Raw genomic sequence first — 57,671 nt, 5'->3', positions numbered from 1 at the left:
TCAGCCAGATGCGCTCGCGCGCCGCGTTGATTGCCGTCACGAAGAACAGCGAAGCGGTCTCCAGCCGGTCCGCCGGCCCGCTCGGCACCACCTGGCAGTGCATATTGCCGTCGACCTCGGCCGGCGTGTGGTTGAGCGGGGGGACGCTGCCGTTGCTCCAGTGCCAGTCTTCCGCGAAGGCGCGCTGGATGCCGATGACGGCCGGGCCTTCGATCGCGATGTGCGTGTCGCGCCAGGGCGCCAGCGGCGGCTTTTCGCCGAGGTATTCATTGCCGACGTTGTGTCCGCCAATGAACGCTTCGTTGCCGTCGATCACGACGATCTTGCGGTGATTGCGGAAATTGAGCTGGAACCGGTTGACGAACAGACCGCGTTTGGCGGCCGTGAATTCGTGGACCATCACGCCGCCCGCGATCAGCCGTTCGCAGTATTTGCGCGGCAGATCGTGACTGCCGATCCGGTCGTACAGAAAGTAGACTTTCACCCCCGCGGCCGCACGCGCCAGCAGACGGCGCTGCAACTCGCGCCCGAGGGTGTCGTCGTGCACGATGAAGAATTGCACGATGATGTAATCGCGCGCCCGGTCGATGGCGGCGAAGATGGCATCGAATGTCGCGCGTCCGTTGATCAGCAGCCGCACCCGATTGCCCGCGACGAACGGGATGTCGGTCAGGTCAGTGAGCGCGCTGAACTCGGGGTGTGCGTCCGCCGCCAGCGGCGAGATGCCGCTCCAGTCGATTTCACCGACGCGCGTGCGCATCAACAGATTGCGCGCGCGGCGCGCCTCCACGTAGCCGATGAATTTCGAGCGGCCGAGAAACAGATAGGGCACCAGCGTGAGATACGGCATCGTCGCGAGCGATACCGCCCACGCAACGGCGCCTTGCGACGTGCGCACCGTCATGACGGCATGGATCGCCGCGGCGATACCCATGACATGCACCAAGCCGACGGCGAATCCGATATCGAACCAGCTGAACGTCATGGCGGCTTGGGTCCTCCCTCGTGGACGACGGGTCAGGATGCCGAACGATCAGGCCAGGTCGGCGGCGTGGACCAGAAAGACCATGTCGTCGCCATTGCTGGTCGGCAGCCACGTCAGCGGCAGGTCGGGGAATGCCGCCTCAACATGGTGACGCTCGTTGCCGATCTCGACCACCAGCACGCCGTCGTCGGTCAGGCGTTCACGCGCGCCGGCAAGAATGCGGCGCACGACGTCCATGCCGTCGCCGCCACCGGCGAGCGCGAGGCGCGGTTCGTGCAGATATTCGGGGGGCAAGGCCTGCATCGAGGTTTCGTTGACGTACGGCGGGTTCGTGACGATCAGCGGGTAGCGCTTGCCGGCGGGCAGCGGCGCGTACAGATCCCCTTGAAACAGCGTGATACGGTCTTCGAGGCCGTAGTCGCGGACATTGATCCGCGCAACCGCCAGGGCGTCCGCCGAGATGTCGACCGCGTCAATGTGGGCGGACGGAAATGCCTGCGTTGCCAGGATCGGCAGGCAGCCCGAGCCGGTGCACAGTTCGAGGACATCCTCGAGGGCATCCGGGTGTGCTACCCACGGCTGCAGCTGTTCTTCGAACAATTCGCCGAAGAACGAGCGCGGCACGATCACGCGTTCGTCGACGTAGAAGCGCTGGCCGTGCATCCAGGCCTCGTTCGTAATGTACGCGGCGGGCACGCGCTCGCCGGCGCGCCGATTGACGACTGATAGCACGCGCTCGATCTCGGCCGGCAGCAAACGTGCATCGAGAAACGGATCGAGCGTGTCGAGCGGCAGATGGAGCGTGTGCAGCAGCAGATAGGCGGCTTCGTCGTACGCGTTGGCGGTGCCATGGCCGAACGACAGCTTGGCTTCGGTAAAGCGCGACACGGCATAGCGCAGCAAATCTCGCAGCGTGATAAACGGATGCGTGGACATAGTCCCTCCCGGGAGTGGCGCGTCGGCGTTGTGCCGGCGCATGCATGGGGCATTGGCGGGCGGGCGTGAGGGCCCGCCGCGCCGGAACGGCAATCAGGCGATCAGGCGACCAGGCGTTCAAGCACGCCGCGGTAGATATTCTTGAGCGGTTCGATGTGCGCGACTTCGATATGCTCGTCGATCTTGTGAATGCTGGCGTTGCATGGTCCGAATTCGATCACCTGCGGGCAGATGCGCGCGATGAAGCGGCCGTCGGACGTACCCCCGGTCGTCGACAGTTCGGTGTCGATCCCGGTTTCCGCACGAATCGCATCGGACAGCGCGGCCGACAGATCGCCGCGCGGCGTGAGGAACGGCTGACCGCTGATGCTCCAGTCGATCGTGTAATCGAGGCCGTGGCGATCGAGCAGTGCATGGACACGCTTCTGCAGTCCGTCCGAGGTGCTCGCCGTTCCGAAGCGGAAGTTGAACATCACGTTCAGTTCGCCCGGAATGACGTTCGTCGCACCGGTGCCCGCGTGGATGTTCGAGATCTGCCACGTCGTCGGCGGGAAGTATTCGTTGCCGTTATCCCACACCGTCTGCGTCAGCTCGGCCAGCGCCGGGGCAAACAGATGGGTGGGATTCTTTGCCAGATGCGGGTAGGCGATATGGCCCTGCACGCCGCGCACGACGAGCTTGCCCGACATCGAGCCGCGCCGGCCGTTTTTCACCATGTCACCGAGCGTGGCGCTCGACGTCGGTTCGCCCACGACGCAGTAGTCGAGACGTTCGCCGCGGGCGATCAGCGCCTCCACCACCTTGACCGTGCCGTCGGTCGCGGGGCCTTCCTCGTCGCTCGTCAGCAGGAAGCCGATCGCGCCGTCATGCGCCGGGTGTCCGGCGACGAATTCCTCGGAGGCCACGACGAACGCGGCGAGCGAGGTTTTCATGTCAGCCGCGCCACGTCCATAAAGCTTGCCGTCGCGATGCGTCGGCGCAAACGGGTCGGAATGCCACTGTTCGAGGGGGCCGGTCGGCACGACGTCGGTGTGGCCGGCGAAGACCAGCAGCTTGCCGTCGGCGCCCTGGCGGCCCCGTTTGACCGCCCACAGATTGGTCACGCCGTTCGAGGCGATGGTCTCGCACGCAAAGCCGATCGCGGTCAGCCGGCGCATCAGGATGGCCTGGCAGTCGCGGTCTTCAGGCGTCACCGAGTGACGGGCGATCAGTTGCTCGGTAAGCGCCAGCGTGGCGCCGTTGGGGAAAGTCATGAATCAGAGCAGCGAAGCGTAAGTATCGGGCGCAAAGCCCACCGTAACGCGCCCTTGCGCGACCAGCACGGGGCGTTTGATCAGCGACGGCTGCGCGATCATCAGCGCGCGCGCCGCCGATTCGGCTGCTGCGGCGGTCTGTTGCTCGGGCGTGAGCTTGCGCCACGTCGTGCCCTTGCGGTTGAGCAGGGTTGAAAGCGGCACCTGGACCAGCCAGGCGCCGAGCAGTGCGTCGGTCACGCCCGCCTTCTTGAAATCGTGAAAATCGTAGCCCACGCCATGCTCGTCGAGCCAGGCGCGCGCCTTCTTCACGGTATCGCAATTGGGAATGCCATACAGCACTGCCGTCATCTTATTCGCCTCGCAGCAGATCGTTGATGGCGGTCTTGGCGCGCGTCTGGGCGTCGACCTTCTTGACGATCACGGCGCAGTACAGGCTGTACTTGCCGTCCTTCGAGGGCAGGTTGCCCGGCACCACGACGGAGCCGGCCGGCACGCGGCCGTAATGCACTTCGCCGGTTTCGCGGTCGTAGATCTTGGTGGACTGGCCGATGTACACGCCCATCGAGATGACCGAGTTTTCTTCGACGATCACGCCTTCCACGACTTCCGAGCGGGCGCCGATGAAGCAGTTGTCTTCGATGATGACCGGGTTGGCCTGCAGAGGCTCGAGCACGCCGCCGATGCCGACGCCGCCCGACAGATGGACATTTTTGCCGATCTGGGCGCACGAGCCAACGGTGGCCCACGTGTCGACCATGGTGCCTTCATCGACATAGGCGCCGATGTTGGTGTACGACGGCATCAGCACGACATTCTTTGCGATGAACGAGCCACGGCGCGCGACGGCCGGCGGCACCACGCGGAAGCCGCCGCGGGCGAAGTCTTCGGCCGTGTAGTTGGCGAACTTGCTCGGCACCTTGTCGTAGAACTGGGTGAAGCCGCCCGCGGGTTGCACGGCATTGTCTTCCAGGCGGAACGAGAGCAGCACGGCCTTCTTGAGCCATTGGTTGACGATCCACTTGCCGTCTTGCTTCTCGGCCACGCGCAGTGCGCCGCGGTCGAGTTCGGCCAGCACGTGGTTGACGGCGTCACGCACGTCGGCAGGCGCCGCCTTGGCCGAGATCTCGGCACGGTTTTCCCAGGCTTGGTCGATAAGGGTTTGCAGTTGTTGCGACATGGCGTGTTCAGGAAGCGTTGGATGAAAGGGATTGGCAGAATTGCACGATGCGCTGCGCGCCTTCCGTGCATTCGTCAACGTCCGCCACGAGGGCGATGCGCACGAAGTTCTCGCCAGGATTGTGCCCGTGGGCGGCCCGGCCCAGATAGGAACCGGGCAGTACGGCCACATTGTAGTCCGCCAACAGGCGTCGGGCGAATTCGGTATCGGACAGGCCGGTCTTGCCGTCCACGCGCGCCCACAGGTAGAAACCGGCGTCGGGCAGCTCGACGTCGAGCACTTCAGCGAGCATCGGCGTCACCGTCTGGAACTTCTTCAGGTATTTGCTGCGGTTCAGGCGGACGTGCGCCTCGTCGTTCCAGGCGGCGATGCTCGCGGCCTGCACGGCCGGGTTCATGGCGCACCCGTGATATGTGCGGTACAGCAGGAATTTCTTCAGGATGGCGGCGTCGCCGGCCACGAAGCCCGAGCGCATGCCCGGCACGTTCGAGCGCTTGGACAGGCTGGAGAACACGACCAGGCGCTCAAAGCCGCGGCCGAGTTGGTGTGCCGCAGCCAGTGCGCCCAGCGGTGGGTGTTCTTCGTCGAAATAGATTTCCGAATAGCACTCGTCGGACGCGATGACAAAGCCGTATTGATCGGACAGTTCGAACAGGCGCCGCCAGTCGGCCAGCGTCAGCACCGAGCCGGTGGGATTGCCGGGTGAGCACAGGAACACCAGCTGGACGTTGTTCCAGACGTCGGCGGGCACGCTGTCGTAGTCGGGCGCAAAATTGCGTGCCGGATCGCTATCGACGTAGTACGGCTGGGCGCCGGACAGCAGGGTGGCGCCTTCGTAGATCTGGTAGAACGGGTTCGGACACATCACCGTCGCGCCGGAGCGGGCGGCGTCGACCACGGCCTGGGCGAACGAGAACAGCGCCTCGCGCGAACCCGTCACGGGCAGCACTTCGGTCGCCGGATTGACGTTCGGCAACTGATAGCGGCGTTCCAGCCACGCGGCAATCGCCGCGCGCAGCGGTTCGCCGCCGGCGGTGGCGGGGTAGTTCGACAGTCCGCCCAGTCCTGCGACCAAGGCTTCCTTGATGAACTGCGGCGTCGGATGCTTCGGCTCGCCGATGCCGAAGCTGATGGCCTTGAAACCGGCCGCCGGCACGATGTCGGCAACGAGCCCCTTGAGGCGTTCGAACGGATACGGCTGGAGTTTGTCGAGTAGCGGATTCACAGCAAAGGATTCACGGCAAAAGGTTCAAGGCCCGGGAGCGGGCGCGGCAGAGATGGCGCTGCGCGCCGCAGCTTCCCGCGTGCCAAACTCGGGGATTTACGTCAAGGGGTTCCCGGACGCGCCCAAGAATGGCAAGATCGGCAAAGCGAAAATTATACCGTCACGGCGTCGCCCACGCGCGTCATGTTGCGGATTTCGGCAGGTTCCGGGGCGCCAATGGGGCAAGTCTTAGGGCCTGTTCACGCTAATATCGGGCTCGCGAACGTGTTCTGCCGGTCGGCTGGCAAGGCGCCAGCTGCGCCGCTTGGTCGCCCCAAGCAAGCAGCGGGCAACGCCGCCAGACGGCCGGCAGAACACGTTCCCTGCGGGTTGCCAACCCAAAGGGGCGATCGCCGCGTCATGATCCTTGCGAATATTCCCGATATTCGCTTCGGCCCATTCCTTGCGCTCGCCCCTTTGGCCGGGCAACGCGAGCCCGATATTAGCGTGAACAGGCCCTATGGACCTTTGCAGGATTTTGGAGGAAGCATGACGGTTGCCGGTAACGGTACACAACCCGGCGCAACGCCCGCCGGCGGGGGATGCTATGCCCGCACGGCGCCGGCCCTGGCCATCTTGTTGGGCTCTTCGGTATGGGGGCTCGCGTGGTATCCATACCGCGTACTGCAACTGTGGGGCGTGGACGCCGTGTCCTCCCAGGCCTGCACAGCGCTCATCGCCCTGTTGTTTCTCGGCGTGATCTACCGCCGCTCGTTTGCCTCGCTCACCTGGTCGTGGCTCCTGCCTGGCGTGGCCCTCGCGGGCGGCATCACGAACGTCGCCTTCGTATGGGGCACGACGCACGGGCATGTGATGCGCGTGCTGTTGCTGTTCTATCTGACCCCGGTCTGGACGGCCCTGTTCGCGCACTGGGTGCTGGGCGAACGCCTGACCGCCCGCGGCGCCGCATTGATCGTGTTGGCGCTGGGCGGCGCGGGACTCATGCTCTGGTCGCCCGCAATGGGTTGGCCCGTGCCAAACAATGCGGCCGAATGGGCCGGCACCGTCGCGGGAGCCGCGTTTGCGATGAATAACGTGCTGTTTCGTCGCATTAGCCAGTCATTGCCGGACGTTAGGCCGGGAATGCGCAGTTGGGTACTCTATCTCGGCTGCTTGGCCGCCGGATTGCTGATGCTGCCGTTCGACGGCGGGCTCGCTTCCGGCGCGGCGGCCGTCACGGCCCTGACGACGGATATGCCGGCGGCGGCTGTCGCGGTGGCCCTCGGCTGTGCGGTTGCCGTGACGAATGTGATCGTCCAGTTCGGGCTGGAGCGCGTGCCGGCCAACCGGGCGGCGCTGATCATGTTGTTCGAAATTGTCGTCGCGGCGCTGTCGTCGTGGTGGCTGGCCAGCGAGGGGATGGGCGCGCGCGAAATCGCGGGCGGTCTGTGCATCGTTGCGGCAGGCGCGTTGGCCGGAATTCTTCCGGAACCGAAGCGTTGCAAATCCGCGACGGCGGGTGATGCGATGGTATGATGCGAACCGATGAAAGCGGCCTCGCGCGCGCCAGCGTGTGCGAGGCCCGACAGGACCTGCTGACGCGTCTTAGCGTTCTTCGCGGACTTCTTTATCCATGACCGTAAAAGCGAACCTGCCGTGCGTCTGACCTCCATCAAGCTCGCTGGCTTCAAATCCTTCGTCGACCCGACGAACTTCTCGGTGCCGGGCCAATTGGTCGGCATCGTCGGCCCGAACGGGTGCGGCAAATCCAACATTATCGATGCCGTGCGCTGGGTGCTCGGCGAGTCGCGCGCCTCCGAGCTGCGCGGCGAATCGATGCAGGACGTTATTTTCAACGGTTCCACCGCCCGCAAGCAGGCGAGCCGCGCCAGCGTTGAACTCGTGTTCGACAACAGCGCCGGGCGCGCCGCCGGGCAGTGGAGCCAGTACGCCGAAATCGCCGTCAAGCGCGTGCTCACCCGCGACGGCACATCGAGCTACTACATCAACAACCTGCCGGCCCGCCGGCGGGACATTCAGGATATCTTCCTCGGCACCGGCCTCGGCCCGCGCGCCTACGCCATCATCGGGCAGGGCATGATTTCGCGGATCATCGAAGCCAAGCCCGAAGAGTTGCGCGTCTTCCTGGAAGAAGCCGCCGGCGTCTCGAAATACAAGGAACGCCGCCGCGAAACGGAAAATCGTCTGCACGACACGCGCGAGAACCTGACGCGTGTGGAGGACATCCTGCGCGAACTCGGCACAAACCTCCAGAAACTGGAAGCCCAGGCCGTCGTGGCCAACCGTTTCAAGGATTTGCATCGCGACGGCGAGGAAAAGCAGCAGCTGTTGTGGCTGTTGCGCAAGAATGAAGCGCAGAACGAGCAGGAACGCCAGCAGCGCGCGATCGAGTCGGCGCAGGTCGACCTTGAAGCCCAGATGTCACGTCTGCGCAGCTCGGAATCCGATCTCGAAACGTTGCGCGCGGCGCACTACACCACGACCGACGCCGTGCAATCGGCGCAAAGCGCGATGTACGAGGCGAACTCCGAAGTCAGCCGTCTCGAAGCGGAAATCCGTTACGTGGTCGAATCGCGTAACCGGGTGCAGGCGCAACTGGCGGCCCTGACGGCTCAGAAGGAGCAATGGCAGGCGCGCTCGTCGCAAGCGGAAGAAGCGCTTGCAGTGTCCGAGGAAGAACTGCTCATTGCGGAGGAGCGTGCCGCGCGCGCGCAGGACGACGCCGCCGAACAGAACGAGGCGCTGCCGGCGCTCGAAGCGTGCTGGCGGGATGCGCAGACCGTCCTGAACGAGCAACGCGGCGAGATCGCGCAGGTCGAGCAGACGCTCAAGCTGGAAGCCGCGCATCAGCGCAATGCCGATCAGGCGTTGCAGCAGTTGCAGCAGCGCCAGGAGCGGTTGCAGGGCGAAGCCCGCGGGCTCGACAAGCCGGACGAAGTGCAGCTCGAATCGCTGCGCGCCGACCTGGCCGAACATGAAGCCATCCTGTCCGATGCGCAGGCCGAACTGGCTGACGCGCAGGAACGCGTGCCGCGCCTGGAAGCGGAACGCCGCGAAGCGCAGGAACGTGTGCAGTCCGAAGCGGCGGCAATTGCGCAGCTCGAAGCGCGTCTGACGGCACTGCGCCAGTTGCAGGAGAGCGTGCAGACCGAAGGCAAGGTCCAGCCGTGGCTCGACAAGCACGAATTGGCGCAGCTGCCGCGCCTGTGGAAGAAGCTTCATATCGAGCCGGGTTGGGAAAACGCGCTGGAATCGGTGCTGCGCGAACGGCTTGCCGCCCTCGAGATCAGCAATCTCGACTGGGTCAAGGCCTTTGCGACCGATGCGCCCCCGGCCAAACTGGCGTTCTACGCGCCGCCGCCGGCCGCGCGTGCGCTCGATGCGACAGGCAATCTGCGTCCGCTGCTGTCATTGCTGCGCATCGACGATCCGGGCTTGCGCGCCGTGCTGCAGGAGTGGCTGGGCCGCACCTTCGTCGCAGACGACCTGACGCAGGCCATTGCCATGCGCGCGCAATTGCCCGAAGGTGCGAACCTCGTCGTCAAGGCCGGGCATCTGGTGTCGCGCGTGGGCGTGCAGTTGTATGCCGCCGATTCCGAGCAGGCCGGCTTGCTGGCCCGTCAGCAGGAAATCGAAAACCTCGGCAAGCAAGTGCGCGCACAGGCGTTGCTCGCGGACGAGGCCAAATCGAACGCCGTGCGCGCCGAAGCGGCCTACAGCCAGGCGAGCCAGACGCTCACCGAAGTACGTGCGCGCGCCGAGCGCGCCACGCAACGCGTACATGCGCTGCAGCTCGACGTCCTCAAGCTCACGCAAGCCTACGAGCGCTACAACGCCCGCAGCACGCAGATCGACGAAGAGCTGCGCGAAATCACTGCGCAGATCGAAGACCAACGCGCGTTGCGTGCCGAGTCGGAAGCAAATTTCGAACACAGCGACGCGCACCTGGCCGAATTGCAGGCGCGTTTTGAAGACGGGCAGCTCGAATTCGAATCCCTCGACAGCCAGCTCGGCGACGCGCGCAATCGCACGCGCGAACTGGAGCGTCTCGCGCAGGAGGCCCTGTTCGGTCAGAAGGGCATCCTGAGCAAGATCGACGAACACAAGCGCAGCATCCAGACGTCGCACGAGCAGGCAGAACGGCTCGTTGTCAGCATCGAACAGGCGCAGGTGGAACTCGCCCAGATTACCGAGCAGACGGCAGAAAACGGCCTGCAGGACGCCCTTGAACTGCGCGCCGAGAAGGAAGAAGTGCTCGGCGCCGCGCGCAACGAACTCGACGCCTTGACGCAACAACTGCGTCAGCGCGACGAAGAACGCCTGAGCGCCGAACGCGGCCTCCAGCCACTGCGCGACCGCATCACCGAACTGCAACTCAAGGAGCAGGCCGCGCGCCTGAACCGCGAGCAGTTTGTGGAGCAACTGGTGCAGGCCGAGGTCGACGAGCAAGCGCTCGCGCAGAAACTCACGCCGGACATGAAGCCGTCGTATCTGCAAGGCGAAGTCACGCGCATCAACAACGCGATCAACGCGCTGGGTCCGGTCAACATGGCGGCGCTCGAGGAATTGCAGACGGCCAGCGAACGCAAGATCTTCCTTGACGCGCAATCGGCCGACCTCAACGACGCCATCAACACGCTCGAAGGGGCCATCCGCAAGATCGACGAGGAAACGCGCGTGCTGCTGCAGGGCACGTTCGACGAGGTCAACAAGCATTTCGGCGAGTTGTTCCCGACGCTTTTCGGCGGCGGGCAGGCCAAGCTGATCATGACCGGCGACGAGATTCTCGATGCCGGCGTGCAGGTGATGGCGCAGCCGCCGGGCAAGAAAAATTCGACGATTCATTTGCTGTCGGGCGGCGAGAAGGCACTGACGGCCATCGCGCTCGTGTTCGGCATGTTTCAGCTGAACCCGGCGCCATTCTGTTTGCTCGACGAAGTGGACGCGCCGCTGGACGACGCGAACACGGAGCGCTACGCGAAAATGGTGGCGCACATGTCGGACAAGACCCAATTCGTATTCATTTCGCACAACAAGATCGCGATGGAAATGGCCAACCAGCTGATCGGCGTCACCATGCAGGAGCAGGGGGTGTCGCGGATCGTGGCGGTGGACATGGAGTCCGCGATCAATCTGGCCGAGATCGCCTGACCCCGCGCCTGACAACGGAGATAAGAGAGGATAGCCGCGCATGAATGAACTGCAGCTGGGTTTGATTGCCGCAGGAGTGGCGGTACTGCTGGGAGTCGTCACGTATAACGCCTGGCAGGGCAGCAAGGCGAAGCGGCGCATACCGCGCCGGATGCCGGTGGACGGCGCCGGCATCGATGCGACCGCGGGAATGGCGGACGACGACGAGCGTCCGTTCATCGAGCCGACGCTGATGCCGGCGCGCGCGCCGCAAGCGGACGAGCGCCGGGAACCCACGCTGGGTGCGGCGCATGCCGGCGAGCCGGATGCTGCTGGCGTGCAGGGTGACGCGCATGCACCGGATGCCCATCGCGAACCCGCATGGACACCGCAAGCGGCGGCGCACGCGAATGACGCTGCCGCCGCCGTTGATGACGCTGAACGTGCGCAAGCGGCGCGCGACGATGAAATGGAAGCGGCCACCGCGAGCGCGGTTGCCCGCAACAGCGCGGAACTGGCCGCGGATGATACCGTCGATGCCGCGCCCGCTGCCGCGGTCGCCGCGGCGGCCGGCGCGAATGGCGTGTCTTCAGCCCCGGTCGCGGCTCCGGTCGCAACCCCGCACGCCGATGCCGCTGTCATCGGCGCAGGCGTGCCGGCAGTGAACGGCGCGGCGGTCCCGGCGGCCAGGCCGGCAGCAAATGCGAATCTCCCGTTGCCGATCGTCGACGACCGCATCGATTGCGTGGTGCATCTGCCGTTGGCCGCAGCGTTGCCTGCGGAACGCATCCTGCCGCTCACGCAGCGCATGCGCCGCGCAGGCGGGAAGGCCGTCCACGTGGAAGGGCGCACCGATGACAACGCACACTGGGAGTCGGTGCGCGCTGGCGGGCGCTACGGCGAACTGCGCATTGCCGTGCAATTGGCGAACCGGGCCGGTGCGCTCAATGAGGTGGAATTCTCCGAATTTGCCAATGCGGTTCAGACGCTGGCCGAGGCCGTCGATGCGCTGCCCGAGTATCCGGACATGATGGAGACCGTTGGCCGCGCGCGCGAACTCGACAGTTTTGCTGCCCAGTGCGACGCCCAGCTTTCGGTCAATGTCCTGTCGGACGGCGCGCCGTGGTCGGCGAATTACGTACAGGCCGTGGCCACGCAAGACGGCCTGCTGCTCTCGCGCGACGGCATGCGATTCGTCAAGCTCGACAGCCGACAGAATCCGGTGTTCATGCTGCAGTTCGGCGACACCAACTTCCTGCGTGACGACCTGACGTACAAGGGCGGCGACCTGATCACGCTGCTGCTCGACGTGCCTGTCGCCGACGAAGACCTGCTGCCATTCCGTTTGATGTGCGACTACGCCAAGTCGATCGGCCAGCGCATCGGCGGGCGCGTTGTCGACGATCAGCGCCGGCCGCTGTCCGATGCGGCGCTGCAAAACGTCGACCGTCAGTTGCTCACGCTTTACGAGCGCCTGGAGGCGCGCGGCTTGCCGGCCGGCTCCCAAGCCACGCGCCGCCTGTTCAGCCAGTAATCCCCGAAATGCACGGCCGATCCTCCGGGATTCGGCTGGCACCCATGCTACCGGCCGGAATCCGCCCATGCGGTCCGACCGGTTTTTTTTATTGCCTTTGCGGTTTGACGAATTGCCGATGGTATCCGTCTGCCAACTCTGCCGCTTCAAAGGCATAATGACCGTACTCTTTCGATAGCCGAAATCTTGCCGATGTCCCAATCCCCCGCGCCGGGTTCCTCCCCGGCCGAAGTCCGCGAGCCTGCCGCGCGCGCTGCCGAGTTGCGTGCAGAATTGGAGCGCCACAACCGCGCCTATTATGAAGCCGACGCACCTACCATTCCGGACGCGGAATACGATCGCCTGTTTGCCGAACTGGTGGCGCTCGAAGCGGCCCATCCCGAGTTGCAGCGGGCCGACTCGCCGACGCAACGCGTGGGCGGCCAGCCGCTGGACGGATTTGCGCCCGTCACGCACCGTGTGCCCATGCTCTCCCTCAACAACGGTTTTGACGACGAAGACGTCGAAGCCTTCGACCGCCGCGTCGCCGATGCCCTGCGTGGTGCCGCCGCCGCGCCGGGAACGCAGACAGGTGATCTGTTTGGCCAACCGGTCGAATATGCCGCCGAACTGAAATTCGATGGCCTGGCCATCGCGTTGCGTTACGAACACGGCATATTGGTGCAGGCCGCAACGCGCGGCGATGGTGCGACGGGGGAAGATGTCACCGCCAATATTCGCACCGTCAAAAGCATTCCGCTGCGCCTGAAAACGGATACGCCGCCCGAAGTGCTCGAAGTGCGCGGTGAGGTGCTGATGTTCCGGGCCGACTTCGACGCACTCAATCGTGCGCAGGAAGCGGCCGGGGAGAAGGTGTTCGTCAATCCGCGCAATGCGGCTGCAGGCAGCTTGCGGCAACTGGATTCACGCATTACGGCGAAGCGCCCGTTATCGTTCTTCGCCTATGGCGTTGGCGAACTTGTCGGCGTGCCGATGCCGGATACGCATGGAGAACTGCTTGCATGGTATGAAACGCTGGGCATCCCGGTCAACAAGGAGCACGCCGTCGTGCGCGGCGCGCAAGGCCTGCTGCAGTTCTACGGCCGTATCGGCGAGGCCCGGGCGGCATTGCCATACGACATCGACGGGGTGGTGTACAAGGTCAATCGCCGTGACGAACAGGAACGTCTGGGCTTTGTCTCGCGGGCGCCGCGCTTCGCGCTCGCGCACAAATTCCCGGCCCAGGAAGCGCTGACGACCTTGCTCGACATCGAAGTTCAGGTCGGCCGCACAGGCGCGATCACGCCGGTGGCGCGCCTGGCGCCGGTGTTCGTGGGCGGTGCGACCGTCACGAACGCCACCTTGCATAACGAGGACGAGATACTGCGCAAGGGCATCCTGATCGGCGATACGGTCATCGTTCGCCGTGCCGGCGACGTGATTCCCGAAGTCGTGGGCGCGGTGCCGGAGCGGCGTCCGCCTGATGCGCGCGCGTTCGTGATGCCCACGGAATGCCCGGTGTGCGGCTCGGCGATCGAGAAGTTGCCCGACGAAGTCATTGCGCGTTGCACGGGCGGGCTCATCTGTGCGGCGCAACGCAAGCAGGCGCTGCTGCATTTCGCACAACGGCGCGCGCTCGACATCGAGGGGCTCGGCGACAAGCTGGTGGAGCAGCTTGTCGACCAGCAGATCATCCGTACGCCCGCCGATTTGTTCAAACTCGGCGTGGCCAAGCTCGCCGCGCTCGACCGCATGGCCGACAAGTCCGCCCAGAATCTCGTGGCCTCGCTCGACCGCGCCAGGCACACCACGCTTGCGCGCTTCATCTTCGCGCTCGGCATTCGTCATGTGGGCGAAGCGACGGCCAAGGATCTGGCGCGCCATTTCGGCAAGCTGGACAATGTGATCGCTGCGACGGAAGAGGAACTGTTGGCGGTGCATGACGTCGGACCCATTGTGGCGCAGTCCATCGCCAATTTCTTTGCCGAGCCGCATAATGTTGAAGTCATCGAACAGCTGCGCGCGGCGGGCGTCACCTGGGCGGAGTCGGAACCGCAGGCGGTGGAGGCGTTGCCGCTCGCGGGCAAGACCTTCGTGTTGACGGGCACGTTACCGACGTTGTCGCGCGAAGATGCCAAGGCAATGCTGGAGGCAGCAGGCGCCAAGGTGGCCGGCTCGGTGTCGGCCAAGACCGATTACCTCGTTGCGGGCGCGGATGCCGGCAGCAAGCTGGCCCGCGCGGAGTCGCTGGGCGTGCCGGTGCTGGACGAGGATGCCATGCGCGCCATGCTTGACGCGCTTTGATAAGGAACCCGCCGATGCTCTACGACATTCTGAAAATGGGCGATCCGCGCCTGCTGCGCATCGCCAAGCCGGTCGAGCAATTCGACACGCCGGAGCTGCACGCGCTGGTGGCCGACATGTTCGAGACGATGCACCATGCCAACGGCGCGGGGCTCGCCGCGCCGCAGGTCGGTGTCGATCTGCAAGTGGTGATCTTCGGTTTCAAGCATAACGACCGGTATCCCGACGCCCCGGAAGTGCCGGAAACGGTGCTCGTCAATCCGATCATCACACCGCTGACGCAAGACATGGAGGAGGGCTGGGAAGGTTGCCTGTCGGTGCCGGGGTTGCGCGGCATGGTCAACCGATATTCGATGCTGCGCTACGAAGGCTTCGACCAATATGGCAAACCGATCGACCGCGTCGCGGAAGGCTTCCATGCGCGTGTGGTGCAGCATGAATGCGATCACCTGATCGGCAAGCTGTATCCCATGCGGATCACGGATTTCACGAAGTTCGGCTTTACGGACATTCTGTTTCCCGGGCTCGATCCCGGCAGCGACGAGTGAGCGCCGCGCGGCGCATGGGTGCCATGCGCCGGCGTAGTATTTAGAAGCTTTCGCCCACGCGCAGATAGCGCCACTGACCGGCGGGCAGGTTGCCCAGCGCGATGCGGCCCATGCGCACGCGCTTCAATCCAGTGACATGGAGGCCGACCAGCTCGCACATGCGGCGGATCTGGCGCTTCTTGCCTTCCTTGAGCACAAAACGCAGCTGCTCGGGATTCTGCCAATCGACTTCGGCCGGTTTGAGCGCCTGTTCGTCGAGTTCCAGGCCGTGGCGCAGCAGCGCCAGGCGCGCCGCGGGGAATTGGGCCTGCACGTTTTCCGTGTACTCGCCGTAGGACACACGTACGAGATATTCCTTCTCCGTGTCGGAATCCTCGCCGATCAACTGGCGCGCCACGCGGCCGTCCTGCGTGAGTACGAGCAGGCCGGTCGAGTCGATGTCGAGACGCCCTGCGGGCGCGAGGCCGCGCAGATGTTGCGGGGAAAAGCGGATGCCGGCATCGTCTTCCGACCAGTGATTGTCGCGGGTGAGCAGGACGACGGCGGGTTCATAGCCGTCTTCGGCCTGGCCGGAGACATAGCCGACCGGCTTGTTCAGCAGGATCGTGACGCGCTGCGCCTGTTCGTTACGGGCGGCTTGCACGACCGTGATTTCCTGATCCGGCAGGATCTTTGCGCCGAGTTCGGCGATCACCTTTCCGTCGACGCGGACCCAGCCCTTGGCGATCCATTCATCGGCTTCCCGGCGCGAACACAGACCCAGTTCGGACATGCGCTTGGACAGGCGCAGCATGCCTTCGGCGTCGGCGTGAACCTTGGGTGGGGCGGCATCGCGGTTGCGGGCGCGGTCATCGTCACGGCGCGGCCCACGGCCGGTGCCGCTTCGGAAATCATCATCACGGCGCTTCACCGGACGGGCGAAATCGCCCTCGCTGCGCGGCGGTTTCGGGCCCGCGACACGTTCGCGTTGGGGGCGTGCCGGTGCATCGCCACGACGGTAGCCGTCGCGATCGTCGCCAAAGCGGCGGGTTTCCGGCGGGCGCGCGGTGGCCGGACGCGGCCGGCCGCCTGCGCCACTTGTGCCACCTGCTCCACTTGCGCCTCGATCATCCGTCCGTTTCGGGCGTCCCTCGAATCCGGCGCCAGCCCCGCTGCGCGGCGTACGCGCGCCACCCCCTCCCTGCGTACCCGGGGCACGGGCGCCATAGGGCTTCTTCGCGGCGGGCGCGCCCGCCTGTGCATCGCCGGCGGGACGCGCGCGCGGAGGCTTCTGCGCGGACTGCTTCGCCGCCCCGGCGCCTTCGAGCATGGCGGCGGGAATCGCCTTGGTCGGGCGGCGCAGGGCGCCAGGCCGCACGGGGGCGCGGGTCTTGTCAAGATTGCGGGGGTGTTTCGCGCCAAGCTTGGCGCGCGGGGTGTCGCTCATGGTTCCAGTGCTTCCAGTAATTCAGTTTCGACGGCGATCTGCAGGCGACTGTCCTGCAGGCGGCTGCCATCGAGCAAAAAGGTATCTTCGACACGCTCGCCGAGCGTGTTGATGCGCGCCGTGCGCACGCTGACGCGATGCCGGGCGAGAACCCGGGCGACCGCGTACAGCAGGCCAGTGCGGTCGTTGGCGGAGACCGACAGCAGGTAATACTGTCCGCGGTCGTCGGCGCGTAAATCCACGCGTGGCGTGACCGGGAAACTTCGCGAGCGGCGGGGCAGACGGCCCTTGCTGGGCTCGGGCAGCGGCTCGGCGCGCGTGATCAGGGCCGCCAGCTCCGATTCCACGAGACTGATAATGTCCCGGTAGCTCGTATCGAGGCCGGGGTCCGTGAGCAGGAAGTTGTCCAGCGCGTAGCCAAGGCTGGTGGTGTGCACCTTGGCATCGAGAATCGACAGTCCCTTGCGCTCGAAATAACCGCAAATGCGTGCAAACAGGTCGATCTGATCCGGTACGTACACCATCACCTGCAAACCCTCGCCGATCGGGGCAGGGCGCGCCTTGACGATCGGCGTCGGGCTGTTGACGTGGCGGCAAAGATGGCGCGTCTGCCAGGCGACATCGGCCGGATCGTTGCGCAGGAAGAACGCAACGTCGAGCGTGTTCCAGAGCGGCTCGTGGGCGTGATCGGGCACCGTGTAGAGCCGCAACAGGCCCAGGGCTTCTTCCTTGCGCGCCTTGAGTTGCGCGTGCGGATCAGGATTCGCGCCGCCAAGCACCTGCAGCGTCACGCGATACAGGTCTTCGAGCAGCTTGCCTTTCCACGCGTTCCAGACTTTCGGGCTGGTGCCGCGAATGTCCGCGACGGTCAGCAAATACAACGCAGTCAGGCGCCGTTCGTTGCCGACCTTTTCCGCAAAGCCCTTGATGACTTCCGGATCGGTCGTGTCCTGCTTCTGGGCGACCTGGCTCATTGTCAGATGTTCCCCGACGAGCCACACGACCAGGTCCGTATCCTCCTGCGACATGCCGTGCCGTACGCAGAAGCGCCGCGCGTCGACCATGCCGAGCGTGGAGTGATCGCCGCCGCGCCCCTTGGCGATATCGTGGAACAGCGCTGCGACGGTTAGCACCCAGGGACGATCGAAGTTCGCGATGAGCTGGCTGCAGAACGGATACTCGTGCGCATGCTCGGCCACGGCGAAGCGGCGGATGTTGCGCACGACCATCAGGATATGCTGGTCGACCGTGTAGACATGGTACAGATCGTGTTGCATCTGTCCGACCACGCGGCGGAAATTGATCAGGTAGCGGCCCAGCACGCTCGTCTGATTCATAAGACGAAGCGCGTGGGTAATGCCCTGCGGCTGCTGCAGGATCTCGAGGAACAGGCGGCGGTTCTCGGGATCGGCGCGCCATTGCGCGTTCATCAGGTCGCGCGCATTGTAGAGGGCGCGCAGCGTGCGTGCCGACAAGCCCTTGGTGCCGATGATCTTCTCGTACAGCAGGAAGGTCTCGAGAATGGCCGTCGGATCACGGGTAAAAAGGTCGTCGTCGACGATCTCGATCATTCCCTGCTTCTCGACGAAGCGCTCATTGAGCACGCGCGTGACGCCGCTCGTCTGCGGAAACAGCTTCGCTTCGACGTTCTGCAGCAAGACGGTGTTGAGCTGCGTCACCGCCTTGGCGGCCCAGTAATAGCGGCGCATCAGCTGTTCGCTGGCGCGCTTGGCGGCGGTGGCCTCGACGCCAAGACTCTCGGCCAGCGGGGTTTGCATATCGAACACGAGCACATCCTGACGGCGCTTGGCGAGCAAGTGCAGGCGGGCGCGAAGGCCCTTCAGGAATTGTTCGTTGCGGCGCAGCTCCTTGACTTCGCGTTCGGTCAGCAGCTCGCGTTCGAACAATTCGGCCCAACTATTGCCAAGCCCCGCGGCGCGTGTCATCCAGAGAATGACCTGCAAATCGCGCAGGCCGCCCGGACTCTCCTTGCAATTCGGCTCAAGGCTGTACGGGGTGTCCTGATACTTGGCGTGGCGCTGGCGCAGCTCGAGCTGCTTGCCGCGGAAGAATGCGCGGGGATCGAGCACTTCCGCGAAGCGGTGCTGGAACGTTTCGAACAAGGCCCTGTTGCCGGTCAGCAAGCGTGCTTCGAGCAGACTGGTTTCGACGGTGATGTCGGCATCCGCCTCGGCAATGCATTGATCGACGGAGCGCACGCTGCTGCCGATCTCGAGCCCCATGTCCCATAGGAACTGAATGAACGGCTCGACGTGGGGCGCCAGCGCATCGTCGGCGCCGTTGTCATGCAATACGAGGATGTCGACGTCCGAATGCGGGTACAGCTCGCCGCGTCCGTATCCGCCGACGGCCACGAGCGCGAGGCCATCGGGCATGCCGCAGGCGCGCCATGCGTCGCACATGGCGTGATCGACCGCGTGGCACATGCCGTGCAGCAAGGCGTCGATCTTGCCGTTCTGCGCGAAGCGGTCCAGCAACTCGGTCTTGCGGTCCTTCAAGGCTTGTCGGAGCGGGGAGTGGGCGTGCGCGCGCGCGTGCATGGGCGGCTTCCTCGGCGAGGGGTGGGGCCGGTGCGCGCTCGCGCCCCGGCCGAATCGTTACGCGGCGGTGGCCTGCGTGATGAATTCGGGAGGCTTGGGCGTGCCGGCGGAGACCGTCAGCACATCGTAGCCGGTGTCTGTCACGAGCACGGTGTGCTCCCATTGGGCCGACAAGCTGCGGTCGCGCGTTTTCACCGTCCATTGGTCCGGCATCGTGCGGATGTCGCGCTTGCCCGCGTTGATCATCGGCTCGATCGTGAAGATCATGCCGGCTTTCAGTTCCAGCCCGGTGCCCGGGCGGCCGTAGTGCAGGATCTGCGGATCCTCATGGAATACCTGGCCGATGCCGTGGCCGCAGTACTCGCGCACGACGCTGTAGCCCTGTGCTTCGGCGTGGACCTGGATGGCATGGCCGATATCGCCCAGGTGGGCACCCGGCTTGACCTGACGGATACCGAGCCACATGCACTCGAACGTGACCTGGGTCAGGCGCTTTGCCAGGATCGACCCTTCGCCGACAATGAACATGCGGCTGGTGTCGCCGAAATAGCCGTCCTTGATGACGGTGACGTCGATATTGAGCGCGTCGCCGTGTTTGAGGACCTTTTCGCCGGGAATGCCATGGCAGATCACGTCGTTGACGGAAATGCAGGTGGCCTTCGGATAGGGCGGATAGCCGGGCGGCTGATAGTTCAGCGGCGCAGGAACGGTCCCCTGTTCCTTGACCATGTATTCATGGCACAGACGGTCCAGCTCGCCGGTGGTGATGCCGGCCCGGATGTGCGGCGTGATGAAATCGAGCACTTCGCTGGCCAGGCGGCAAGCGACGCGCATCATTTCAATATCTTGGGCATTCTTCAGGGTGATGGCCATTGCTGGATCGGAATTTTGCGAGAACAATGCGCCATTATCGCATCAAAGCGCGTCTTTCGCCCTGCCGGCGCGGTGCCGGCCCCCGATTTGCGGTGCTTTCCGGGCGGCTGGCCGCGAGCGTGGCGAGTGGCGGGAGATTTTTCGGTGCGTCTCGCCGCCCGGATCGGCAAATACTTGCACGACTTGAGTGCGGGGCAGTGTCGATGCTATAATCTTTGGCTAAGCCGACGTCGGTTTTCGCAAGTTGCACCGGGTTATCCCTAGGGCGCGCGAATTCCACGAATTCCGATTCGGCTTGAAATTGTGAAATCGCAGGCCGGTGCAACCAGGGTGCCTTTTCCACGCAGATGCATGCCCCTGGCATGCATCGGATGCGCGGGCGGGGTACGGCAACCGGTCTAAGACCCAACCCTAACGGAGAATTACATGTCTGTCACGATGCGTCAGATGCTGGAAGCCGGCGTCCACTTCGGTCACCAAACGCGTTTCTGGAACCCGAAGATGGCCCCGTTCATTTTCGGCCATCGCAACAAGATTCACATCATCAACCTCGAAAAGACGTTGCCGATGTACCAGGACGCACTGAAGTATGTGCGTCAACTGGCCGCCAACCGCGGCACGATCCTGTTTGTGGGCACGAAGCGCCAGGCGCGCGACATCGTCGCTGAAGCGGCTGGCCGCGCTGGCCAGCCGTACGTCAACAACCGTTGGCTCGGCGGCATGCTGACGAACTTCAAGACCCTGAAGTCCTCGATCAAGAAGCTCAAGGACATGGAGCAGGCTCTGGAAGCCGGCGAACAAGAGCGCATGAGCAAGAAGGAAGCGCTGATGTTCGATCGCGAAATGGCCAAGCTGCAAAAGTCGATCGGCGGCGTGAAGGAAATGGGCGGCATGCCCGACGCGATTTTTGTTGTTGACGTCGGCTACCACAAGATTGCCATCACCGAAGCCAACAAGCTGGGCATTCCGGTGATCGCCGTGGTCGATACGAACCACTCGCCGGACGGCGTCGATTACGTCATCCCGGGTAACGATGACTCGAGCAAGGCCGTTGCGCTGTACGTCGAAGGCGTGGCCGACGCGATCCTGGAAGGCCGTGCGAACGCCGTCAAGGAAGTGGTCGAAGCCGTGCGCGGCGATGGCGGCGACGAATTCGTCGAAGTCAACGAAGAAGCGTAAGCGGGATTGCCGCTCTACAGCGGACGTGACGCGGATATCACGCAGACGTAATGCGAAAGGGGCTGCTGGTTGGGCCCCTTTTTTTTAAGTACAGATTTCCCTGCGTCGGGTGCGCGGGGCGCCGGAGCGGGGTACTTCGCCCGGCGTGCAGCACCCGGACTGAATCGATATAGAGGAGTTTAGAGATGCCGGCAATTACTGCAGCGATGGTAGGCGAACTGCGCGCCAAGACCGATGCGCCGATGATGGAATGCAAGAAGGCGCTGACCGAAGCCGACGGCGACATGGACCGTGCTGAAGAAATCCTGCGTGTCAAGCTGGGCAGCAAGGCCAGCAAGGCCGCAAGCCGCGTGACCGCCGAAGGCGTGGTCGCCGCGTTCATCGACGGCAGCAAGGGTGCGCTGGTCGAACTGAACTGCGAGACCGACTTCGTTGCCAAGAACGACGATTTCCTGAACTTCGCCGCGACCGTGGCCAAGCTCGTCGCCACGGAAAACCCGGCCGACGTCGCTGCCCTGAGCGCGCTGCCGGTGGACGGCTCGACGGTCGAGCAAGTCCGCACGGGCCTGATCGCCAAGATCGGCGAAAACCTGGCGATCCGCCGCTTCCAGCGCTATGACGTGAACGGCAAGCTGGCCGCTTACCTGCACGGCACGCGTATCGGCGTGATCGTCGAGTATGAAGGCGCAGACGAACAAGTGGGCAAGGACGTCGCGATGCACATCGCCGCGATGAAGCCGGTCTCGCTGTCGGCTGAACAAGTGCCGGCCGACCTGATCGAGAAGGAACGCAGCGTCGCCGCGCAAAAGGCGGCCGAATCGGGCAAGCCGGCCGAAATCGTCGCCAAGATGGTCGAAGGCAGCGTGCAGAAGTTCCTGAAGGAAGTCTCGCTGTTCAATCAGGCTTTCGTGAAGAACGACAAGCAGTCGGTCGAGCAAATGCTGGCGGCCGCCAACACGAACGTGAAGGGTTTCACGATGTTCGTGGTGGGTGAAGGGATCGAGAAGAAGCAGGACGATTTCGCGGCGGAAGTGGCAGCGCAAGTGGCGGCGGCCAAGAAGGCGTAATACCCCGAGTCGTAATGTTGTTCCGGGAGCGGCCTGGCTGCTCCCGTGTTTTATCCCGAATCCGCTCAGTGCCCACCCAGACTCCTTTAGGACCGCCATGTCTACAGCCTACAAACGCGTACTTCTCAAGCTCTCTGGTGAAGCCCTCATGGGCGATGACGCATTCGGCATCAACCGCGCCACCATCGAACGCATGGTCGCGGACATCGCCGAAGTCGTGCGCCTGGGCACGCAGCTGGCCATCGTGATCGGTGGCGGCAATATTTTTCGCGGTGTGGCGGGCGGCGCGGCCGGTATGGACCGCGCCACGGCTGACTACATGGGCATGCTGGCCACGATGATGAATGCATTGGCCCTGCAGGACGCCATGCGCCACGCCGGCATCGAAGCGCGCGTACAATCCGCATTGCGCATGGATCAGGTCGTCGAGCCGTACATCCGGCCCCGCGCGATTCGTCAGTTGGAAGAAGGCAAGGTCGTCATCTTCGCCGCCGGCACAGGCAATCCCTTCTTTACCACCGACACCGCGGCGGCGCTGCGCGGCTCGGAAGTGGGTGCGGAAGTCGTGCTCAAGGCCACCAAGGTGGACGGCGTCTACTCGGCTGACCCGAAGAAGGTGCCGGATGCCGTCAAGTACTCCACCATCAGCTTCGACGAGGCCATCTCGAAGAACCTGCAGGTGATGGATGCGACCGCGTTCGCACTGTGCCGCGACCAGAAGATGCCGGTACGCGTGTTCTCCATCGTGAAGCCGGGTGCGCTCAAACACGTGATCCTCGGTGAAGACGAGGGAACGCTCGTCCACGTTTGAGTTCAAAACGGCGTGGGTGTATCGAGACACACGCGCCGGTTATTCCGTTTGCGTCTTACTATCAAGGTTTGGAGGTTTTCATGACCGTTGCTGACGTCAAGAAGAGTGTCGAGCAAAAAATGCTGAAGTCGATCGAATCGTTCAAGGTCGATCTGGCCAAGATCCGGACGGGCCGTGCGCATACCGGCCTGCTTGATCATGTGCAAGTCGATTACTACGGTTCGATGGTGCCGATCTCGCAAGTCGCCAACGTGACGTTGGTCGACGGCCGTACCATCGGCGTCCAGCCGTGGGAAAAGAAGATGGTTGCCGTCGTCGAAAAGGCCATCCGCGAAGCGGATCTGGGCCTGAATCCGGCCACGCAGGGCGATCTGATCCGCGTGCCGATGCCTGCGCTCACGGAAGAACGCCGCCGCGAACTGATGAAGCTCGTGAAGTCCGAAGCCGAAGGCGCCAAGGTGGCCGTGCGCAATCTGCGCCGCGACGCCAACGAGGCGCTCAAGAAACTCGTCAAGGACAAGGATGCGTCGGAAGACGACGAGCGCCGTGCCGGCGACGACGTGCAGAAGCTGACGGACAAGTTTGTTGCTGAAATCGACAAGCTCGTGCAGACGAAAGAAGCCGAGATCATGACGGTCTGAGCGCACCCGCGCTCATCCGCCTGATTTCCGCTGATCTCGCAGGTTACGTCACCCAATGGGTTTTTCCAGCTCCACGCTCGCTGTCCCCGAGGCGCCCGGCACGCCGCGCCACATTGCCATCGTCATGGATGGCAATGGGCGTTGGGCCACGCGCCGCAAGCTGCCGCGCGTGGCTGGCCATGCGCGCGGCCTCGACGCCGTGCGCAATACCGTCGAAGCGTGCATGCGCCGGGGCGTCGAATATCTGACACTGTTCGCGTTCAGCTCCGAGAACTGGCGCCGTCCCGGTGAAGAGGTCTCGTTCCTGATGAAGCTGTTCATCTCCGCGCTCGAGCGCGAGATCGGCAAGCTCAGCGCGAACGGCATTCGCCTGCATGTTGTCGGTGCGCTCGAAGCGTTCGAGCCGCGCATCCAGCAACTGGTGCGCGAAGCCGAGCTGCGCACGCAAGACAACCACCGTCTTACCCTGACCATCGCCGCCAACTACGGCGGGCGCTGGGACATTCTCCAGGCGGCGCGCAAGCTTGCCGCACAGCGCGCGCTGCAAGGCCCCGAGGCGCTCGCCGCGCCGTTCGAGGAAGCTGACTTGGCGCCGCATCTCAGCATGGCGTACGCCCCCGAGCCCGATCTGTTCATCCGCACCGGCGGAGAGCAGCGCATCAGCAACTTTCTGTTGTGGCAACTGGCGTACACTGAACTCTATTTCACCGATAAATTCTGGCCGGACTTCGACGCTGCAACGCTCGACCTGGCGATCGCCGAGTTTCAGCAGCGCGAACGCCGATTTGGCCGCACCAGTGCACAGGTCAAGGGCTCCTCGGGACATCTCGCCTGATGCTCAAGACACGCGTTATCACCGCTGTCGTACTGCTGCTGATTCTTTTGCCCGTGATCTTCGCCGGTACGCCGGCGCAGTTTGCATGGCTCGCCGCCATCATCGTCACCGCCGCCGGCTGGGAATGGGCGCGCTTGATGGGCATGGGCGGTGTTGGCGCCGGATTCTATGGCGCAGTCTCGCTCGCAACCGTGGCGTTGACATGGCGCAGCGGCCTCGCCCTGTCCCATGTGTGGCTCAAGCCGGCTGCCCTGTTCTGGGTGTTGGCGGGGCCCTACGCCCTGATGCGCAGGCCGGCCACGAAGGGGGTTTGGCGGGCGCTGTTGCTGTGCGCGGGACCCGTCGTGCTGGTCGCTGCGTGGCAGGCGCTTTGCCTGGCACGTGAGCACGGCATTGCGTTCCTGTTGTCGGTGCTGGTGATCGTGTGGATCGCCGATACCGGCGCTTATTTCGCGGGCCGCACGTTCGGCCGCCGTAAGCTGGCGCCGTCGATCAGCCCCGGGAAATCGTGGGAAGGTGCGATCGGCGGCTGGCTGCTGGTGATGGCGGCTGCGGCGGGGGTGCTGTTCAGCGGATTGTCTGCCCCGACCATCGTTTCGCACTTGCGCGATACGGTCGGCCTGTCCGCCGGCATCCTGCTGCTCACGTTGCTCGTCGCGTTCAGCGTGGTGGGCGACCTGTTCGAATCGCAATTGAAGCGCCAGGCCGGCGTGAAGGATTCGAGCCATTTGTTGCCGGGGCATGGCGGCGTGCTTGACCGCATCGACGCGCTATTGCCCGTGCTCCCGCTGGCTTTGGTGTTCATCTGATTTATGTCGCAACGACTTGTCATTCTCGGCTCCACCGGCTCCATTGGCGTCAATACGCTCGATGTGGTGAGCCGCCATCCCGATCGCTTCACGGTGCACGCCCTGTCGGCGCATCGTAATCTCGAGCGCCTCTTCGAGCAGTGCGTGGCGTATCGTCCGGCGCTGGCCGTCGTGGCCGACGCCCACGGTGCCGCGGAACTCTCGGCGCGCCTGAGGGCGGCGGACGTACGTACCGAAGTGCGCCATGGCGCCGCCGCGCTCGTCGAGATTGCCGGCGCCGCCGAGGCGGATACCGTAGTGGCGGCCATCGTCGGTGCCGCAGGCCTGAATCCGGTGCTGGAGGCGGCGCGTGCCGGCAAACGGATCCTGCTCGCGAACAAGGAGGCGCTGGTATTGTCCGGCGCATTGTTCATGGCGACGGCCGAGCGCGCCGGTGCGACGCTGTTGCCGCTCGACAGCGAGCACAACGCGATTTTCCAATGCCTGCCTCGCGGCGCCGTTGCCGGCGGCGAGGGCGCGCGCGTGTTGCGCGGCGTGGAGCGTCTCGTGCTGACGGCGTCGGGCGGTCCATTCCGCGAACGGGAGCTGGCGTCGCTGCACGACGTGACACCCGACGAGGCGTGCGCGCACCCGAACTGGGTCATGGGCCGCAAGATTTCCGTCGATTCGGCCAGCATGATGAACAAGGGGCTCGAAGTCATCGAGGCGCACTGGCTGTTCGGCGTGTCCGCCGAGCGGATCGAGGTCCTGATTCATCCGCAAAGCGTGATCCATTCGATGGTGTCCTACACCGACGGCTCAATGCTGGCGCAACTCGGCAACCCCGATATGCGCACGCCGATCGCGCACGCGCTGGCATTTCCCGACCGGATTGCCTCAGGTGTGCGTCCGCTCGATCTTGCCGAGATCGGCAAGCTGACCTTCGAAGCGCCCGACCTGCGCCGTTTCCCGTGCCTGCGGCTGGCCTTCGAGGCGCTGCGCCGCGCCGGGACGGCGGGGGCATTGCTCAATGCCGCGAACGAAGTCGCCGTCGACGCCTTTCTTGCGGGCCGGATCCGATTTACCGACATCTCGCAGATCGTCGAGCACGTGCTCGACGCCGTCCCGGTCGGCCCCGCACTGTCGCTTGACGACGTGCTCGACGCCGACCGCCGCGCGCGCACGCTGGCGCAAACCCGAATCGCCGCCTTGCCGGCCCCGGCTACGTCATGACGCTGCTCAGCACCTTACTCGCTTTCGCGGTCGCCATCGGGGTCCTCGTGGTGTTCCACGAGCTCGGCCATTATTCCGTGGCGCGCGTGTGCGGCGTCAAGGTGCTGCGTTTTTCGGTCGGTTTCGGCCGGCCGCTGCTCAAGTGGACCAGCGGTCCCGACAAGACCGAATGGACCCTGTGTGCGCTGCCGCTGGGCGGCTATGTGCGCATGCTCGACGAACGGGACCCGTCCCAGGCCGTGTCGCCCGAGGATCGTCCACGGGCCTTCAACCGCCAGCCGGTCGCCAAGCGCATCGCCATTGTCGCGGCGGGCCCCGTGGCCAATTTCCTGCTCGCCATCGTCCTTTACACCGGGTTGAATCTGGCCGGCGTGACAGAACCGGTGGCGCGTCTGGCTGCGCCGGACGCCGGGACCGTTGCGGCGCGCGCGGGGCTGGCCGGCGGCGAGTTGATTACCGGCGTGCGCGAGCGTGTCGATGGCGGCGATTTGGGCGAGGCGGCGCCGGTCCGTTCCTGGGAGGACCTGCGCTGGAAACTGGTCGATCCCCTGTTGGCCGGCGAACGCGTGACGCTCGTCGTGCGGGCACCCGGCGGTACCTCGGAATATTCGATCGACGCGGGCGGCGTGCCGCTGGATGCCACGGGAGAGGACGATTTCATGCAGCGCCTGGGGCTGGTGCCCTCCGCACGCGTGAAAGTCGGCTCGTTGCTGCCGGGTGGCGCCGCCGAGAAAGCGGACCTGCGCGTGGGCGATGAAGTCACGGCACTCGACGGCCACCCGCTGGCTTCCGCCAAGGCGCTGGTCGACGCGGTGCACGCGCATGCCGGCCGCCCCTTGACGTTGACAATCAAACGGGACGGCGCCTTGCGCGACGTCACGCTTGTGCCGGTCGCCGACGCGGCCGATGCGGGCGCGCCCGTGGGCAAGATCGGCGCGGCGCTGGCGAGCCAGATGGAAATGGTCACGGTCCGTTACGGGCCGGTGGACGCGGTGTCGAAGGGGACGCAGCGGACGTGGGACGTCACTGCGTTCTCATTGAAAATGCTCGGCAAGATGGTGATCGGCCAGGCGTCGTTGAAGAACTTGAGCGGACCGGTGACCATCGCCGACTACGCGGGACGTTCGGCGCGTCTCGGCCTCGATTACTTTATCGCCTTTCTGGCCCTCGTCAGTATCAGCCTTGGCGTATTGAATCTCTTGCCGATTCCGGTTCTGGACGGTGGGTATCTGTTATATTATGCGGTCGAAGCGATCACCGGTCGGGCGGTTTCCGAGCGGTGGCAGAGCGCATTGCAGCGGATAGGGCTCCTCTGCATCTTGCTGCTCTCTGCCGTAGCACTTTTCAATGACCTGTCGAAGCTCCTGCGTTGACAGCGTCACGCGCCTGCCATTCGCGGGCAAATCCGAACTTACGGTTAAATAGATTCTTGGGGAAGCAAGTTGTCGAAAAAATACCACCTTGTTCCGAAGACCCTGGTAATTGCGGTTCTGGCGGCACATAGTTTCCTGGCGCACGCCGTTGAACCGTTCGTGGTCAAGGATATCCGAGTGGAGGGGTTGCAGCGCATCGAACCCGGCACCGTGTTTTCCTACTTGCCGGTCAAACCCGGCGAGACATTCAACGATGATAAGGGCACCGAAGCGATTCGTGCGCTCTACGCCACTGGCCTGTTCTCCGATGTTCGCGTCGAGGCAGTGGGCAACGTGCTGGTCGTGCATGTCGATGAACGCCCGGCGATCGCTACGATCGACTTTCTCGGCATCAAGGAATTCGACAAGGACGGGCTGAAGAAGGCCTTGCGTTCCGTCGGCCTGAACGAAGGCCGTACGTTCGACCGCAACCTGCTCGACAAGTCGGAGCAGGAGCTCAAGCGTCAGTACCTCACGCGCGGTTACTACGCTGCCGAGGTCAAGACCACGGTGACGCCGCTCGAGCGCAATCGCGTCGGCATCCAGTTCGCGGTGACGGAAGGCCCCAAGGCGACCATCCAGCAGATCAATTTCGTCGGCAACAAGGCGTTCTCGACCTCCGACCTGCGCGCGGAAATGGAACTGGGCACGCCGAACTGGCTGTCGTGGTATTCGAAGAACGACCTGTACTCGAAGGACAAGCTCACGGGTGACCTGGAGAAGCTCCGCTCGTTCTACCTGAATCGCGGCTACCTCGAGTTCAATATCGAGTCGACCGACGTGTCCATCACGCCGGACAAGAACGAGATGTTCCTGACGATCAACGTCCACGAAGGCGAACCGTACAAGGTCTCCGACGTGAAGTTGTCCGGCGAGATGCTCGGCAAGCAGGACGAAATCCAGAAACTCGTGCAACTGAAGGCCGGCGACACGTTCTCGGCCGCCAAGCTGCAAGCGAGCACCAAGGCCATTACCGACCTGCTGGGCAACTACGGCTTCGCGTTCGCGAATGTCAATGCCCAGCCGCAGATCGATCGCGCCAACCATACCGTTGCGCTGGCGATGGCTGTCGAGCCGGGCCGCCGCGTATACGTGCGCAAGATCAACATCGTCGGCAACTCGCGTACGCGCGATGAGGTCATCCGCCGCGAAATGCGCCAGCTCGAAAGCTCGTGGTTCGATTCGGACCGCCTGAAGCTGTCGCAGGACCGTATCAACCGCCTCGGGTACTTTACCGACGTGAATGTGACGACCGAGCCGGTGGCCGGTTCGAACGATCAGGTCGACCTGCAGGTCAAGGTGGCGGAAAAGCCGACCGGCACGATCAACGTCGGTGCGGGTTTCTCGTCCACGGACAAGGTGGTGTTGCAGGCCGGTATCAGCCAGGACAACGTGTTCGGTTCGGGCACGAGCCTTTCGGTGAACGTCAATACCGGCAAGACCTACCGTACCCTTCAGGTTACGCAGGTCGATCCGTACTTCACGGTCGACGGCGTGAGCCGTATCACGGACGTCTACTACCGCACGTATCAGCCGCTGCTGCTGTCGTCGAGCAGCGATTTCCGCATCAACACGCTGGGCGGCAACCTGAAGTTCGGCGTGCCGTTTTCGGAAGTCGATACGGTGTTCTTCGGCCTGGGTTTCGAGCAGACGCGCCTGAAGCTGACGACCGACGGCACCACGCCGCAACGTTACACGGACTACGCGAATCAATTTGGCTTCGTCAGCAACAACTACCCGCTGACGGTCGGCTGGTCGCGCGATTCGCGTGACAGTGCCCTGATCCCGAACCGCGGTCACTACCAACAGGCCAACCTGGAACTCGGTACGCCGATCGGGACGACCAAATACTATCGCGCGTACTACCAGCACCAGTTCTACTATCCGGTGAGCCGTGGCTTCACGCTGGCGCTCAACGGCGAAGTCGGTTACGGTCACGGCCTGCACGGCCAGCCGTTCCCGATCTTCAAGAACTACTACGCGGGCGGTATCGGCTCGGTGCGCGGCTACGAGCCGAGCTCGCTGGGTCCGAAGGACACCAACGGCGATCCGATCGGTGGCGCATCGAAGCTGATCGGCAACGTCGAATTGACGTTCCCGCTGCCGGGCACCGGCTATGACCGTACGCTGCGTATCTTCACGTTCTTCGACGGCGGTAACGTATTCGATAACGGCCAGGCGATTACGGTCAATAACCTGCGCTATTCTTACGGCTTCGGCCTGTCGTGGATTTCGCCGATCGGTCCGTTGAAGATCAGCATGGGTTTCCCGCTCACGAAAAAGCCGGGCGATCAGTATCAGAAGTTCCAGTTCCAGGTCGGTACATCGTTCTGATGCCCTTGGCCAATCTGGTTCCGAACGTCATATTGTTGTAAGGGGTAACACTTTGAACGGTATCCGCAAGCACCTGACGCGCGGCTTCGCCGCCGTATTGCTGACCGGCGCCGCTTTGTCGGCATGGGGTCAGGAAGCGCGCATCGCCGCGGTCAATTCCGACCGCATCCTGCGGGATTCCACGCCGGCCAAGAACGCGCAGTCCAAACTCGAGGCGGAATTTTCGAAGCGTGACAAGGATCTGCAGGACCTGGCGCAGCGTCTGAAAGTCATGTCGGAAAAGATGGACAAGGACGGCGCGACGCTGAGCGACGTGGAGCGGGGACGGCGCCAGCGCGACCTTTCCCAGGCCGACGTCGAATTCCAGCGCAAGCAGCGCGAGTTCCGGGAAGACCTCAATCAGCGCCGCAACGAGGAACTTGCCGCTGTGCTCGAGCGTGCCAATAAAGTGATCAAGCAGATCGCCGAGCAGGAGAAGTACGACCTGATCGTGCAGGAAGCCGTGTACGTGAGCCCGCGCATCGACATCACGGACAAGGTGCTGAAGGTGCTTAACGGCAAGTAAGGAACGGTTGCTCATGACTGTCACGCTGGACCAAATCGTCGCCCGCTTCGGCGGCGACCTGATCGGTGGCGGCAACGTCGCGATCGAGGGCTTGGCGCCGCTCGATCGGGCGGGGGCGCACCAACTCGCTTTTTTGTCCAATCCGCTGTATCTCGCGCAAGTCGCCGATTCGGGCGCCGCCGCCGTTATCCTCTCTCGCGCCGACTTCGACAAGCTGACGGGGCATGACGGCCGCAGCTGGATCGTGGCGCCGAACCCCTACGCGTATTTTGCGCGTGTCGCCCAGATGTTCGCCGCCGCCGCGGAACCTGCAGTGGTGGCGGGGGTGCACCCCAGTGCCGTGGTGGACCCGTCGGCGGTGGTGCCGGCGTCGGCCAGCGTCGGCCCGCAAGTCGTGATCGAAGCGGGCGTGCGCCTGGGCGAGCGCGTGCGCATTGTCGGCAACGTCTTCATCGGACGAGGTTCGACGATCGGCGACGACACGCTGATCTACGCCAACGCCACCCTGTATCACGCGAGCGTGATCGGTGCGCGCTGCATTATCCACGCCGGGGCCGTGATCGGCTCCGACGGTTTCGGCTTCGCGCCCGATTTCACCGCTGCCGGCGGTGAATGGGTCAAGATCCCGCAGGTGGGGCGCGCCGTAATCGAAGATGATGTCGAAATCGGCGCGTCGACGTCGATCGACCGTGGCGCGATGGCCGATACGGTCATCGAGCGCGGCTGCAAGATCGACAATCAGGTGCAAATCGGTCACAACGTGCGCGTGGGCGCCTACACAGTGATCGCAGGCTGCGCGGGCATTGCCGGCAGCAGCACCATTGGTCGCCATTGCATGATCGGCGGGGCCGTCGGGGTTGCCGGCCATGTCACGATCGGCGATCGCGTCATCGTTACCGCCAAGTCCGGCGTCTCGAAATCAATTCCGGGACCGGGCGTCTACACCAGCGCGTTTCCGGCGGTGCCGAACGCGGAATGGAACAAAAACGCGGCGATCATGCGCAATCTGGACAAGATGCGCGATCGTCTGCGCCAACTCGAAGCAAAGGTTAAAGGCTTGCAAGAAAAATGAGCGAGTTCAACTGCAACATCGATATCCACAAGATTCTGAAGCTGCTGCCGCATCGTTACCCGATGCTGATGGTCGATCGCGTGATTGCCCTGGAGCCGCACAAGAACATCAAGGTCATCAAGAATGTGACCATCAACGAACCGTTCTTCGCGGGCCATTATCCGCAGCGTCCGGTGATGCCGGGCGTGCTGATCGTCGAGGCGCTGGCGCAGGCCGCCGCGCTGCTCGCATTCTCGGAAGAGGGGGGGCGCGACGAGAACACGCTCTACTATTTTGCGGGTATCGAGAACGTTCGCTTCAAGCAGATGGTCGAACCGGGCGACCAACTGATTCTTGACGTCGAGTTCGTGCACAAGAAGCTCCACGTGTACAAATTCAAGGGGCGCGCGATGGTGGGCGACAAGGTGGCTGCAACCGCCGAGTTCACCTGCGTAGTCAAGTAGACCGACGTTACGGCTTGAGCGAACTGGTATTCCTATGGCGAACATCCATCCTACTGCGGTAGTCGATCCCAAAGCCCAATTGGCCGATGACGTGATCATCGGGCCGTATGCGGTGGTCGGCCCCAACGTTACTCTCGGCGCGCGCACCCAGGTCGGTTCGCATAGCGTCATCGAAGGGCACACCACCCTCGGCGAAGACAACAAGATCGGGCATTTCTCGGTCATCGGCGGCGAGCCGCAAGACATGAAGTACGCCGGCGAGCCGACGCGGCTCGTGATGGGCGACCGTAACCGGATCCGCGAATTCGTCACGATCCACACCGGTACGGTACAGGATGGCGGCCTGACCAGTGTCGGCAGCGACAACTGGATCATGGCCTACGTGCATATCGCCCACGATTGCCATGTCGGCGACCGCACCGTGTTTTCGAGCAACGCCCAATTGGCCGGCCACGTGCATGTGGACGACTGGGCGATCATCGGCGGCATGACCGGCGTGCACCAGTTTGTGCGTATTGGTGCGCATGCCATGATCGGTGGCGCGTCGGTGCTGGTACAGGACGTGCCGCCGTTCGTGATTGCCTCGGGCGATCGTGCCACGCCGCATGGCGTCAATGTCGAAGGCCTGCGCCGTCGCGGTTTCTCGGCCGATGCGATCACCGCGCTGCGCAACGTCTACAAGGTGCTGTACAAGAACGGGCTGACCCTTGAGGAAGCCAAGAAGGAAATCGAAGCGATCGCCGCCGGTGCAAGTGCGCCCGACGTGAACGCGCCTGTGCGCGAGCTTCTCGATTTTCTCGGTACCGCTTCGCGCGGCATCATTCGGTAAGTCGCGCATGTCGGCGCTTTCGAATGGCGCCGGCGAGCGCACCCTGGCCATGGTGGCCGGCGAGCTGTCCGGCGATCTCATCGCCGGCAGCGTGCTGGCCGGCCTGAAGGGGCGTTGGCCGGCAGATGTTGCGTATGCCGGCGTCGGCGGCCCGCACATGGCAGAGCAGGGTTTCGACGCCCTGTGGCCGGTCGACAAGCTCTCGGTCATGGGCTATGTCGAAGTCATCAAGCATCTGCGCGAAATCCTCGCGATCCGCAAGCAATTGCGCGAACGCTGGCTGGCCGACAAGCCGCTCGGCTTTGTCGGCATCGACGCCCCCGACTTCAACTTCGATCTCGAAATCGCCTTGCGCGAGGCTGGCGTGCCGACGATCCATTTCGTCAGCCCGTCGATCTGGGCGTGGCGCGGCGGCCGTATCAAGAAGATCAAGCGCGCCGTCGATCATATGCTGTGCCTGTTTCCGTTCGAGGTCGAAATCTACGAACGTGCGGGCATCGATGCGACTTTCGTCGGCCATCCGCTGGCCGACAAGATCCCCCTCGAACCGGATGTGGCGGGCGCGCGTGCGGAACTGGGCCTGACAGGCGATGGCCCTGTCGTGGCTGTATTGCCGGGCAGCCGAGCCTCGGAAGTCCAGCGCATCGGGCCGGTATTTTTTGCGGCGATGAAGCGCCTGGCGGCGCGCGAACCGGCGATCCGCTTCGTGCTGCCGGTGGCGACGCCGCGTTTGCGCGGCATGCTGCAGCCGCTGTTCGATCAATATCCGGAACTGGCGCTGACGATCACCGACGGGCGCGCGCATGTTGCGATGGAAGCGTCGGACAGCGTGCTGCTCGCAAGCGGTACCGCGACGCTCGAAGCAGCGTTGTACAAGAAGCCGATGGTCATTTCCTACAAGGTGCCCTGGCTCACCGCGCAAATCATGAAGCGGCAGGGGTATCTGCCGTATGTCGGCTTGCCGAACATCCTGTCGGGCGAATTCGTCGTGCCGGAGCTGTTGCAGCACTTCGCAACACCGGAGGCGCTGGCCGATGCCGTGTGGCAGCAACTGCGCGACGTGTCGCTGCGGGATGCCCTGCATGAGCGATTTACCCGTTTGCATCACACGTTGCGCCAGGGGACTGCCGAACGCGCCGCCGAGGTGATCGATCGCGTGCTGCGCGCCAAGGGGCGACTTTGAGCCCGCCCGCGGTGAAGTCGGCGGTGAAGCCGACTGTGAAGCCGGCCGTGACGCGCGCGGGCCGCACACCGGGCAAGCCTGCACCGGTGCCGCAGATGTCGCTCGATTTTTCGTTCATCGCCGACCCGGCGCTGACCTGCGGCGTGGATGAAGTGGGCCGCGGCCCGCTCGCCGGTCCGGTCGTGACGGCGGCGGTCATTCTCGATCCGGCTCGTCCCATCGAGGGATTGGCCGATTCGAAGAAATTGACGGCCCGGCGCCGCGAGGCGCTTTTCGACGAAATCGCCGAGAAAGCCCTGGCGTTCTTCGTGGCCGAGGCGAGCGTCGAAGAAATCGACTCGCTCAACATCCTGCATGCCACGATGCTCGCCATGCAACGCGCCGTGGCGGGCCTGCCCCGTGTGCCGGCGCTGGCGTTGATCGACGGGAACCGTTGCCCGCAGTTGCCGATGCCCGCGCAAGCCATTGTCAAGGGGGACGACAAGGTCCCGGCCATTTCGGCGGCGTCGATCCTTGCCAAAGTCACCCGCGACCGTCAATTGACGGCATTGCACGAACAGTTCCCGCAATACGGTTTCGACGAACATGCCGGCTACGGCACGCCGCGCCATCTTGCGGCATTACGGGCGTTCGGGCCGACGCCGCATCATCGCCGCTCGTTTGCCCCGGTGCGCGAGGCGTTCGAAGCCTTCGGCCTGTCGCTGGCGGACCTACCGTATTAGGCCCGGCGGGCGTATCCTGCCGGCGTATGCCGACGAACGCCTGCACATTGTGCGCGGGCAGCGCGGCGGCGGCCACGAATTCACGCCATGAAACTCATCAGTTCCAAAGACAATCCGTTCTACAAACGCCTGAAACTGCTCGCGCAGTCGAGCCACCAGCGCCGGCGTACCGGGCAGACGCTGCTCGAAGGCGTACATCTGGCCGACGCCTATCTCGGTGCGGTCGGGCAGCCTTTGGCGTGCGTGGTCGCCGAGCCGGCATTGCATGATCCCGAGGTGGCGGCCATCTGGGCGCGCGTCGAAGACTCGCTGCGTGTCTGTTTGCCGGAAACGCTGTTCGAGCCCCTGTCGACGCTGGTCAATGGCGTCGCCCTGGTATTCCTGATCGATATGCCGGCGGGGCATTTGCCGAAGCGGCAGACAACCGATTGCGTGATTCTGGACGCGGTGCAGGATGCGGGCAACGTCGGCTCGATCCTGCGCACTGCGGCGGCGGCGGGTGTGCGCGACGTGTTCTGTACGTCCGGCACGGCATTGTGCTGGTCGAGCAAGGTACTGCGCGCCGGCATGGGCGCACATTTCATGCTCAATATCGTGGAACACTGCCCGGCGGACGCGTTGGCCCCGCGGCTGGGCGTGCCGCTGCTCGCCACGAGTCTGCAGGCGCAAACGTCGCTCTACGGACAGGATCTGCGCCGGCCGGTGGCGTGGGTATTCGGCAACGAGGGGGCGGGGGTATCGCAGGCGTGGCTCGACCGGATCGAGACGCCAGTCCGGATTCCGCAGCCGGGCGGCATGGAATCATTGAATGTTGCGGCGTGCGCCGCGATTTGCCTGTTCGAGGCCGTCAGGCAGCGCGACGAAGCCTGACGGTGTTCCAGCCTTCGGCGCAGGCGCGGACGATGCGCGCCGCGTGCAATGGGCCGAAGGGCGACGGGACGGTCAGTACCCGTCGCGCTCGAGCTTGATTTCCTGCAGGATGGTCGTCGCAATTTCCTCGATCGACTTATGCGTCGACGAAAGCCACTTGATGCCTTGACGGCGCATCATGGCCTCGGCTTCGTTGACTTCATAACGGCAGTTTTCCAGCGCCGCATACTTGCTGCCCGGGCGCCGTTCGTTACGGATTTCCGACAGCCGCGCCGGATCGATCGACAGCCCGAAAATCTTCTCCTTGAACTGGTCGAGCGTCGAAGGCAGCTTCTGGCGCTCGAAATCGTCCGGAATCAACGGATAGTTCGCCGCCTTCACCCCGTATTGCAGGGCCAGATACAGGCTGGTCGGCGTCTTGCCGCTGCGTGACACGCCCACGAGGATCACGTCGGCGCTCTGCAGGTTCTTGTTCGATTGGCCATCGTCGTGCGCCAGCGAGAAGTTGATCGCCTCGATGCGGTTTTTGTACGCCTCGCTGTCCGCGTTCTGGTGGACCCGCCCGATGGCATGCATCGACTTGAGGTTGAGTTCGAGTTCCAGCGGCTCGATGAATGTCTGGAACATGTCGAGCACCAGGCCCTGCGTGTTACGGACGATCTCGTTGGCGCGGCTGTCGACCAGCGTTGTGAAGACGATGGGCCGAATCCCTTCGCTCCGATACATTTCATTGATCCGTTGCGCCACTTCATAGGCTTTGTCTACGGAATCGATGAATGGGACGCGAATCTGACGGAAACGCATCTCGAACTGCGCGAGGATCGAATGGGCAAATGTTTCGGCGGTAATGCCGGTACCGTCGGAGACGATGAAGACCGGGCGGGGCAGCGCCGGCGGCGCGATAGGAGTGTTCTGGGCGCTCATGGCAGGCGGGTTCGCTTTGGCTTCGCAAAATGGTGCGTCGCACGGTAGAATAGCGGCAACTGTGCGACACGTGCTCGTGTCCGGATCGGACCTCGTCCGTAATAGAGGAAGCCCCAACCGTGAGGCGGGCGGTAGATTATAAAACGATTTATCTGAACAAGGCTTGTCCTTAGGGTCAGAGGAAACAGCAAAGTCGGGTCTTCACGGCCTGGCTTTGCCGGTGTAGAGACCGTTGGGCGGTTTCGCCAACAGTCCTCGCACCGCAGCTACCTGATTACCGTCAGGTACCGCAGTCGGCGGCATTATTTCCGCCGACAAGGCGGGGGTAATGGTTGTGCTTTCGGAGCCTTCGAGCTCCGGATTGTGAAAAGGAAACGAGCGAAGCTCGGTGTGTCATTGTTCGACCCCATCCGAGGCTTGGGTGGGTGTAGTGAACCTGCTATACGACTAGCAGTAGCCTAGGAAGACATGCGTTGCTGGTAACGGCAGGGTGTGAAGCTCTTCCGACAACGTATCCCCCGGAAGTTTCGGGCGTGTCGATCCTGTGAAGGGTCGGTGCGGATACTCCTAGCAGCAAGGGGGTAAAGGAGCAAGGCTGGCTGAAATGGTCAACGTAAAGTGAACTGCTGATAAACCTCGTCACTATTGAAGAGCCAAAGCTGCTTGCGGTATCGGGCTCTAGCCAAAATGGCATACGGTCGGTTGACCCACTGGTTGCTTGGGTTACGTCGTCATCAGACCGTCGGGGAAAAGGCAGGACCTGCCTCAGTCGTGTGACATGCCGGGAACGTGGTAAGCCCGTATCGTCGCTGGTCGAAGTCGACCAGCAAGGTGTTCCGCGAGGGGCACTGATGGCGGTGCGGGTATGGGATGACGGAAAAAGCGAAGGCTGGCCTGTAATCGGCCGGATAGGGGTTGAGACATTACCCCACGCGAAAGCGAGCCCACTTCCGTCTGGTCTACCGTCGTAAGACGGTCTGACTGACCTTTAGAAAACTGGTGGCGGTACGGACGTGTTCGTGCCGCCTTTGAAATATTCCCCGCGGGGGGCGTTATCGCTCCCCGCAGGGGGAAGATGCGCCTCCCGTCTGGGGATTTCTTCCAGATGAGGAGAGCAGCATGAAAGTATCAATCCGAAAGGATGGATCTGCGCCCTCCCATGGGCCGGACGACTGGCACGCTATTGATTGGCGCCGGGTTGAACGGACCGTGAAGGGAATGCAGATTCGAATTGCGAAGGCGACGCGGGAAGGCAAATGGCGCAAGGTGAAAGCCCTGCAACGGATGCTGACCCGCACGTTGTCCGCGAAGCTGTATGCGGTACGACGTGTTACGCAAAATACTGGCGCGCGAACGGCGGGAGTCGATCGCGAACTGTGGGAAACGCCTGAGAATCGACTGGCAGCAGTCGGCAGGTTGGAGCAGCGTGGGTATCGACCTTTGCCATTACGGCGGGTTTATATCCCGAAGGCCAATGGAAAGAAGCGTCCTCTGGGCATTCCGACCATGCGAGACAGGGCGATGCAGGCCCTGTATCTGCTGGCCCTCGAGCCGGTGGCAGAGTCCACGAGCGACCCGAACTCGTATGGGTTTAGGAGAAATCGCTCGACGGCCGATGCCATGTCCCAGCTGTTTGTTTCCTTATCCGCGAAGGTTTCGGCCAAGTGGGTACTGGAAGCGGACATCAAGGGATGCTTCGACCATATCAGCCATGGCTGGCTGGAGAACCATGTCCCGATGGACAAGGTAATTCTTCGGAAGTGGCTGAAATCCGGTCTGCTGTATCAAGGTCGGTATCAGGCAACAGAAGCCGGTACGCCGCAGGGGGGCATCATTTCCCCAACGCTGGCAAATATTGCGCTGAACGGGCTGGAATCGGAACTGGTGGCGCACCTTGGTGCGAAACTGGGCAAGGGGAAAGCCCGGAAGCTGAAAGTGAATGTGGTGCGGTACGCGGATGACTTCGTGATCACCGGCGTCTCGAAGGAGGTGCTGGAAAATGAGGTCCGACCTTGGGTGGAAGCTTTCCTGGCAGTACGGGGACTGCAACTATCTGAGGAGAAAACGCGGATTGTTCACATTGGCGAAGGCTTTGATTTCCTGGGGTGGAATTTCCGGAAGTACTCGGGAACGCTGCTCATCAAACCGAGCAAGAAGAACACGCAAGCGTTCTATCGCAAGGTGGCGGAAACGATCGGCAACAATATGACGGTGAAGCAGGAGAAACTGATTCGACTGCTGAACCCGATGCTACGGGGCTGGGCGCAATATCACAGTCCCGTGGTGGCCAAGCAGGCATACAGCCGCATGGAGCATCTGATATTTCAGAGGCTCTGGCGGTGGGCGAAGAGGCGACACTCCAACAAGAACACCGATTGGGTGAAAAAGAAGTACTTTCACACAGTAGGTAAACGAAATTGGGTGTTTGCCACCCCCGCAGTCCGGAAAGATGGTAGTAAGGGGCTGCTCGAGCTGTACCAGATCAGCGGTACGGTGATTGAGCGGCACAAGAAGGTCAAAGGGGACTTTAGTCCCTTTGATCCGAGTATGGAGCAGTATGGCGAAGAGCTGCGACAGAAGCGTATGGAGAAATCCAGAAGCTATCTGAGACAGTGGTTCAGCCTGTACTCATCGCAGCAGGGCAACTGCGCACTCTGCGGTGAAGCACTCGAGTTTGATAATGGCTGGCACGACCATCATTTGGTGTACAAGATGCATGGAGGTACCAATGCGCTATCGAACCGAGTGCTGCTGCACCCTGACTGCCACCGACAGGTGCATGCTGGTAAAATTGCGGTAACTAAGCCGGTTCCGGTCAAGTAAGACGGGACTTTGAATAGGAAACTATTAATGTAGATTGGAGCCGTATGCGGTGAAAGTCGCACGTACGGTTCTTAGGGGGCTCCTTCTCTGCAAAGAGAGGGAGCTACCCGCCTGTTGGATAAGCAATTGCGCATGCCCGGCGCGCGGGCGTTTGGCCCAGGGCCAAGCCTGCCGCCGCGATTCCCGTATGTCGTCCGGTCAGCCCCCGGCGCCCTTGCGGGCGCCGTATCCGGCGCGATTATTTATCCAACAGGTGGGGCGGCCCTCGTCAGGTCCCAGCTACCCCGCTGAAGATTTTTTTCTCACTTTAGGGGCTTTTATGACTAACGCAGCACACGACGGCGCCTACGTGGTGCCGTTTGAGCATTTGCGAATGACCGATGTCGAGTCGGTCGGCGGCAAGAACGCGTCGCTTGGCGAGATGATCAGCCAGCTCGCGAACGCCGGCGTTCGCGTGCCGGGCGGTTTCGCGACCACCGCCTACGCGTTCCGCGAATTCCTCACCCACAACCACTTGACCGAACGTATCGCCAAGCGCCTCGAAGGCCTCGATACCGACAACGTCAAGGCCCTGGCTGAAGCCGGCGCCGAGATTCGTCAATGGATTGTCGACGCCCCCCTGCAGCCGCAGCTCGAAGCCGATATCCGTGCCCAGTTCGCCGCCGTCACGAAAGACCTGACGGGGGAAATCTCGTTCGCCGTGCGTTCGTCGGCCACCGCCGAAGATTTGCCGGACGCGTCGTTTGCCGGCCAGCAGGAAAGCTACCTGAACGTCGTCGGCATCGAGGACGTGCTGGACCGCATGAAGCACGTGTTCGCCTCGCTGTACAACGACCGCGCGATTTCCTACCGCGTCCACAAGGGGTTCGCCCACGCAGAAGTTGCACTGTCGGCCGGTGTGCAGCGCATGGTCCGCTCGGATTGCGGCGCGTCGGGCGTCATGTTCACCATCGACACCGAATCGGGCTTCCAGGACGTCGTGTTCATTACGTCGAGCTACGGCCTCGGCGAGACCGTCGTGCAAGGCGCGGTCAACCCCGACGAGTTCTACGTCTTCAAGCCGACGCTGCAGCAAGGCAAGTACCCGATCATTCGCCGCACGATCGGCTCCAAGCTGCTCAAGATGGAATTCACGCAGCCGGGCGAAGCCGGCCGCGTCAAGACCGTCGACGTGCCGATGGAAATGCGTAACCGCTACTCCATCAATGACGACGACTGCGTCGAGCTGGCCAAGTTCGCGCTGATCATCGAAAAGCATTATGGCCGCCCGATGGACATCGAGTGGGGCAAGGACGGCAAGGACGGCAAGATCTACATCCTTCAGGCACGTCCGGAAACCGTGAAGAGCCAGGCATCCGGCAAGGTCGAGCAGCGCTTCAAGCTCAAGGGCGACGCCCCGGTGCTGACGACGGGCCGCGCCATTGGCCAGAAGATCGGCGCGGGCCCCGTGCGCGTGATTCTCGATCCGAGCGAAATGGACCGCGTTCAACCGGGCGATGTCCTGGTCGCTGACATGACCGACCCGAACTGGGAGCCGGTCATGAAGCGCGCCTCGGCGATCGTGACGAACCGTGGCGGCCGTACCTGCCACGCGGCGATCATCGCGCGCGAGCTGGGTGTGCCGGCCGTGGTCGGCTGCGGCGACGCGACCGAACTGCTCAAGGACGGCGCACTGGTGACCGTGTCATGTGCAGAAGGCGACGAAGGCAAGATCTACGACGGCCTGCTGGAAACCGAAGTCACCGAGATCCAGCGCGGCGAAATGCCGAAGATTCCGGTCAAGATCACCATGAACGTGGGCAACCCGCAACTCGCCTTCGACTTCGCGCAACTGCCGAACGACGGCGTGGGCCTGGCCCGCCTCGAGTTCATCATCAACAACAACATCGGTGTCCATCCGCGCGCGATCCTTGAGTACCCGAACATCGATGCGGACCTCAAGAAGGCCGTGGAGTCGGTGGCTCGCGGTCATGCATCGCCGCGCGCGTTCTATGTCGACAAGCTGGCCGAAGGCGTCGCCACGATCGCTGCCGCCTTCTATCCGAAGAGCGTCATCGTGCGTCTGTCCGACTTCAAGTCGAACGAGTACAAGAAGCTCATCGGCGGTTCGCGCTACGAACCGGACGAAGAAAACCCGATGCTCGGCTTCCGCGGCGCCTCGCGCTACATTTCGGAAGACTTCGCTTTGGCGTTCGAGATGGAGTGCCTGGCGCTCAAGCGCGTGCGCGACGAAATGGGTCTGACGAACGTCGAGATCATGGTGCCGTTCGTGCGTACGCTGGGCCAGGCCGAACGTGTTATCAGCCTGCTGGCCAAGCATGGCCTCAAGCGTGGCGAAAACGGCCTGCGCCTCATCATGATGTGCGAAGTACCGTCGAATGCCATTCTGGCCGATCAGTTCCTGGAACACTTCGACGGCTTCTCGATCGGTTCGAACGACCTGACGCAGCTCACGCTCGGCCTCGACCGCGATTCCGGCATGGAGTTGCTGGCCAAGGACTTCGACGAACGCGATCCGGCTGTGACGTTCATGCTCAGCCGCGCAATCCAGGCGTGCCGTGCGCAGGGCAAGTACGTCGGCATCTGCGGCCAGGGCCCGTCCGATCATCCGGATCTGGCCGAATGGCTGGTCAAGGAAGGCATCGGTTCGATGTCGCTGAATCCGGACACCGTGATCGACACCTGGCAGAAAGTCGCCAAGATGTGAGCATGTGTTCGGAAACGTCCGAAATGCGTGCGTTCCCAAGGCGGGGCGCACGCTGACGGACAGGATTCATGCTATAAACCCCGGTAAGCTACCGGGGTTTTTTTATTGGCGACGGGAGAAGTCATGGAACATGCGTTGCTCTGGTTCGGCATGGCTGGCCTGACCGTGGTGCTGGAGCTCGCGACCGGCACGTTCTATCTGCTGATGGTCGCGCTCGGCATGCTTGCCGGCGGGCTTGTGGCGCTCGCGGGCTGGGATTGGCCGTGGCAACTTGTCGCGGCGGCCGTAGTTGCGGCGGTGGCGGTCGGCGCGTTGCGGCGCAGCCGGTTCGGACGCCGAGTGAAAGCCGACGTCACGCGCGACCCCGATGCCAATCTCGATATTGGCCAGCGCCTGCATGTCGACGCCTGGAAGGACGGCGGTCTCGCGCGCGTGATGTACCGCGGCGCCGAATGGGATATTGAGTTGTTGCCCGGACAAACGCCGCATGCGGGCTGGTTCGAGATTCGCGAAGTGCGGGGCAACCGACTGTTTGTTGCGGAAGCGGCCGGCGCGTGATGCGGAACCTGGCGGTGATTGCGCACTCCTAAGATGTCCTATGCATCCGCACGGGGATGCCGGTTTCTTTGCGCCATTGTCGTGACAGCGGTGGCGCGATTTCTTCTGGGGGAGAAATGTTCGATCTTTCAAACGTCGCATTCATCATTTTCATCATCGCCGTCATCATCGCGGCCCGTTCGATCAAGATCGTCCCGCAACAGCATGCGTGGGTCGTGGAGCGGCTGGGCCGCTACCACGCCACGCTGACGCCGGGGCTGTCGATCGTGGTGCCGTTCGTCGACCGGGTCGCCTACAAGCATCTGCTCAAGGAAGTGCCGCTCGACGTGCCGAGCCAGGTGTGCATCACGAAGGACAATACGCAGCTCCAGGTCGACGGCATCCTGTATTTCCAGGTGACGGACCCGATGAAGGCCTCATACGGATCGAGCAACTTCATCGTGGCGATCACCCAGCTCGCGCAAACGACGCTGCGCAGTATTGTCGGCCGGCTCGAACTCGACAAGACGTTCGAGGAGCGGGAGTTCATCAACCACAGCGTCGTGAATGCCCTCGATGAGGCGGCGTCGAACTGGGGGGTGAAAGTCCTGCGCTACGAGATCAAGGATCTCACGCCGCCGAAGGAAATCCTGCACGCGATGCAGGCGCAGATTACCGCCGAGCGCGAAAAGCGTGCCCTGATCGCGGCCTCCGAAGGCAAGAAGCAGGAGCAGATCAATTTGGCGGCCGGGGCGCGCGAGGCGGCCATCCAGAAGTCGGAAGGGGAGCGCCAGGCGCAGATCAACCAGGCGCAGGGCGAGGCGGCGGCGATCCTCGCGGTGGCCGAGGCGAATGCGGAGGCGATCGAGAAGATTGCCAACGCGATTCAGACGCAGGGCGGCATGCAGGCGGTCAATCTCAAGGTGGCGCAGCAATATGTCGACGCTTTCGCCAAGCTGGCGAAGACGAACAACACCTTGATCGTGCCGGGCAATCTCGGCGACATGAGCAGCATGATCGCCTCGGCACTCAAGATCGTGAAGGGCAGCGAGCCGGGGCCGCAAGGCAGTAGCGCGATGCGCTGATTCGCGAGCTGCTGTTTCGCCGCAAAATAGGAACGGCCCCATCGAATGGGGCCGTCTTTCGTCGGTTCCGCGCTCGCTTCAGGCAGGCGTGCGCATGAGCCGGGCCTTTTCGCGGTCCCAGTCGCGCTTCTTTTCTGTCTCGCGCTTGTCGTGCAGCTTCTTGCCCTTCGCAAGGCCGATCTCGCACTTCACGAGACCCTTGCTGTAGTGAAAATTCAACGGCACGAGCGTATAGCCGCGCTGCTCGACCTTGCCGATCAGCTTCTTGATTTCGTCGCCCTTGAGCAACAGCTTGCGCGTGCGCACGGGGTCCGGGTGGATGTGCGTGGAAGCGGACTGCAAGGGGCTGATGTGGGTGCCGATCAGGAAAATTTCGCCATCGCGAATCATGACGTAACCTTCCTTGATTTGGGCACGGCCGGCACGAATGGCCTTGACCTCCCAGCCTTCGAGCGCCAACCCCGCTTCGTAGCGCTCCTCGATGAAATAGTCGAAGAACGCTTTCCTGTTGTCGATGATACTCATTGATTGGGACTCGGGTGACTTGCGTCTGGCTCGGGGTAAAATAACAATTTTAACAAAGAGTCTCGGCGAGGGGCGGCTGTCGGCGCGATTTGCGCACGGCGGCGGCGCCGAAGCTCGAAAAGGAATGGCAGAAGCCAGTGGCAGAAGTCAGCAAAACCGTTCTCGTCCATCACTCCGCAGCGCAGATGTACGACTTGGTGACCAACGTCGCCGACTATCCGAAGTTCCTGCCATGGTGCGGCGGTGTCGACGTGCGCGAGCATGACGACACCCGCATGGAAGCATCGATCGTCATCGATTTCAAGGGGCTCAAGCATTCGTTCGCCACGCGTAACGAACAGACGCGGCCGGCCTTGATCAAGATGCATCTCGTCGAAGGCCCCTTCAAGCGATTCTATGGCGAATGGAAATTCACCGCATTGCGCGAAAACGCCTGCAAGATCGAATTTCTGCTGCACTATGAGTTTTCGAACTTCATTCTCGAGAAAGTGATCGGCCCGGTATTCAGCTATATCGCCAATACCTTCGTCGACTCGTTCGTCAAGCGTGCGGAGACAGTGTATGCCAAATGACCGCATGACAGTGCAGGTCTGCTACGCGCTGCCCGCCGAACAGACGCTGATACCTGTCGACGTCGTTGCGGGCGCGACCATCGCGCAGGTCATCGAGCAGAGCGGGGTCCTCAAGCGGCACCCCGAGCTCGATTTGTCGCGCATGCGCGTCGGCATTTTCGGCAAGCTCAAGCCTCTCGATACCCCGGTCGCCGAGGGCGATCGCGTCGAAATTTATCGCCCGCTCGTCGCCGATCCAAAGCTCGCGCGTCAGCGCCGCGTCGAGAAAGTGCGCACTGAGGGCAGCCGCGAAGGACAGAAATGGCTCGGCAGCCGGCGGTAGGCCGGACTTTGCGCGCCGGATTTCCTTCGCGAGCCCGATATTGGCGTGAACAGGCCCTAGTGTTTGGGCGCCGCATGCATGCGCACGGAACCGCTCACGCCGGCCAGCAATAGCGTCATCGCGGCCAGTTCGAGCGGGCGCGGCCAGCGCGCCTCAAAACCGAATCCGTAGAGCAGGGCGAAGAGCGTCTCGAAGACGATCATCTGGCCCGACAGCGTCAGCGGCAAGCGGCGGCTCGCCGCATTCCAGAAGGCATTGCCGATCGTCGAGGCGCCGATGGCCACGCCGATGTTCACCATCAGGAAGACCTGCCAGTCGCGCGTGACACCTGCCGGCGCCGCATGCGGCGCCCAGATCGCCGCAATGGCAAGCAAGAGCGCCAGCAGCCCGGTGGCGACGCCGGTCAACAACGACCACTCCTGGCTCGTGAAGTGGCCGAAACGCGCCAGATAGCGTGCGTTGGCCACCGCGTACCAGGTCCAACTGGCCAGCGCGCCTGCAGCGCATATAATGCCCAGGAGCTTGAGGCGCCAATCGCCGCCGTCGCTGTTGGCATGCAGGAAAACGTCGGCATTGATGGCGACGATGCCCGCAGCCACCAGCGCCAGCGGTAGCGCCAGGCGCGACAACGGCACCGCCCCGCGATCCCGGCTGCCGATCAGTGTCACCGTGACAGGCAGCACGCCGACAATCAGGGATGCCGGGGCGATCCCCGCCAACTGGACCGAGGCGGCCAGAAACAGGTAGTAGACGAGGTTGCCGACAAGGCTCAGCCGAAACAGCGCCTTCCAGTCGCTGCCCGTCACCTTGCCGCGCAGGCGCGGCCACAGGGGCGCGAGCAGCAACAGCGACACGAGACCATACAGGACATAGCGGGCGGCAGACAGCTCCAGCGGCGAATAGCCGGGCAGCAGCCGGGGCGCGAGAAAGACCGAGCCCCAAAGCGCGCCTGCCGCCAATCCGTAGGTGATGCCTTGCCACATGTGTTGTTGTCTCCTGCCGATCCAGGCGGCGTCGTTCCGGCGATCCGCGATGCGCCGATGCCGGCTGGCCAATCCCCTCGCATTCCAGGGGCCGAATGCCGCGCCCTGTATGGGCTTTCGGGCAGCCGGGCGGGCATGCAAAGGTCGTGGAAAGGGCGCAAGAATAGCATGTGGCCTGCCTGCGGCGCTTGTGGAAAACGGCAATCAGGCGCAAAAATGGGGTGAAGTCCGGGCCGCGCGGGGCGAAAACCCGTTGAAAAGTCTCACGGGGCACGGGGCGACCCGTGCAAGAGTGCCTGCGATTTCTGTATAATTCGGTTTTGCGCCTATAGGATTTGCCATGCGTCTGATCCAAAAAGCACTCACTTTCGATGACGTGCTCCTCGTCCCGGCGTATTCCGCCGTTCTTCCGCGCGATACGAGCCTGAAAACCAAGCTTACGCGCAACATTACTTTGAACATGCCCCTGCTGTCGGCCGCCATGGATACGGTGACCGAGGCGCGCCTGGCGATCGCCATGGCGCAGCAAGGCGGGATCGGCATCGTTCACAAGAATCTGAAGCCGGCCGAGCAGGCGCGTGAAGTCTCGAAGGTCAAGCGTTTCGAATCGGGCGTGTTGCGCGATCCGATTACGATCCCCCCGCACATGAAGGTGCGTGATGTGATTGCCCTGTCGCGCCAGCACGGCATTTCCGGCTTCCCGGTCGTCGAAGGCGCACAGCTGATCGGCATCGTCACGAATCGCGACTTGCGCTTCGAGAGCCGGCTCGACGAGCCGGTCCGCGCGATCATGACGCCCAAGGAGAAGCTCGTCACGATCCGTGAAGGCAGCCCGCTGGCCGAAGCCGAGCGCCTGATGCACAGCCACCGCCTGGAGCGCGTGGTGGTGGTCAACGACGCGTTCGAGCTGCGCGGACTCATCACCGTCAAAGACATCATGAAGGCGACGGAGCACCCGGACGCCAACAAGGACGAACACGGCAAGCTGCGCGTCGGCGCGGCGGTCGGCGTGGGCGCGGACAACGAAGAGCGTGTCGAGTTGCTCGTGGCCGCCGGTGTCGACGTGATCGTGGTCGACACGGCGCACGGACACAGCCAGGGCGTGCTCGATCGCGTCCAGTGGGTCAAGAAGCATTTCCCCCAGATCGAAGTCGTTGGCGGCAACATCGCCACGGCCAGCGCTGCGCTGGCGCTGGTCGAGCACGGCGCGGACGCCGTCAAGGTCGGTATCGGCCCCGGCTCGATCTGTACGACGCGGATCGTCGCCGGCGTCGGCGTGCCGCAGATCACCGCCATCGCCAATGTGGCGGAGGCCCTCAAGAATACGGGCGTGCCCCTGATCGCCGACGGCGGTATCCGCTACTCCGGCGATATCTCGAAGGCGCTGGCGGCCGGTGCGCATACCGTCATGATGGGCAGCATGTTCTCCGGCACTGAAGAAGCGCCCGGCGAAGTGTTCCTGTATCAGGGCCGTTCGTACAAGAGCTACCGCGGCATGGGTTCCGTGGGCGCGATGAAGGACGGTGCCGCCGACCGTTATTTCCAGGATCCGGCCAACAACGCCGACAAGCTGGTGCCGGAAGGCATCGAAGGCCGTGTCGCATACAAGGGCAGCGTGCTGGCCATTCTTCATCAACTGACGGGCGGCGTGCGTTCGTCGATGGGGTATCTTGGCTGCGCCACGATTGCCGACCTGCATGAGAAGGCCCAGTTCGTCGAAATCACCTCGGCCGGCATGCGCGAATCGCACGTCCATGATGTGCAGATCATGAAGGAAGCCCCCAACTACCACGTGGAGTAACGCCCCATGAAGGCAGTGTTGCGTACGGTCCTGTTCCTCGATGCGGTATTGAATCTGGCGCTCGGTGCGCTGTTGATTGCCTCGTTCTGGTCAGCGCTGTACGACGCATTGCAGGTGCCGGTGCCGGCGCCCGTGCTCTACGGGCAACTGCTTGGCGTCGCGCTCGCCGGGCTGGCGTGGCTGCAGTTTCGCGCCACGGTCAACGGTCAACTGACCGTGGCCGTGGCGTCCGTCACCGGGCATGTCAGCTGGATTTCCGGCGTGTTCATCCTCGTCTGGACGATCGCGCTTCGGGCCGTTCCGCTCAATGGCACGTTGTTCGTGCCGTTGGGCGGCGCGATTCTCGTGATCGTCGGCGGGGTGCTCGTCAAGCTGTCGGGCAGCGTGCGCGTGAAAGAGCGTATCCGCGCCGCCAGCCGCGAGGAAGAACGTGAGCGCACGCGTGGCGGCGTGGGCGGTTCGCCCTCGCCGGATCCGTTACGAACCGAGCCGCGTGTGACCCCGCCGCTGGCACCTACTGTTACCGGCGGCGTCAGCGCTGCGCCGTCCGACCCCGAATCAACCTCATCCGTCTCCCAAGATGCACGACAAAATCCTCATTCTTGACTTCGGCTCGCAAGTCACCCAGCTGATCGGGCGCCGCGTTCGCGAAGCCCACGTCTACTGCGAGATTCACCCCAACGATGTGACGGACGCGTTTGTCCGGGAATTCGCGCCGAAGGCGATCATTCTCTCGGGCAGCCACGCCAGCACCTACGAGGACCAGGATCTGCGCGCGCCGCAGGCGGTCTGGGATCTGGGCGTGCCGGTGCTCGGCATCTGCTATGGCATGTTCGCCATGACCGTGCAGCTGGGCGGTCAGGTCGAGGCCAGCTCGCATCGCGAATTCGGCTACGCCGAGGTGCGTGCCCACGGCCACACGCCGCTGCTCGACGGCATCGAGGATTTCCGCACGGCGGAAGGTCACGGCATGCTCAAGGCCTGGATGAGCCACGGCGACAAGGTCACGCAGATGCCGGAAGGCTTCAAGCTGATGGCCTCGACGCCGAGCTGCCCGATCGCCGGCATCGCGGACGTCGCGCGCAACTATTACGCGGTGCAGTTCCATCCGGAAGTCACGCATACCGTCAAGGGCCGCGAGCTGCTTGAACGCTTCGTGCTCGAGATCGCCGGGGCAAAGCCTGACTGGGTCATGCGCGATCACATCGAAGAGGCGGTGCAGCTGATTCGCGAGCAGGTGGGCGACGAGGAAGTGATTCTCGGCCTGTCGGGCGGCGTCGATTCGAGCGTGGCGGCGGCGCTGATCCATCGCGCGATCGGCGATCAGTTGACGTGCGTGTTTGTCGACCACGGCCTGCTGCGGTTGAACGAAGGGCAGATGGTCATGGACATGTTCGCGGGCCGTTTGCACGCGAAGGTCGTCCACGTCGATGCCTCGGATCAGTTCCTCGGCCATCTGGCCGGTGTGACCGATCCGGAGCAGAAGCGCAAGATCATCGGCCGCGAGTTCGTCGAGGTGTTCCAGGCCGAGGCGAAGAAACTCAAGAATGCCAAGTGGCTCGCGCAAGGCACGATTTATCCGGACGTGATCGAATCGGGCGGCGCGAAGACGAAGAAGGCCACGACCATCAAGAGCCACCACAACGTTGGCGGTCTGCCGGAAACGTTGGGCTTGAAGCTGCTCGAGCCGTTGCGCGACCTGTTCAAGGACGAAGTCCGCGAGCTGGGCGTGGCGCTCGGCTTGCCGCACGACATGGTGTACCGTCACCCGTTCCCGGGGCCGGGCCTGGGGGTTCGCATTCTCGGTGAAGTGAAGCGCGATTATGCAGACCTGCTGCGCCGTGCCGATGCGATTTTCATCGAAGAACTGCGCAATACCGTCGAGCCGAACAGCGGCAAAACCTGGTACGAACTGACGAGCCAGGCGTTCGCCGTGTTCCTGCCGGTCAAGAGCGTGGGTGTGATGGGCGATGGCCGCACCTACGAATGGGTCGTGGCGCTGCGCGCCGTGCAGACGCAGGATTTCATGACGGCGCATTGGGCACATCTGCCGCACGAGCTGCTCGGCAAGGTATCCAACCGCATCATCAACGAAGTGCGCGGGCTCAATCGCGTCGTCTACGATATCTCAGGCAAGCCGCCTGCGACGATTGAGTGGGAGTGAAGTCAGCTCCTGCGGGCCAAGCGCAGCTCATGGACGAGATCGATGAGCGCGCGCAACCGCGCCGGTACGAAGCGGTGGCCTGAGTAGTAGAGCCTCAGTCCACCAAACGACGGGCACCATGGAACCAGCACTGGCTTCAGCGCACCGGACTTCAGTTCATCCGTGATGAACCATTCGGTGATGAAGCCGATGCCCAGCCCGAGAAGCACCGCCTGCTTGATCGCTGGCAGCTCGTTGAGCGCGATACGCACGGGCAGATCCATCTGCAGCTTCTGACCGTTGCGCTCCAGGTACTCGGGCGTGGCCACGACGAGCATGCGGAAGTCGCGGGAGAGCGGCACGGCGATCATGTCTTGTGGCACCGATTCGGCCAAACGGATCCCCGCATCAAAACCTTCGGCGACGATATCGATCATGCGTGACTCGCTAACGATGTCGATACGCACCTCGGGATAGCGCTGGGCGTACTGGCGAACCAAGGGCTCCAACAGGAGGAGCGCCGCGCCCTGCGGCGCATTGATGCGCAGCGTGCCACTGGGCGTACCGGGGCCGGTGCTGGCTTCGTCACCGGCGCTTTTTATTTCAGCGAGCGCGGGCGTGATGCGCTCCACATAACGCCGCCCCGCATCGGTCAGCGCCACGCTGCGTGTCGAGCGATTGAACAACCGCACCTTCAAGCGCGCTTCCAGCCCGGCCACGGCACTGCTCACGGCCGTGGTGGACATGCCCAGTTCCAGCGCCGCACCGCGAAAGCTGCTGCGGCGTGCGACGGCCAGAACCACTTCCAGCTCGGTCATTCCCGTGCGTGAGAACGCGCTGATGGAAGCCATCGTGAGGGAGTATGGTGCGCCTTCGGAGCGGGGGCGCTGGATGGCAACCTATCCGGCTGCCGTCATCGCTCAGGCCATCGACACATTGAGGTCTTTCGAGTTCGAGGAGCAGGTAGGCAGCGCGCGTGTGATCCTGACGCCCATGGGCGTGGCCGGCCTGATCACGCCCTGGAACAGCAACGCCGGCTTCATCTGCAACAAGCTGGCCACCGCGCTGGCGGCGGGCTGTACCGCCGTTATCAAACCCAGCGAAATGAGCGCGATGCAGACGCAGCTCGTGGCTGAGGCGCTGCATGAGGCGGGACTGCCGCCTGGCGTGTTCAACATCGTCAATGGCCGGGGCGAGGTGGTCGGGGAAGCGATCGCACGCCACCCCGACATCGTCAAAATCTCGTTCACCGGCTCCTCCGCGGTAGGCCAGCATCTGGTGAGCGCGGGTGCCGCCACCATGAAGCGCGTGACGCTGGAGCTGGGCGGCAAGTCGCCCACCGTGGTGCTGGACGACGCGGACTTTGCGGCCGTCATGCCGCTGGTGCTGCACGCCGGCTTCGCCAACAGCGGCCAGGCGTGCATTGCAGGCACCCGTATTTTGGTGCCGCGCCACCGGCTCGCCGAGTTCGAGCGGGTTATCCAGGGCGCCGTCTCCCACATCAAGTCCGGCGATCCGCGCGATGCCGATACCGACATCGGTCCGATGGTGAGCGCCAAACAGTGGGAGCGCGTGCAGAACTACATCCGTATCGGTGTCGCGGAAGGCGCGCGGCTGCTCGCAGGAGGCGAAGGCCGGCCCGATGGTTTGCGTGCGGGCTGGTTCGTGAAGCCCACCGTATTCACCGATGCCACCAACCAGATGCGCATTTCGCGCGAAGAAATCTTCGGCCCCGTGCTGACCCTCATCCCTTACGACGACGAGGCCGACGCCATCGCCATTGCCAACGACACGCGATATGGCCTCAGCGCCATGGTGCTCGGCAAAGACCTTGAACGCTGCGAGCGCGTGGCACGTCAGATCGACTCAGGCCGCGTGCTCATCAATACGCTGGCCCATGAGCCGCGCGCGCCGTTCGGCGGCTTCAAGCATTCGGGGCTCGGGCGCGAAATGGGCAAGTGGGGGATGAGCGCTTACCTCGAGCCCAAGACTATGTTGATGGGACACGGCTGACCCATTGGCGCCATGTGGCGAGTCGCTGCGGCTACCGCCTCCTGGCGTGCCGACTGCGCGCAGCGACGCCTGCAGCCATGCCCTGACCGCCGTTTCGTGGCGCGGGCAACTCACGGCGGACGAAAATCAAGTTTCAGACAACCGGCATTTCATGAATCGGCGCGGTTCATGGCATCATGATGCATGGCCAAGATCCCGCTCTTTCCGCTCGGCAACGCGCTGTTTCCCGCCGGCGTGCTGCATCTGCGCATCTTCGAGGTGCGCTATCTCGACATGGTCAAGCATTGCGTGGCCGAGCAGACCGAATTCGGGGTGGTCGTGCTGCGCCAGGGTAGCGAGGTGCGCACGCCCGATGGCGTCGAGGAATTGGCGGCGGTCGGCACCATGGCGCACATCGAGGATTGGCGCGCGCCGATGCCCGCGCTGTTTGAGCTGGTCTGCAAAGGCACGTCGAAGTTTCGATTGCTGTCGACCGAGCAGACCAAATACGGTCTGTGGATGGGCGAGGCTGAAGCGCTGGAAGACGACCCGGTCATGACCATTCCGGATCATCTCCAGGCCAGCGCGAACACGCTGGGCAAGCTGATCGCCGGGTTGCAGCACGATCCGGCGCGCGCCGCGCGTCTGCCGATGGCGCCGCCATTCCGTCTCGATGAAGCCGGGTGGGTGGCGGACCGCTGGAGCGAATTGCTTCCGCTGCCGCCGACAGAGAAAGAGGCGCTGCTGGCGTTGGCCGATCCTGTCGAGCGCTTGGCCCGCATTCAGGCTTTCCTGGCCGATCACGGCGTGTTGCCGTAACGCGCTTACGTTTTTGTCGCATGGCGGCGGGGTGCCGCCGTGCGCTTTCCATTGCAAGATGACTATCCAGATCAACGAAGAACTCAAGGCGTACATCGATCCGCTGACGCCTGACGAATATGCCGCCCTCGAACAGAGCCTGCTTGCCGAAGGGTGCCGCGATGCGCTGGTCCTGTGGGGCGATGTGCTGGTGGACGGACACAACCGCTACGCCATCTGCCAGCAGCATGGCCTTGATTTCCGTACCATCCAGAACGCACGTTTCCAGTCGATGGACGACGTGCGTCTGTGGATGATCGATAACCATCTGGGCCGCCGAAGCGTCTCCGATTATCAGCGCGGGGTGTTGGCGCTGCGCAAGAAGGAGATCATGCAGTCGCGTACGCCGGCAACGAATGGCGAAGCCGAAGCCGCGCACGCGGCGCCAGACGCCTCGAGCGCCGACGACGACAAGCCGGCGGTACCGGCGCATACGGCGGCGCTCACGCGTGCGGCATTGGCGCGCGCAGCGCGATTGTCGAGCAACACGCTTGGCCAGATCGAACAGATTCACAAGGCAGCCGCGCCGGAACTCGTCGATGCCGTCAAGTCGGGGGCGATTTCGATCAACGCGGCCGCCGCGGTCGCGACCTTGCCGCAACCGGCGCAAGCGGCCGCCGTGGCTGCCGGCAAGGAAGAGTTGCGTGAACTGGCCCGGCAGGTGCGGGCCGCGAAGCCGGTGAAGCCGCGTGCGAAGGCGAAGCCGTCGGAAGGCGAATTGGCCGAAGCCGATGACGGTACGCCGCCGTGGGATACGTCGATGGACCCTGCGGCTTACCCTGACGAAATCACGCGTTTGCACCGGCTGGTCGCGACGGTGACGGAAGAGCGCGACGCGCTGAAGAAGAAGGTGGCGCATCTGACCATCGCCCTGGCCGAAGCGCGCGCCTCGCGTTGAGCGTTATCCGGCCAACGTTACGCGCCGGCTCGGGGCCGATCGCCGCTTGCGCGCACGGCCGTCCGCTATGCGAAAATGGCGAACATGAATCGAGATCTTCCTTTGACCGACATCGCGTACATGGAGGCGGCGCTGGCCCAGGCGCGCCTTGCCATGATGCAGGGCGAAGTGCCGGTCGGCGCGGTCGTCGTCCATGACGGGCGTATCGTCGGCGTCGGACACAACTGCCCGGTGACCGGCCATGACCCGTCCGCCCATGCCGAAATGCAGGCGCTGCGCGCGGCCGCCAAGGCCCTCGGCAATTACCGTCTGCCCGAGTGTGACTTGTACGTCACGCTGGAGCCGTGCGTCATGTGTGCCGGGGCGATCATGCACGCGCGTGTGCGCCGCGTGGTGTTCGGTGCGTCCGATCCCAAGACGGGCGCCTGCGGCAGCGTCGTCGACCTGTTCGCGGAAACGCGGCTCAATCATCATGCCGAAGTGACCGGCGGCGTGATGCGTGACGAATGCGTTGGCGTTCTCCAGGCCTTTTTCGCCGAGCGCCGCGCGGCCGCGAGGGCGCGCAAGCTGGCGGCGGCCGAACCGGCGGCTGACCCCGATTCCGAATCCCCGACTCTTATGCGGAAACATTAAATTGGCGCAAACTCGTCTGCTCGAACTGATTGCCCCGTCGGGCTACGCACCTGACGCGGAGGTGGCCCAGCGCGGCATCGGCGTGCTGCAAGGGCTCGGTTTTTCCGTGCGCAATGCCCAAGCGATCGAACGCCGCTATCTGCGTTTTGCCGGAACAGACGACGAGCGCGCGGCCGAGCTCAATCAGTACGCCGGGCGAGGCCATCCGCTGCCCGAAGTGGTCCTTGCCGTGCGCGGCGGCTATGGCGCCGTTCACCTGCTGGGAAAGCTCGACTACGAAGGCCTGCATCGCCGCCTGTCCGGCAGTCCGGTGGTATTGTGCGGCCACAGCGATTTCACCGCGGTGCAATTGGCATTGCTGGCGCGTGCGCACGTCACGACGTTCGCCGGCCCCATGCTGCTCGCGGATTTCGGCGCGGACGACATCAGTGATTTCACGCTGTCGAACTTCCAGGCGGTGCTGAACGCGCCCGAACATACGGTGCAGTGGGAGACGGACGACGCCGGCGGGCCAACGGTGAGTGCTGCCGGCACGCTGTGGGGCGGCAACCTCGCGATGCTGTGCAGCCTGCTCGGTACGCCGTATTTTCCGAAGGTCGACGGCGGCATCCTGTTTGTCGAAGATGTGAATGAACCGCCGTTTCGCGTCGAACGCATGCTGTATCAACTGCATCTTGCCGGCGTGCTCAAGCGCCAGAAGGCGCTGGTGCTTGGCCAGTTCACCGAGTATCGGTTGAGCGACTACGACAACGGCTACGACTTCGGCCCGATGGTCGAACACGTGCGGGGACTCGTCGGCATCCCGATTGTGACGGGGCTTCCGTTCGGACATACGCCGGACAAGCTTACGTTGCCCGTCGGCGGTTATGCCGAGTTGCAGTCCGGCGGGACACAAGCGACGATGCGACTTTCGCAATACCCGTATCGTTCGGCGTAGTTGGTTGGAATTTGTTGTGTTTTGGTGGGTATTTGGCGTAAATTGCGTCATGTCTGGCGGGCGCTGCAACGGCGGGCCGCCAGTTTTCCCCCAGTCTGCGCGGGCGTGAGTATACGCGTGCCCAAAGCCTGACTATCTGTTTTGCGCTATGTCTTGTGCGCGGCGTTTTGGCTACACTGCTTCGGTCACTATGCCACCGCAAGGATGCCAAGACATCATGGCCATCACCAAGGATTATCCCCGCGACTTGATCGGCTACGGTCCGGACGTACCCCACGCCGACTGGCCTGGCCGCGCGCGCGTGGCGGTCCAGTTCGTGCTGAACTACGAGGAGGGCGGCGAGAACTGTGTGCTGCACGGCGACCCCGCTTCGGAGCAGTTCCTGTCGGAGATCATTGGCGCGGCTGCGTACCCGTCGCGTCACATGAGCATGGAGTCGATTTACGAATATGGCTCGCGTGCAGGCGTGTGGCGCATTCTGCGCGAATTCGAGCGCCGCGGCTTGCCGATGACAGTGTTTGGCGTCGCCATGGCCATGCAGCGCCACCCTGAAGTCACGCGCGCCTTCATCGAGCAGGGCCACGAGATTGCCTGCCACGGTTACCGCTGGATTCACTACCAGAACGTTGACGAAGCCACCGAGCGCGAGCATATGCGCCTTGCCGCGGAGATCTTCAAGGAGATGACGGGCGAGCCGCCGCTGGGCTGGTACACGGGGCGCGACAGTCCCAATACGCGCCGCCTGGTGGTCGAGCATGGCGGCTTTGCTTATGACTCCGACTATTACGGCGACGATCTGCCGTTCTGGACGCAAGTCACGACAAGCAGCGGCGAGGTTAAACCGCATCTGGTGGTGCCATACACGCTCGACACGAACGATATGCGCTTCGCGTCGCCGCAAGGGTTCAATACGGCCGATCATTTCTTCCAGTATCTGCGCGATGCGTTCGACGTGCTTTACGCCGAGGGCGACGCGTCGCCCAAGATGTTGTCGATCGGCATGCACTGCCGGTTGCTGGGCCGCCCGGGCCGTTTCGCGGCGCTGCAGCGTTTTCTCGATCATATCGAGAAGCACGACCGCGTCTGGGTGTGCCGCCGCATCGATATCGCGCGGCACTGGCAGCAGCGCCATCCGTTCGTTGCGCGCTGATTCCGCTGCACGCGCCAAAGCGATGCGCCGATGCCGGCGGAAGACATTGCGATACCGAAACCGTTGATGATTTGACTGTACCTCGCCGCTGCGACGCACATCGCGGCGGCACTAAAAGCTCCGCAGGAGACGTTCATGAATGCCCCGTTGCCCCAAGCCCAACGCAGTGCCGCCGAACTGTCGGCGTTGTCGCAGGCGCAATTCGTCGCCGCCCTCGACGGCATCTTCGAACATTCGCCGTGGGTCGCCGCCGCGGCTTGGGAAGACCGTCCGTTCGCGACCGTCACCGCGCTGCACGATGCGATGTGCCAAGCCGTGCTCGACGCCGGGGTTGACCCGCAGCTGGCACTCATTCGCGCTCACCCGGAACTGGCCGGCAAGGCTGCCGTGCGCGGCGAGCTGACCGTTGAATCGACGCGTGAACAGGCCGGCGCGGGGCTCGATCAGTGCAGCCCGGACGAGTTTGCGCGCCTGCACCAGCTCAACGAGGACTACAAGGCCAAGTTCGGCTTCCCCTATATTCTCGCCGTGCGCGGCCATACGCGTTTCTCGATCATGGAAAATTTCGCCACGCGTCTGGCGAACAGCCGCGAAGATGAAATGGCCGAATGCCTGCGTCAAATTTTCCGTATCGCGCAGTTTCGCCTGCAGGATCTGGTGCGCGATTGACGCCACCCCTGGCGCTGCCCGGGCAGGGCGGCGCCGGTACTGCATTTCGCTATCTGCCGATACTCATCCGGTGCGCGCCGGTCTGGCCGCGCGCCATCCGCCATCCTAAGGAGACCTCATGGCCATCGCCCCTCAAGACCCGAACGCACCGGATTTCGTGCGCCGCTACGTGAATCTGGCGGACCCGCGCCTGG

At 63.5% G+C, this 57,671-nt stretch carries 49 protein-coding genes and 1 pseudogene (1 of these 50 running past the window's edge); 37 read left to right on the top strand and 13 right to left on the bottom strand.

Going from position 1 to position 57,671, the window contains the following annotated elements; translation table 11 throughout:
• The 6 genes from cls to dapC all read right to left on the bottom strand — a co-directional run.
• Window positions 1–985, bottom strand: the 5' portion of a protein-coding gene (gene cls / locus PTE30175_RS16700; RefSeq protein ID WP_150698193.1) for a cardiolipin synthase. Its footprint begins 443 nt before the window's first position; only the first 985 of its 1,428 coding nucleotides appear in the window; its start codon is at window positions 983–985; the stop codon falls past the left edge of the window.
• A gap of 48 nt (window positions 986–1,033) precedes the next feature.
• Entirely contained in the window at window positions 1,034–1,921 is an 888-nt protein-coding gene (prmB, locus tag PTE30175_RS16695; RefSeq protein ID WP_150698192.1) for a 50S ribosomal protein L3 N(5)-glutamine methyltransferase, read from the bottom strand.
• A 101-nt stretch (window positions 1,922–2,022) separates the two neighbouring features.
• Window positions 2,023–3,174 (bottom strand): succinyl-diaminopimelate desuccinylase, encoded by a 1,152-nt coding sequence (gene dapE / locus PTE30175_RS16690; RefSeq protein ID WP_150698191.1) that lies wholly within the window; start codon window positions 3,172–3,174, stop codon window positions 2,023–2,025.
• 3 nt (window positions 3,175–3,177) lie between these two features.
• Entirely contained in the window at window positions 3,178–3,525 is a 348-nt protein-coding gene (locus tag PTE30175_RS16685) for an arsenate reductase (protein WP_150698190.1), read from the bottom strand.
• 1 nt (window position 3,526) lies between these two features.
• Window positions 3,527–4,354 (bottom strand): 2,3,4,5-tetrahydropyridine-2,6-dicarboxylate N-succinyltransferase, encoded by an 828-nt coding sequence (gene dapD, locus PTE30175_RS16680; protein ID WP_150698189.1) that lies wholly within the window; start codon window positions 4,352–4,354, stop codon window positions 3,527–3,529.
• Between the two features lie 7 nt (window positions 4,355–4,361).
• Entirely contained in the window at window positions 4,362–5,579 is a 1,218-nt protein-coding gene (dapC, locus tag PTE30175_RS16675; RefSeq protein ID WP_150698188.1) for a succinyldiaminopimelate transaminase, read from the bottom strand.
• 528 nt (window positions 5,580–6,107) lie between these two features.
• On the opposite strand from dapC, the gene PTE30175_RS16670 reads away from it, so the two are divergent.
• The 5 genes from PTE30175_RS16670 (at window position 6,108) to def (ending at window position 15,074) form a co-directional block, all read left to right on the top strand.
• Window positions 6,108–7,094 (top strand): DMT family transporter, encoded by a 987-nt coding sequence (locus PTE30175_RS16670; protein WP_150698187.1) that lies wholly within the window; start codon window positions 6,108–6,110, stop codon window positions 7,092–7,094.
• 120 nt (window positions 7,095–7,214) lie between these two features.
• Window positions 7,215–10,730: a chromosome segregation protein SMC gene (gene smc / locus PTE30175_RS16665; RefSeq protein WP_150698186.1), complete on the top strand. Its 3,516-nt coding sequence runs from the start codon at window positions 7,215–7,217 to the stop codon at window positions 10,728–10,730.
• A gap of 40 nt (window positions 10,731–10,770) precedes the next feature.
• Window positions 10,771–12,243: a cell division protein ZipA C-terminal FtsZ-binding domain-containing protein gene (locus PTE30175_RS16660; protein WP_150698185.1), complete on the top strand. Its 1,473-nt coding sequence runs from the start codon at window positions 10,771–10,773 to the stop codon at window positions 12,241–12,243.
• A 192-nt stretch (window positions 12,244–12,435) separates the two neighbouring features.
• Complete coding sequence (gene ligA / locus PTE30175_RS16655; protein ID WP_150698184.1) at window positions 12,436–14,526, top strand: NAD-dependent DNA ligase LigA; 2,091 nt, start codon at window positions 12,436–12,438, stop codon at window positions 14,524–14,526.
• A gap of 14 nt (window positions 14,527–14,540) precedes the next feature.
• Window positions 14,541–15,074 (top strand): peptide deformylase, encoded by a 534-nt coding sequence (gene def, locus PTE30175_RS16650; protein ID WP_150698183.1) that lies wholly within the window; start codon window positions 14,541–14,543, stop codon window positions 15,072–15,074.
• Between the two features lie 40 nt (window positions 15,075–15,114).
• Here def and PTE30175_RS16645 read toward each other — a convergent pair whose 3' ends face one another.
• From PTE30175_RS16645 to map, 3 genes are read right to left on the bottom strand one after another with little or no spacing between them, the layout of a single operon-like run.
• Complete coding sequence (locus PTE30175_RS16645; protein ID WP_150698182.1) at window positions 15,115–16,500, bottom strand: pseudouridine synthase; 1,386 nt, start codon at window positions 16,498–16,500, stop codon at window positions 15,115–15,117.
• A complete protein-coding gene (locus PTE30175_RS16640) occupies window positions 16,497–19,061 on the bottom strand; it encodes a [protein-PII] uridylyltransferase (RefSeq protein ID WP_150698181.1) in 2,565 nt (854 codons plus the stop codon). Before PTE30175_RS16640 ends, PTE30175_RS16645 begins: the two co-directional genes overlap by 4 nt.
• Window positions 19,062–19,118: 57 nt before the next feature.
• The gene (map, locus tag PTE30175_RS16635) at window positions 19,119–19,934 is read right to left on the bottom strand and encodes a type I methionyl aminopeptidase (protein WP_150698180.1); all 816 of its coding nucleotides are present in this window, start codon (window positions 19,932–19,934) and stop codon (window positions 19,119–19,121) included.
• Window positions 19,935–20,360: 426 nt separating this feature from the next.
• Here map and rpsB point away from each other — a divergent pair, with 426 nt between their 5' ends.
• From rpsB to PTE30175_RS16555, 16 genes are all read left to right on the top strand, one after another.
• A complete protein-coding gene (rpsB, locus tag PTE30175_RS16630) occupies window positions 20,361–21,113 on the top strand; it encodes a 30S ribosomal protein S2 (RefSeq protein ID WP_150698179.1) in 753 nt (250 codons plus the stop codon).
• A gap of 185 nt (window positions 21,114–21,298) precedes the next feature.
• Window positions 21,299–22,180 carry a translation elongation factor Ts gene (gene tsf / locus PTE30175_RS16625; protein WP_150698178.1) on the top strand — a complete coding sequence of 294 codons (882 nt, stop codon included), beginning with the start codon at window positions 21,299–21,301 and terminating at the stop codon, window positions 22,178–22,180.
• A 97-nt stretch (window positions 22,181–22,277) separates the two neighbouring features.
• Entirely contained in the window at window positions 22,278–22,991 is a 714-nt protein-coding gene (pyrH, locus tag PTE30175_RS16620) for a UMP kinase (protein WP_150698177.1), read from the top strand.
• Between the two features lie 80 nt (window positions 22,992–23,071).
• Window positions 23,072–23,632 (top strand): ribosome recycling factor, encoded by a 561-nt coding sequence (frr, locus tag PTE30175_RS16615; RefSeq protein ID WP_150698176.1) that lies wholly within the window; start codon window positions 23,072–23,074, stop codon window positions 23,630–23,632.
• Between the two features lie 55 nt (window positions 23,633–23,687).
• Window positions 23,688–24,467 (top strand): polyprenyl diphosphate synthase, encoded by a 780-nt coding sequence (uppS, locus tag PTE30175_RS16610; protein WP_150698175.1) that lies wholly within the window; start codon window positions 23,688–23,690, stop codon window positions 24,465–24,467.
• Entirely contained in the window at window positions 24,467–25,276 is an 810-nt protein-coding gene (locus PTE30175_RS16605; protein ID WP_150698174.1) for a phosphatidate cytidylyltransferase, read from the top strand. Before uppS ends, PTE30175_RS16605 begins: the two co-directional genes overlap by 1 nt.
• Before the next feature lie 3 nt (window positions 25,277–25,279).
• Window positions 25,280–26,488, top strand: a complete 1,209-nt coding sequence (gene ispC / locus PTE30175_RS16600; protein WP_150698173.1) for a 1-deoxy-D-xylulose-5-phosphate reductoisomerase — start codon at window positions 25,280–25,282, stop codon at window positions 26,486–26,488.
• Window positions 26,485–27,861 (top strand): RIP metalloprotease RseP, encoded by a 1,377-nt coding sequence (gene rseP, locus PTE30175_RS16595; RefSeq protein ID WP_150698172.1) that lies wholly within the window; start codon window positions 26,485–26,487, stop codon window positions 27,859–27,861. Before ispC ends, rseP begins: the two co-directional genes overlap by 4 nt.
• Window positions 27,862–27,930: 69 nt before the next feature.
• A complete protein-coding gene (gene bamA / locus PTE30175_RS16590) occupies window positions 27,931–30,234 on the top strand; it encodes an outer membrane protein assembly factor BamA (protein ID WP_150698171.1) in 2,304 nt (767 codons plus the stop codon).
• A gap of 61 nt (window positions 30,235–30,295) precedes the next feature.
• The gene (locus PTE30175_RS16585) at window positions 30,296–30,799 is read left to right on the top strand and encodes an OmpH/Skp family outer membrane protein (protein WP_191629110.1); all 504 of its coding nucleotides are present in this window, start codon (window positions 30,296–30,298) and stop codon (window positions 30,797–30,799) included.
• 13 nt (window positions 30,800–30,812) lie between these two features.
• A complete protein-coding gene (lpxD, locus tag PTE30175_RS16580) occupies window positions 30,813–31,871 on the top strand; it encodes a UDP-3-O-(3-hydroxymyristoyl)glucosamine N-acyltransferase (RefSeq protein ID WP_150698170.1) in 1,059 nt (352 codons plus the stop codon).
• Window positions 31,868–32,314 (top strand): 3-hydroxyacyl-ACP dehydratase FabZ, encoded by a 447-nt coding sequence (fabZ, locus tag PTE30175_RS16575; RefSeq protein ID WP_150698169.1) that lies wholly within the window; start codon window positions 31,868–31,870, stop codon window positions 32,312–32,314. Before lpxD ends, fabZ begins: the two co-directional genes overlap by 4 nt.
• A gap of 34 nt (window positions 32,315–32,348) precedes the next feature.
• A complete protein-coding gene (lpxA, locus tag PTE30175_RS16570; RefSeq protein ID WP_150698168.1) occupies window positions 32,349–33,143 on the top strand; it encodes an acyl-ACP--UDP-N-acetylglucosamine O-acyltransferase in 795 nt (264 codons plus the stop codon).
• Window positions 33,144–33,150: 7 nt separating this feature from the next.
• Window positions 33,151–34,326, top strand: coding sequence for a lipid-A-disaccharide synthase (lpxB, locus tag PTE30175_RS16565; RefSeq protein ID WP_224788816.1), 1,176 nt, complete (start codon window positions 33,151–33,153; stop codon window positions 34,324–34,326).
• Window positions 34,327–34,421: 95 nt separating this feature from the next.
• On the top strand, window positions 34,422–35,048 hold the full coding sequence (gene rnhB, locus PTE30175_RS16560) for a ribonuclease HII (RefSeq protein ID WP_150698285.1): 627 nt from the start codon (window positions 34,422–34,424) through the stop codon (window positions 35,046–35,048).
• 87 nt (window positions 35,049–35,135) lie between these two features.
• Window positions 35,136–35,918, top strand: a complete 783-nt coding sequence (locus tag PTE30175_RS16555) for a TrmH family RNA methyltransferase (RefSeq protein ID WP_150698167.1) — start codon at window positions 35,136–35,138, stop codon at window positions 35,916–35,918.
• Between the two features lie 72 nt (window positions 35,919–35,990).
• Here PTE30175_RS16555 and ppsR read toward each other — a convergent pair whose 3' ends face one another.
• On the bottom strand, window positions 35,991–36,842 hold the full coding sequence (ppsR, locus tag PTE30175_RS16550) for a posphoenolpyruvate synthetase regulatory kinase/phosphorylase PpsR (RefSeq protein ID WP_150698166.1): 852 nt from the start codon (window positions 36,840–36,842) through the stop codon (window positions 35,991–35,993).
• A gap of 1,119 nt (window positions 36,843–37,961) precedes the next feature.
• Between ppsR and ltrA the strand changes: the two genes are divergently transcribed.
• The 4 genes from ltrA to PTE30175_RS16530 all read left to right on the top strand — a co-directional run bounded on the left by ltrA (window position 37,962) and on the right by PTE30175_RS16530 (window position 43,994).
• Window positions 37,962–39,665, top strand: a complete 1,704-nt coding sequence (gene ltrA / locus PTE30175_RS16545) for a group II intron reverse transcriptase/maturase (RefSeq protein WP_150698165.1) — start codon at window positions 37,962–37,964, stop codon at window positions 39,663–39,665.
• Between the two features lie 319 nt (window positions 39,666–39,984).
• A complete protein-coding gene (ppsA, locus tag PTE30175_RS16540) occupies window positions 39,985–42,372 on the top strand; it encodes a phosphoenolpyruvate synthase (protein ID WP_150698164.1) in 2,388 nt (795 codons plus the stop codon).
• A gap of 123 nt (window positions 42,373–42,495) precedes the next feature.
• Window positions 42,496–42,930 carry an NfeD family protein gene (locus PTE30175_RS16535; protein ID WP_150698163.1) on the top strand — a complete coding sequence of 145 codons (435 nt, stop codon included), beginning with the start codon at window positions 42,496–42,498 and terminating at the stop codon, window positions 42,928–42,930.
• Window positions 42,931–43,046: 116 nt separating this feature from the next.
• The gene (locus PTE30175_RS16530) at window positions 43,047–43,994 is read left to right on the top strand and encodes an SPFH domain-containing protein (protein ID WP_150698162.1); all 948 of its coding nucleotides are present in this window, start codon (window positions 43,047–43,049) and stop codon (window positions 43,992–43,994) included.
• A gap of 78 nt (window positions 43,995–44,072) precedes the next feature.
• On the opposite strand, the gene smpB is transcribed toward PTE30175_RS16530, so the two are convergent.
• Complete coding sequence (smpB, locus tag PTE30175_RS16525; protein WP_224788819.1) at window positions 44,073–44,561, bottom strand: SsrA-binding protein SmpB; 489 nt, start codon at window positions 44,559–44,561, stop codon at window positions 44,073–44,075.
• A gap of 95 nt (window positions 44,562–44,656) precedes the next feature.
• Here smpB and PTE30175_RS16520 point away from each other — a divergent pair, with 95 nt between their 5' ends.
• Entirely contained in the window at window positions 44,657–45,091 is a 435-nt protein-coding gene (locus tag PTE30175_RS16520; protein ID WP_150698160.1) for a type II toxin-antitoxin system RatA family toxin, read from the top strand.
• Window positions 45,081–45,413, top strand: coding sequence for an RnfH family protein (locus tag PTE30175_RS16515; protein ID WP_420819653.1), 333 nt, complete (start codon window positions 45,081–45,083; stop codon window positions 45,411–45,413). The genes PTE30175_RS16520 and PTE30175_RS16515 overlap by 11 nt, the downstream gene beginning before the upstream one ends.
• A 56-nt stretch (window positions 45,414–45,469) precedes the next feature.
• Here PTE30175_RS16515 and PTE30175_RS16510 read toward each other — a convergent pair whose 3' ends face one another.
• Window positions 45,470–46,396, bottom strand: coding sequence for a DMT family transporter (locus tag PTE30175_RS16510; protein WP_150698159.1), 927 nt, complete (start codon window positions 46,394–46,396; stop codon window positions 45,470–45,472).
• 340 nt (window positions 46,397–46,736) lie between these two features.
• On the opposite strand from PTE30175_RS16510, the gene guaB reads away from it, so the two are divergent.
• The 3 genes from guaB to guaA are packed head-to-tail and all read left to right on the top strand — an operon-like array spanning window position 46,737 to window position 50,361.
• Window positions 46,737–48,197: an IMP dehydrogenase gene (gene guaB / locus PTE30175_RS16505; protein WP_150698158.1), complete on the top strand. Its 1,461-nt coding sequence runs from the start codon at window positions 46,737–46,739 to the stop codon at window positions 48,195–48,197.
• Between the two features lie 6 nt (window positions 48,198–48,203).
• Window positions 48,204–48,803, top strand: a complete 600-nt coding sequence (locus tag PTE30175_RS16500) for a hypothetical protein (RefSeq protein WP_150698157.1) — start codon at window positions 48,204–48,206, stop codon at window positions 48,801–48,803.
• Window positions 48,778–50,361, top strand: coding sequence for a glutamine-hydrolyzing GMP synthase (gene guaA / locus PTE30175_RS16495; protein ID WP_150698156.1), 1,584 nt, complete (start codon window positions 48,778–48,780; stop codon window positions 50,359–50,361). Before PTE30175_RS16500 ends, guaA begins: the two co-directional genes overlap by 26 nt.
• A gap of 2 nt (window positions 50,362–50,363) precedes the next feature.
• Here the strand turns inward: guaA and PTE30175_RS28750 are convergent, their stop codons facing one another.
• Window positions 50,364–51,158 (bottom strand): LysR family transcriptional regulator, encoded by a 795-nt coding sequence (locus PTE30175_RS28750; RefSeq protein WP_150698155.1) that lies wholly within the window; start codon window positions 51,156–51,158, stop codon window positions 50,364–50,366.
• A 7-nt stretch (window positions 51,159–51,165) separates the two neighbouring features.
• On the opposite strand from PTE30175_RS28750, the pseudogene PTE30175_RS16485 reads away from it, so the two are divergent.
• The 7 genes and pseudogenes from PTE30175_RS16485 to uraD form a co-directional block, all read left to right on the top strand.
• A pseudogene (locus PTE30175_RS16485) lies at window positions 51,166–52,353 on the top strand (aldehyde dehydrogenase family protein); the annotation flags it as partial.
• Between the two features lie 183 nt (window positions 52,354–52,536).
• Window positions 52,537–53,151, top strand: coding sequence for an LON peptidase substrate-binding domain-containing protein (locus PTE30175_RS16480; RefSeq protein WP_150698153.1), 615 nt, complete (start codon window positions 52,537–52,539; stop codon window positions 53,149–53,151).
• Window positions 53,152–53,209: 58 nt separating this feature from the next.
• Complete coding sequence (locus tag PTE30175_RS16475; protein WP_150698152.1) at window positions 53,210–54,088, top strand: ParB N-terminal domain-containing protein; 879 nt, start codon at window positions 53,210–53,212, stop codon at window positions 54,086–54,088.
• A 75-nt stretch (window positions 54,089–54,163) separates the two neighbouring features.
• Window positions 54,164–54,721 (top strand): tRNA adenosine(34) deaminase TadA, encoded by a 558-nt coding sequence (gene tadA, locus PTE30175_RS16470; RefSeq protein ID WP_420819652.1) that lies wholly within the window; start codon window positions 54,164–54,166, stop codon window positions 54,719–54,721.
• A gap of 1 nt (window position 54,722) precedes the next feature.
• Entirely contained in the window at window positions 54,723–55,658 is a 936-nt protein-coding gene (gene ldcA / locus PTE30175_RS16465; RefSeq protein ID WP_150698150.1) for a muramoyltetrapeptide carboxypeptidase, read from the top strand.
• Window positions 55,659–55,875: 217 nt separating this feature from the next.
• Complete coding sequence (gene puuE, locus PTE30175_RS16460; RefSeq protein ID WP_191629106.1) at window positions 55,876–56,808, top strand: allantoinase PuuE; 933 nt, start codon at window positions 55,876–55,878, stop codon at window positions 56,806–56,808.
• A 135-nt stretch (window positions 56,809–56,943) separates the two neighbouring features.
• Window positions 56,944–57,477, top strand: coding sequence for a 2-oxo-4-hydroxy-4-carboxy-5-ureidoimidazoline decarboxylase (gene uraD, locus PTE30175_RS16455; protein WP_150698149.1), 534 nt, complete (start codon window positions 56,944–56,946; stop codon window positions 57,475–57,477).
• Window positions 57,478–57,671: the final 194 nt, after the last annotated feature.

This window comes from Pandoraea terrae, from assembly GCF_902459695.1.
GTDB classification, from domain to species: Bacteria; Pseudomonadota; Gammaproteobacteria; order Burkholderiales; family Burkholderiaceae; genus Pandoraea; species Pandoraea terrae.
The sequence above is the reverse complement of the archived record's forward strand: the minus strand, read 5'-3'. Positions and strand labels throughout refer to the sequence as shown.

Excerpts from the sequence above, each read along its gene's own strand:
- PTE30175_RS16500 (WP_150698157.1), top strand. The coding sequence starts at position 48,204 with ATGAAGGCAGTGTTGCGTACGGTCCTGTTCCTCGATGCGGTATTGAAT.
- fabZ (WP_150698169.1), top strand. The coding sequence starts at position 31,868 with ATGAGCGAGTTCAACTGCAACATCGATATCCACAAGATTCTGAAGCTG.
- prmB (WP_150698192.1), bottom strand. The coding sequence starts at position 1,921 with ATGTCCACGCATCCGTTTATCACGCTGCGAGATTTGCTGCGCTATGCC.
- lpxA (WP_150698168.1), top strand. The coding sequence starts at position 32,349 with ATGGCGAACATCCATCCTACTGCGGTAGTCGATCCCAAAGCCCAATTG.
- dapD (WP_150698189.1), bottom strand. The coding sequence starts at position 4,354 with ATGTCGCAACAACTGCAAACCCTTATCGACCAAGCCTGGGAAAACCGT.
- PTE30175_RS28750 (WP_150698155.1), bottom strand. The coding sequence starts at position 51,158 with ATGACCGAGCTGGAAGTGGTTCTGGCCGTCGCACGCCGCAGCAGCTTT.
- PTE30175_RS16555 (WP_150698167.1), top strand. The coding sequence starts at position 35,136 with ATGAAACTCATCAGTTCCAAAGACAATCCGTTCTACAAACGCCTGAAA.
- frr (WP_150698176.1), top strand. The coding sequence starts at position 23,072 with ATGACCGTTGCTGACGTCAAGAAGAGTGTCGAGCAAAAAATGCTGAAG.
- dapE (WP_150698191.1), bottom strand. The coding sequence starts at position 3,174 with ATGACTTTCCCCAACGGCGCCACGCTGGCGCTTACCGAGCAACTGATC.
- PTE30175_RS16480 (WP_150698153.1), top strand. The coding sequence starts at position 52,537 with ATGGCCAAGATCCCGCTCTTTCCGCTCGGCAACGCGCTGTTTCCCGCC.
- PTE30175_RS16670 (WP_150698187.1), top strand. The coding sequence starts at position 6,108 with ATGACGGTTGCCGGTAACGGTACACAACCCGGCGCAACGCCCGCCGGC.
- lpxD (WP_150698170.1), top strand. The coding sequence starts at position 30,813 with ATGACTGTCACGCTGGACCAAATCGTCGCCCGCTTCGGCGGCGACCTG.
- rnhB (WP_150698285.1), top strand. The coding sequence starts at position 34,422 with ATGTCGCTCGATTTTTCGTTCATCGCCGACCCGGCGCTGACCTGCGGC.
- guaB (WP_150698158.1), top strand. The coding sequence starts at position 46,737 with ATGCGTCTGATCCAAAAAGCACTCACTTTCGATGACGTGCTCCTCGTC.
- PTE30175_RS16510 (WP_150698159.1), bottom strand. The coding sequence starts at position 46,396 with ATGTGGCAAGGCATCACCTACGGATTGGCGGCAGGCGCGCTTTGGGGC.
- rseP (WP_150698172.1), top strand. The coding sequence starts at position 26,485 with ATGACGCTGCTCAGCACCTTACTCGCTTTCGCGGTCGCCATCGGGGTC.
- ispC (WP_150698173.1), top strand. The coding sequence starts at position 25,280 with ATGTCGCAACGACTTGTCATTCTCGGCTCCACCGGCTCCATTGGCGTC.
- tadA (WP_420819652.1), top strand. The coding sequence starts at position 54,164 with ATGGCGAACATGAATCGAGATCTTCCTTTGACCGACATCGCGTACATG.
- def (WP_150698183.1), top strand. The coding sequence starts at position 14,541 with ATGCTCTACGACATTCTGAAAATGGGCGATCCGCGCCTGCTGCGCATC.
- ltrA (WP_150698165.1), top strand. The coding sequence starts at position 37,962 with ATGAAAGTATCAATCCGAAAGGATGGATCTGCGCCCTCCCATGGGCCG.
- lpxB (WP_224788816.1), top strand. The coding sequence starts at position 33,151 with ATGTCGGCGCTTTCGAATGGCGCCGGCGAGCGCACCCTGGCCATGGTG.
- uppS (WP_150698175.1), top strand. The coding sequence starts at position 23,688 with ATGGGTTTTTCCAGCTCCACGCTCGCTGTCCCCGAGGCGCCCGGCACG.
- PTE30175_RS16640 (WP_150698181.1), bottom strand. The coding sequence starts at position 19,061 with ATGCACGCGCGCGCGCACGCCCACTCCCCGCTCCGACAAGCCTTGAAG.
- PTE30175_RS16645 (WP_150698182.1), bottom strand. The coding sequence starts at position 16,500 with ATGAGCGACACCCCGCGCGCCAAGCTTGGCGCGAAACACCCCCGCAAT.
- PTE30175_RS16660 (WP_150698185.1), top strand. The coding sequence starts at position 10,771 with ATGAATGAACTGCAGCTGGGTTTGATTGCCGCAGGAGTGGCGGTACTG.
- ligA (WP_150698184.1), top strand. The coding sequence starts at position 12,436 with ATGTCCCAATCCCCCGCGCCGGGTTCCTCCCCGGCCGAAGTCCGCGAG.
- PTE30175_RS16475 (WP_150698152.1), top strand. The coding sequence starts at position 53,210 with ATGACTATCCAGATCAACGAAGAACTCAAGGCGTACATCGATCCGCTG.
- rpsB (WP_150698179.1), top strand. The coding sequence starts at position 20,361 with ATGTCTGTCACGATGCGTCAGATGCTGGAAGCCGGCGTCCACTTCGGT.
- PTE30175_RS16605 (WP_150698174.1), top strand. The coding sequence starts at position 24,467 with ATGCTCAAGACACGCGTTATCACCGCTGTCGTACTGCTGCTGATTCTT.
- puuE (WP_191629106.1), top strand. The coding sequence starts at position 55,876 with ATGGCCATCACCAAGGATTATCCCCGCGACTTGATCGGCTACGGTCCG.
- PTE30175_RS16685 (WP_150698190.1), bottom strand. The coding sequence starts at position 3,525 with ATGACGGCAGTGCTGTATGGCATTCCCAATTGCGATACCGTGAAGAAG.
- pyrH (WP_150698177.1), top strand. The coding sequence starts at position 22,278 with ATGTCTACAGCCTACAAACGCGTACTTCTCAAGCTCTCTGGTGAAGCC.
- map (WP_150698180.1), bottom strand. The coding sequence starts at position 19,934 with ATGGCCATCACCCTGAAGAATGCCCAAGATATTGAAATGATGCGCGTC.
- tsf (WP_150698178.1), top strand. The coding sequence starts at position 21,299 with ATGCCGGCAATTACTGCAGCGATGGTAGGCGAACTGCGCGCCAAGACC.
- PTE30175_RS16515 (WP_420819653.1), top strand. The coding sequence starts at position 45,081 with ATGCCAAATGACCGCATGACAGTGCAGGTCTGCTACGCGCTGCCCGCC.
- ppsR (WP_150698166.1), bottom strand. The coding sequence starts at position 36,842 with ATGAGCGCCCAGAACACTCCTATCGCGCCGCCGGCGCTGCCCCGCCCG.
- guaA (WP_150698156.1), top strand. The coding sequence starts at position 48,778 with ATGCACGACAAAATCCTCATTCTTGACTTCGGCTCGCAAGTCACCCAG.
- uraD (WP_150698149.1), top strand. The coding sequence starts at position 56,944 with ATGAATGCCCCGTTGCCCCAAGCCCAACGCAGTGCCGCCGAACTGTCG.
- ppsA (WP_150698164.1), top strand. The coding sequence starts at position 39,985 with ATGACTAACGCAGCACACGACGGCGCCTACGTGGTGCCGTTTGAGCAT.
- PTE30175_RS16530 (WP_150698162.1), top strand. The coding sequence starts at position 43,047 with ATGTTCGATCTTTCAAACGTCGCATTCATCATTTTCATCATCGCCGTC.
- PTE30175_RS16535 (WP_150698163.1), top strand. The coding sequence starts at position 42,496 with ATGGAACATGCGTTGCTCTGGTTCGGCATGGCTGGCCTGACCGTGGTG.